Annotated in this window: 39 protein-coding genes and 1 riboswitch (1 of these 40 only partly in view); of the genes, 22 read left to right on the top strand and 17 right to left on the bottom strand. The window is 68.1% G+C overall.

The features are described from left to right. The first annotated feature begins 113 nt into the window (after window positions 1–113). Entirely contained in the window at window positions 114–1220 is a 1107-nt protein-coding gene (locus ABD231_RS38700) for a GDSL-type esterase/lipase family protein (protein ID WP_344164223.1), read from the top strand. Between the two features lie 118 nt (window positions 1221–1338). Here the strand turns inward: ABD231_RS38700 and ABD231_RS38695 are convergent, their stop codons facing one another. Further along, window positions 1339–2703 (bottom strand): PKD domain-containing protein, encoded by a 1365-nt coding sequence (locus ABD231_RS38695; protein ID WP_344164220.1) that lies wholly within the window; start codon window positions 2701–2703, stop codon window positions 1339–1341. Between the two features lie 142 nt (window positions 2704–2845). Here ABD231_RS38695 and ABD231_RS38690 point away from each other — a divergent pair, with 142 nt between their 5' ends. Then, window positions 2846–4654: a S8 family serine peptidase gene (locus tag ABD231_RS38690; protein WP_344164217.1), complete on the top strand. Its 1809-nt coding sequence runs from the start codon at window positions 2846–2848 to the stop codon at window positions 4652–4654. Here the strand turns inward: ABD231_RS38690 and ABD231_RS38685 are convergent. The 3 genes from ABD231_RS38685 to ABD231_RS38675 all read right to left on the bottom strand — a co-directional run bounded on the left by ABD231_RS38685 (window position 4644) and on the right by ABD231_RS38675 (window position 9666). Continuing rightward, entirely contained in the window at window positions 4644–7532 is a 2889-nt protein-coding gene (locus ABD231_RS38685) for an ATP-binding protein (protein ID WP_344164214.1), read from the bottom strand. The genes ABD231_RS38690 and ABD231_RS38685 overlap by 11 nt on opposite strands. 77 nt (window positions 7533–7609) lie before the next feature. Continuing rightward, window positions 7610–8389, bottom strand: a complete 780-nt coding sequence (locus tag ABD231_RS38680) for an SGNH/GDSL hydrolase family protein (RefSeq protein WP_344164211.1) — start codon at window positions 8387–8389, stop codon at window positions 7610–7612. After that, window positions 8386–9666 (bottom strand): alpha/beta hydrolase, encoded by a 1281-nt coding sequence (locus tag ABD231_RS38675; protein WP_344164208.1) that lies wholly within the window; start codon window positions 9664–9666, stop codon window positions 8386–8388. Before ABD231_RS38675 ends, ABD231_RS38680 begins: the two co-directional genes overlap by 4 nt. A gap of 114 nt (window positions 9667–9780) precedes the next feature. On the opposite strand from ABD231_RS38675, the gene ABD231_RS38670 reads away from it, so the two are divergent. Beyond that, entirely contained in the window at window positions 9781–10395 is a 615-nt protein-coding gene (locus ABD231_RS38670) for a VOC family protein (protein ID WP_344164205.1), read from the top strand. On the opposite strand, the gene ABD231_RS38665 is transcribed toward ABD231_RS38670, so the two are convergent. Then, window positions 10392–11666 carry a YncE family protein gene (locus ABD231_RS38665; RefSeq protein ID WP_344164202.1) on the bottom strand — a complete coding sequence of 425 codons (1275 nt, stop codon included), beginning with the start codon at window positions 11664–11666 and terminating at the stop codon, window positions 10392–10394. The genes ABD231_RS38670 and ABD231_RS38665 overlap by 4 nt on opposite strands. A 151-nt stretch (window positions 11667–11817) precedes the next feature. Here ABD231_RS38665 and ABD231_RS38660 point away from each other — a divergent pair, with 151 nt between their 5' ends. Continuing rightward, complete coding sequence (locus ABD231_RS38660; RefSeq protein ID WP_344164199.1) at window positions 11818–12600, top strand: hypothetical protein; 783 nt, start codon at window positions 11818–11820, stop codon at window positions 12598–12600. A gap of 10 nt (window positions 12601–12610) precedes the next feature. Here ABD231_RS38660 and ABD231_RS38655 read toward each other — a convergent pair whose 3' ends face one another. Both ABD231_RS38655 and ABD231_RS38650 read right to left on the bottom strand, forming a co-directional pair. Beyond that, entirely contained in the window at window positions 12611–13714 is a 1104-nt protein-coding gene (locus tag ABD231_RS38655) for a hypothetical protein (protein WP_344164196.1), read from the bottom strand. Then, window positions 13711–14214 (bottom strand): SigE family RNA polymerase sigma factor, encoded by a 504-nt coding sequence (locus tag ABD231_RS38650; RefSeq protein ID WP_344164193.1) that lies wholly within the window; start codon window positions 14212–14214, stop codon window positions 13711–13713. Before ABD231_RS38650 ends, ABD231_RS38655 begins: the two co-directional genes overlap by 4 nt. Window positions 14215–14457: 243 nt before the next feature. Between ABD231_RS38650 and ABD231_RS38645 the strand changes: the two genes are divergently transcribed. The 4 genes from ABD231_RS38645 to ABD231_RS38630 are packed head-to-tail and all read left to right on the top strand — an operon-like array spanning window position 14458 to window position 19430. Beyond that, window positions 14458–15291, top strand: a complete 834-nt coding sequence (locus tag ABD231_RS38645; protein ID WP_344164190.1) for an MIP/aquaporin family protein — start codon at window positions 14458–14460, stop codon at window positions 15289–15291. 19 nt (window positions 15292–15310) lie between these two features. Further along, window positions 15311–16828: a glycerol kinase GlpK gene (gene glpK / locus ABD231_RS38640; protein WP_344164187.1), complete on the top strand. Its 1518-nt coding sequence runs from the start codon at window positions 15311–15313 to the stop codon at window positions 16826–16828. A 31-nt stretch (window positions 16829–16859) separates the two neighbouring features. Beyond that, entirely contained in the window at window positions 16860–18572 is a 1713-nt protein-coding gene (locus ABD231_RS38635; RefSeq protein ID WP_344164184.1) for a glycerol-3-phosphate dehydrogenase/oxidase, read from the top strand. Window positions 18573–18620: 48 nt separating this feature from the next. Then, the gene (locus tag ABD231_RS38630; protein ID WP_344164181.1) at window positions 18621–19430 is read left to right on the top strand and encodes a GNAT family N-acetyltransferase; all 810 of its coding nucleotides are present in this window, start codon (window positions 18621–18623) and stop codon (window positions 19428–19430) included. A 36-nt stretch (window positions 19431–19466) separates the two neighbouring features. Here ABD231_RS38630 and ABD231_RS38625 read toward each other — a convergent pair whose 3' ends face one another. The 6 genes from ABD231_RS38625 to ABD231_RS38600 all read right to left on the bottom strand — a co-directional run bounded on the left by ABD231_RS38625 (window position 19467) and on the right by ABD231_RS38600 (window position 26546). Then, window positions 19467–19877 carry a hypothetical protein gene (locus tag ABD231_RS38625; protein ID WP_344164178.1) on the bottom strand — a complete coding sequence of 137 codons (411 nt, stop codon included), beginning with the start codon at window positions 19875–19877 and terminating at the stop codon, window positions 19467–19469. Between the two features lie 91 nt (window positions 19878–19968). After that, window positions 19969–21477: a glycerol kinase GlpK gene (gene glpK / locus ABD231_RS38620; protein ID WP_344164175.1), complete on the bottom strand. Its 1509-nt coding sequence runs from the start codon at window positions 21475–21477 to the stop codon at window positions 19969–19971. 87 nt (window positions 21478–21564) lie between these two features. After that, window positions 21565–22323 (bottom strand): IclR family transcriptional regulator, encoded by a 759-nt coding sequence (locus ABD231_RS38615; RefSeq protein ID WP_344164172.1) that lies wholly within the window; start codon window positions 22321–22323, stop codon window positions 21565–21567. A 35-nt stretch (window positions 22324–22358) separates the two neighbouring features. After that, on the bottom strand, window positions 22359–24878 hold the full coding sequence (locus ABD231_RS38610; protein ID WP_344164168.1) for an ABC transporter permease: 2520 nt from the start codon (window positions 24876–24878) through the stop codon (window positions 22359–22361). Continuing rightward, a complete protein-coding gene (locus ABD231_RS38605; protein WP_344164165.1) occupies window positions 24878–25627 on the bottom strand; it encodes an ABC transporter ATP-binding protein in 750 nt (249 codons plus the stop codon). Before ABD231_RS38605 ends, ABD231_RS38610 begins: the two co-directional genes overlap by 1 nt. 31 nt (window positions 25628–25658) lie before the next feature. Further along, window positions 25659–26546 (bottom strand): RecB family exonuclease, encoded by an 888-nt coding sequence (locus ABD231_RS38600; protein WP_344164162.1) that lies wholly within the window; start codon window positions 26544–26546, stop codon window positions 25659–25661. A gap of 114 nt (window positions 26547–26660) precedes the next feature. Between ABD231_RS38600 and ABD231_RS38595 the strand changes: the two genes are divergently transcribed. From ABD231_RS38595 to ABD231_RS38575, 5 genes are all read left to right on the top strand, one after another. Beyond that, window positions 26661–27497 (top strand): intradiol ring-cleavage dioxygenase, encoded by an 837-nt coding sequence (locus ABD231_RS38595; protein WP_344164159.1) that lies wholly within the window; start codon window positions 26661–26663, stop codon window positions 27495–27497. A 48-nt stretch (window positions 27498–27545) separates the two neighbouring features. After that, entirely contained in the window at window positions 27546–28700 is a 1155-nt protein-coding gene (locus tag ABD231_RS38590) for a site-2 protease family protein (RefSeq protein ID WP_344164156.1), read from the top strand. Between the two features lie 49 nt (window positions 28701–28749). Next, window positions 28750–29706: a tRNA (adenine-N1)-methyltransferase gene (locus ABD231_RS38585; RefSeq protein WP_344164153.1), complete on the top strand. Its 957-nt coding sequence runs from the start codon at window positions 28750–28752 to the stop codon at window positions 29704–29706. A 69-nt stretch (window positions 29707–29775) separates the two neighbouring features. Next, a complete protein-coding gene (arc, locus tag ABD231_RS38580; RefSeq protein ID WP_344164150.1) occupies window positions 29776–31521 on the top strand; it encodes a proteasome ATPase in 1746 nt (581 codons plus the stop codon). 315 nt (window positions 31522–31836) lie between these two features. Further along, window positions 31837–32178 carry a hypothetical protein gene (locus ABD231_RS38575; RefSeq protein ID WP_344164147.1) on the top strand — a complete coding sequence of 114 codons (342 nt, stop codon included), beginning with the start codon at window positions 31837–31839 and terminating at the stop codon, window positions 32176–32178. Here the strand turns inward: ABD231_RS38575 and ABD231_RS38570 are convergent. Genes ABD231_RS38570 through ABD231_RS38555 form a run of 4 tightly spaced genes read right to left on the bottom strand, consistent with a single transcriptional unit; the run spans window position 32175 to window position 34803 of the window. Next, window positions 32175–33017 (bottom strand): hypothetical protein, encoded by an 843-nt coding sequence (locus tag ABD231_RS38570; RefSeq protein WP_344164144.1) that lies wholly within the window; start codon window positions 33015–33017, stop codon window positions 32175–32177. The genes ABD231_RS38575 and ABD231_RS38570 overlap by 4 nt on opposite strands. Beyond that, window positions 33014–33631 (bottom strand): RNA polymerase sigma factor, encoded by a 618-nt coding sequence (locus ABD231_RS38565; RefSeq protein ID WP_344164141.1) that lies wholly within the window; start codon window positions 33629–33631, stop codon window positions 33014–33016. Before ABD231_RS38565 ends, ABD231_RS38570 begins: the two co-directional genes overlap by 4 nt. Window positions 33632–33678: 47 nt before the next feature. Further along, entirely contained in the window at window positions 33679–34173 is a 495-nt protein-coding gene (locus tag ABD231_RS38560) for an NUDIX hydrolase (protein ID WP_344164138.1), read from the bottom strand. Between the two features lie 3 nt (window positions 34174–34176). Further along, the gene (locus ABD231_RS38555; RefSeq protein ID WP_344164135.1) at window positions 34177–34803 is read right to left on the bottom strand and encodes an SDR family NAD(P)-dependent oxidoreductase; all 627 of its coding nucleotides are present in this window, start codon (window positions 34801–34803) and stop codon (window positions 34177–34179) included. Between the two features lie 86 nt (window positions 34804–34889). Here ABD231_RS38555 and ABD231_RS38550 point away from each other — a divergent pair, with 86 nt between their 5' ends. The 9 genes from ABD231_RS38550 to ABD231_RS38510 form a co-directional block, all read left to right on the top strand. After that, window positions 34890–35255: a MerR family transcriptional regulator gene (locus ABD231_RS38550; RefSeq protein WP_344164132.1), complete on the top strand. Its 366-nt coding sequence runs from the start codon at window positions 34890–34892 to the stop codon at window positions 35253–35255. A gap of 57 nt (window positions 35256–35312) precedes the next feature. After that, on the top strand, window positions 35313–36833 hold the full coding sequence (gene dop / locus ABD231_RS38545; protein ID WP_344164129.1) for a depupylase/deamidase Dop: 1521 nt from the start codon (window positions 35313–35315) through the stop codon (window positions 36831–36833). 68 nt (window positions 36834–36901) lie between these two features. After that, a complete protein-coding gene (locus ABD231_RS38540; RefSeq protein WP_132411737.1) occupies window positions 36902–37111 on the top strand; it encodes a ubiquitin-like protein Pup in 210 nt (69 codons plus the stop codon). An 8-nt stretch (window positions 37112–37119) separates the two neighbouring features. Then, window positions 37120–37962: a proteasome subunit beta gene (gene prcB, locus ABD231_RS38535; RefSeq protein ID WP_344164124.1), complete on the top strand. Its 843-nt coding sequence runs from the start codon at window positions 37120–37122 to the stop codon at window positions 37960–37962. 31 nt (window positions 37963–37993) lie between these two features. Continuing rightward, window positions 37994–38857, top strand: a complete 864-nt coding sequence (prcA, locus tag ABD231_RS38530; RefSeq protein ID WP_344164121.1) for a proteasome subunit alpha — start codon at window positions 37994–37996, stop codon at window positions 38855–38857. Beyond that, on the top strand, window positions 38854–39471 hold the full coding sequence (locus tag ABD231_RS38525) for an NUDIX hydrolase (protein WP_344164118.1): 618 nt from the start codon (window positions 38854–38856) through the stop codon (window positions 39469–39471). Before prcA ends, ABD231_RS38525 begins: the two co-directional genes overlap by 4 nt. Window positions 39472–39681: 210 nt before the next feature. Next, a riboswitch (ZMP/ZTP riboswitch) is annotated at window positions 39682–39775 on the top strand. A gap of 23 nt (window positions 39776–39798) precedes the next feature. Continuing rightward, on the top strand, window positions 39799–40671 hold the full coding sequence (locus ABD231_RS38520; protein ID WP_344164115.1) for a bifunctional 5,10-methylenetetrahydrofolate dehydrogenase/5,10-methenyltetrahydrofolate cyclohydrolase: 873 nt from the start codon (window positions 39799–39801) through the stop codon (window positions 40669–40671). 35 nt (window positions 40672–40706) lie between these two features. Continuing rightward, the gene (gene aroH, locus ABD231_RS38515) at window positions 40707–41075 is read left to right on the top strand and encodes a chorismate mutase (RefSeq protein WP_132404088.1); all 369 of its coding nucleotides are present in this window, start codon (window positions 40707–40709) and stop codon (window positions 41073–41075) included. Continuing rightward, a protein-coding gene (locus ABD231_RS38510) for a prephenate dehydrogenase (RefSeq protein ID WP_344164110.1) crosses the window boundary here: on the top strand, window positions 41072–41913 show its 5' portion. 223 nt of this gene lie beyond the right edge of the window; only the first 842 of its 1065 coding nucleotides appear in the window; it begins with the start codon at window positions 41072–41074; its stop codon lies beyond the right edge, outside the window. The genes aroH and ABD231_RS38510 overlap by 4 nt, the downstream gene beginning before the upstream one ends.

Genomic DNA, 41913 nt, shown 5'->3' with positions numbered 1-41913 from the left:
GTTGGGGTGGGGGGAGTTGGGGGAGTGGGGGGAGGGTTCGGTGGAGTTGGAAAGGATTGTGGGGTGGGTGGGGGTGGTTGAGGATCGGGGGAGCCGCCTTGAGGAGGAGTGTTATGCGTGGAGTGTTGCGCGCTTTGCCGGTTGCGTTGGTTGGTTCGGTGTTGGGGTTTGGGGTGAGTTCGGGGGAGGCGCCGGTGGCGGCTCAGCCGGCGGTTCCGCTGGTGCGGGCTGTGCCGACGAAGGTGATGCCGATCGGGGACTCGATCACGGCGGGGGCCGATGCTGCGCAGGGTGGGTATCGGACGGACCTGTGGCAGTTGTTGCGGGCTGATGGGCGGCCGGTGGACTTTGTCGGGTCGGCGAGTTCGGGGTCGGCGGCGTTGGCGGACAAGGACAACGAGGGGCACGGTGGCTGGACGATCGAGATGATCCAGGGCAGTGTCGTCGGCTGGCTGAACACGTATCAGCCGGATGTCGTGACGTTGATGATCGGGACGAACGACATGCACACGGATGCGTCGTCGGGGGCTGCGCCGGGGCGGTTGTCCACGTTGCTGGACACGATCGCGCAGACGTTGCCGAACACGCAGACGTTCGTGAGCAGCATTCCGCCGATCAATGACGAGTTGAAGGACGCGCACGTCGACGCGTTCAACGCGACCATCCCGGCGATGGCGTCGGCGAAGGCGGCCGCGGGCAAGAAGGTGACGTTCGTGGACACGAACCAGGCCTTCTCGAACCCGTTCGACATGGCCGACGCGCTGCACCCCAACTACGGCTCGCTGTCGAAGGCCGCCGGCCTCTGGTACGGCGCTCTCACCGGTCAGCCCCTGGTCAGGCTGGAAGCCGAGCAGACGGCGAACGCGACCCTCACGCACGTGCAGACCGGTCGGATCACCTCGGCATCCGGCGGCGGCAAGGCGCGGTACATCGACTTCGACGACAGCGTCGTCGCCGTCACCTTCCAGGTCCCAACAGCCGGCAACTACCGAATCCGCGCCTGCGCCGCCAACGGCATGGGCACGAACTGCAGTCACAACGTCGCCGCCAACGGTGGACCACAGTCCACGGCCGTCTACCCGTCGTACGGCTGGGACCTGCTCGCGGTGTCGGCCGTCGACGTCCCCCTCAATGCCGGCCAGAACGTAGTCCGGTTCACCAAGGGGGACTGCTACAGCGAGCTCGACGCGATCGACGTCAGCCCGGTACCAACGGCCTGATGCTCTGCAATGTGTATTGTGCAAGAGTTCTTGTCTAACCGCTGGGCGATTCGGCGTCAGGAGGGGAAGGCGCAACGGCTCCCAGGACCAGGTGGGTCCGAGGAGCCGCTGGGCTACTTCACTGGGCGAAGCAGAAGCCCTGGGCTCCTACGCTCCAGCATTGGATTTGTTTGGTGGCGGTGCTGGAGTTGCCGGCTCGGTCGGTGACTTTTAGTTCGGTGGTGTAGGTCTTTTGGGCGTTGGGGTAGGTGTTGGTGGTTGTTGCGCCGGTGCCGGTTTTGCCATCGCCGAAGGTCCAGGTGTACGACGCGATGTCGTTGTCGGGGTCGGTCGAACCCGAGCCGTTGAAGGTGCAGGCTGCCCATTGGCATTGGACTGTGAAGGCGGCTTTCGGTGGTTGGCCGGTGGGTGGGGTGCCGGCTTGGACCTGCTTGGTTGTCGAGGCCGTTTTGCCGGCGGTGTCGGTGACGGTGAGTTTGACGGTGTAGGTGCCGGCGGTGGCGTAGGTGTGGGACGGGGTGGCGCCGGTGCCGGTCTGGGAGTCGCCGAAGTCCCAGGCGTAGGAGGCGATGGACGGTGCTGAGGCTGAGCCGTCGAAGGTGCAGGTGAGGGAGTTGGCGCAGTCGGCGGTGAAGGAGGCGGTGGGGGCGTCGGGGTCGTTGTACTTCTTGATGGTTTCGTTGGCCCAGTCGCCCATGACGCCGGTGAGTTTGCCCCAGGCGCCGTAGCTGCCGCAGCCGGTCTTGACCCAGGAGGCGACGCCGATGACGACGCCTTCGACGAGCATCGGGCCGCCGCTGTCGCCTTGGCAGATGCCGTCGTGGCCGTCGGCGTAGCCGGCGCAGATCATGTAGGCGTCGTTGAACGAGCCGAAGGAGCCGCAGGTGTTGCGGCCGTCGACGAGTGGGTAGTTCTCGACCTTCTTCAGGTGGCCGTACTCGTTCTCGCCGTCGCGGACCCGGCCGTAGCCGAGGAGCAGCGCCTTCTTGCCGGGGTCGTCGAGGGTGCCGTCGGCGGAGTTCGCGACGCGCGGGTACTGGTAGCCGGCCGGGACCGGGATGTCGGTCTCGGTGACCACGATGCCGACGTCCCAGCCCTGCTGCCAGCCGTTCGGCGGCTGGTAGTTCGGATGCTGCAGGTACTCCTTGACCGCGAGCTTGGTTCCGCCGGGCTTCGTCAGGTCGTCCGACCCGTACAGCATCGACTTCGCGCCGGCGCCGTCCTTGCAGTGCGCGGCCGTGACGATCACGCGGCGCGCGACGACGGCCGCCGTGCAGGTCTGGCCCTGTGGGCGGGAACCGCCTTCGCGGAGCATCGCGATGATGAACGGGTGGTCCCGGACGTAGGCCTGCTGCCCGCCGATGATCTGGGTGGTCGGCGGGTTCTCGTTCGGCAGGACTGCGTCGTACGACGGTGGGGCGGCGTACGCGAGTCCGGGGCTGAATGCGATCAACGTGGTGAGGGCTGCCAGTAGTCGTCTCATGACCGCAGGATCACCAGCGGCGGGGGACCGAACAATCCGCGCAGGGATAGGTAGGGCTACGCATCTATTACTACCTACCCGACTACGGATTGTTCCGCGGATCGCACGCCTCGACAGTGGCTGCAGATCCGAAGGAGGAACCATGCGTAGAAAGTCCATTGGGCTGTTCGCCGCCACCTTGGCGCTCGTCGTGGCCGGCGCCGGTCAGGTCCAGGCGGTGCCCACCGGCACCGTGCTGAACGCCGGTGCACCGGACACTGTCCCCGGTCTGTACATCGTCGGCCTGTACGGCGGTACGTCGGCCGCCGCATCGACAGTCGGGGGCGAGGCCGACGTACTGACCGATCGGTACGGCGGCACGATCCGCAACGTGTATTCGGCGGCCCTGCGTGGATTCGCCGTGAAGATGTCCGAGGGGCAGGCGCGGCGACTCGCGGCTGATCCGAAGGTCGAGTTCGTGCAGCAGTCGTTGTGGGTCCACCGGGCCGATGCCAAGGGCAACATGTTCGGCGCGCAGGTGGTTGCCGGGAAAGCGGCCGCGGGTGAGCAGCCGAATCCGCCGTCCTGGGGCCTCGACCGGATCGACGGCGTCAAGGACAGCGTCTACAAGTACCCGAACACCGGCTCCGGTGTCACCGTCTACAACACCGACTCCGAGCTGAACACCGACCACGTCGCGTTCGAGGGCCGGGCCAAGTCCGGGTACGACTTCGTCGACGAGGACGCGAACGTCAACGAGTGCAAGAACGCCACCGACCAGGGCCACGGCACGCACACCGCCGGTACGTCGAGCAGCGAGACGTACGGCGTGGCCAAGGACGTGACCGTGGTCGGGGTGAAGGTGCTCGGCTGTGATGGGAACGCCCCTGACGCGGACTCGATCCAGGGCGTCGACTGGGTCACGCAGAACGCGGTGAAACCGGCCGTGGCGAACGCGAGCTGGACCTCGGGCGGCGCGAACGCGGACCCCGAAGGCATCAACCGGGCCGTCAAGAACTCCATTGCCTCCGGCATCGTTTGGTCAGTTGCTGCTGGCAATGACAACGGCGGCAGTGCCTGTACGCCGAGTCCGGCAAAGGTGCCAGAGGCAATCACTGTCGCGTCGACGGACTCCAACGACAGCCGGTCGAGTTTCTCCAACATCGGCTCATGTGTGGACATTTTCGCGCCCGGTGGCAACATCACGTCGGCCAGCAACTCGAACAACAGCGGCAGCAAAGGCATGTCCGGTACGTCGATGGCCGCGCCGCATGTGACCGGCGCGGCGGCGATGTACCTGTCGGCGAACCCGAGTGCGACCCCGGCGCAGGTCCGCGACGCGTTGGTGAACATGGCGCAGGAAGGCAAGGTGCAGAACCCGGGCGCGGGTTCGCCGAACAAGCTGCTCGATGTCAGCAAGATCGGTGGTGGTCAGCCGGGCGGCCCGACTGCCTCGTTCACAGCGAACTGTGCGAACTCGCTGACCTGTGCCTTCGACGGGACCGCTTCGGCGCCCTCGATCGCATCGTACGCGTGGGACTTCGGTGACAGCCAGACGGGGACCGGCGCCAAGCCGTCGCACACCTACAGCACCGCCGGCACCTACACGGTGAAGCTGACGGTGACCGACGACGCGGGGAAGACGGGTTCCACGACGAAGCAGGTGCAGGCCGGTGCGCCGCCCGCGGGTCAGCCGCCGAAAGCGTCGTTCACGGTGCAGTGCCAGTGGGCGGTGTGCAGCTTCAACGGTTCAGGTTCGACGGATCCGGACAGCGACATCGCGTCGTACGCGTGGAACTTCGGTGACGGCAAGACCGGGTCCGGTGCAACGACAAGCAACACCTACGGCAACGCGCAGAAGACCTACACCGCCGAGCTGAAGGTGACCGACCGCAGCGGCAACACGAGCAGTGCATCCAAGCAGATCCAGTGCTGGAGTGTCGGAGCTCAGGGCTTCTGTTTCAGCCAGTAATGCGGCCGAGCTCGGAGCGGGAAACCGCTCCGAGTTTGCGCAGGACCTTCGCGACATGTTGCTCGACCGTTCGCGGTGACAGGAACAGCACCTCGGCGATCTCGCGGTTGGTGAGGCCCTGCGACACGAGCCGGGCGACATCCTGCTCCCGCGGCGACAACTCCAGCCCGTAACCCCGGCGACCGCGCCGCGACGGAGCCGGCGTACCGCGGGAGCGCAGGTCGTGCCGGCAGCGGGCTGCATCACGGGTCGCGCCCAGTACGTCGTACCAGTCGGCCAGCGCGGGCAGGTCGCGGCTCTCGGCCCGCTCCGCAGCCTGGGCGGCGAAGTAGACGGCATCCAGTGCCCGGTACGACGCCTCTGCCGATCGGTAATGCTCTGCGTCCCCAGTCACCTCGCCCCGGCAGGATGACAGCGCAGCCTGCGCGAGCGGGGCGTCGCGGCCAGCGATCCCGGCCGCGAACTCGTCGGTCAGCGCACCGGCCTCGGCGACCCGACCAGTCGCGAGCAGCGTGCTCACGGCGCCCGGAACGAGGTCGGCGGCCCAGACCCAGACGTCTTTGCGCCGGACCAGTTGCAGACCGCGCTCGACGATGGCCGAGGCGGCTGCCAGGTCGTCCTGTGCTAACCACATCCGCGCCAGCCCGGCGAAACCGCCGATCGCGATCGGGGTGATCGCGTCCGCTGGACTGTGCACGCCGGTGCGGCCGAGGTGCTCGGCTGCGGCCGGCCACTCGCCGCGGGTGATCGCGAGGAGGCCGAGGACCAGCGAGAGTTCGCTTGCTACCGGCAACAAGTCGCGGTACTCACCGAGCAGCCGGGTGGCGCGTTCGGCGAGGCCGGACCAGTTGCCGGTGTACCAGTCGAGCCGGACCTCGGTGGAGCGGGCGGTGCTGACCACGAAGGGGCTGCCGGCTTCTGCGGCCAGGCGGATCCCGCTGGTGAGGAATTCGCGGGCCTGGTCGAAACGGCCGATCGTCGTACAGGAGTCGGCCAGGTTGCAGCGGGTGCGGGCGAGCTGGCGGCGTTCGGCCTGGGACTCGACAGTGGTCGGGAGGGCGGTCAGATCGGACAGGACGTCCGGGTCGCCGATGGACAGTCGGGAGCCGAGCAGGTTGGCGAGCAGCGAGAACCGGATCTCGGGCTGGTCGCAATTGACCAGGTACTCCTCGACGCGCTCGAGCCAGGGGAGGTGCTCAGCCAACGGGGTGTCGCCGATGAACGTCGTACCGAGCAGGGCGGCGCCGCGGGCGGCGAGGTCGGGGCGCTCGGCGAGTTCGTCGACGGCCTGGCCGATCGTCTGGCGGGCCTCGGTGATCCGCCCGCTCTGGCGGACGAGCAGCCGACCGAGCAACAGCCGGACCTCGCCGCGGGCTGCCGTCGACAACCGATGGTCGCTCAGTACGCCGTCCAGGGTCGCGACCGGGTCGTGCTGATCGAGACCGGCGTACGCGACCGATCCGAGCTTGGTGGCCAGGCGGTCGACCTCGCGGGTCGGCAGGTCGGGTTCGGCGAGCAGTTGCTGGAGGAGGCCGGTGGCGACGGCGGGGTCGCCGACTTCGGTGGCTCGGTCGGCCGCCTCCTCGCCGTACCGGAGCCAGTCGGTACGGCGGCCTGCCCGGCGGCTGTGTTCGGCCAGCTGCACGAGTGGGGGCGGCTCGGTGCCGCGCAACGCGTCGATCGCGGCCAGGTGGAGTTGGCGGCGGGCGGGTCCTTCGAGGGAGTCGTAGACCGCCTGTTGAGCGAGGACGTGGCGGAAGCCGTACCGGTTCGGGCGGGTCTCGTGGAGTACGCCGGCCCGGGCGAGCTGGATGAGCGCGAGCTCGGCGTGTTCGGGGTCGATGCCTGCGACGACCGAGAGTTGTTCGTCTCCGGCCGGTACGCCGAGGACTGCGGCTGCGTGGACGATTCGGTGCGCGAGGTCGGGGAGTCCGGCGAGACGGTCGGCGAACGCGTCGCGGAGCAGGACGGGGACCTCGACCTCGTCGGGTAGCCGGGCGGCCGTGCCGTGGAGGGAACGCAGCAGCTCTTCGACGACGAAGGGGATCCCGGCGGTTCGCTCGTGCAGGCGGTCGGCGAACTCCTCGCTCACCGGCTCGTGCTCGAGGATGGCGGCCGCCAGGACCCGTACGGCGTCGACGTCGAGTGGGCGGAGTTGGAGGAGGATGCCGGCCACGTGGTCGGGCGGACGGTACGCCGTACCGAGGGGGAGGTGACCGGCGAGGTCCTCGCGGCGGTAGGTGATGACGACCGAGAGGTTCGGTGGCGGGTCGGCCATCAGGAAGCGGAGCAGTTGGCGGGTGCCGTCGTCGGCCCACTGCAGGTCTTCGACGACCAGGACCGCTGGGCCGATCGCGGCGAGCACCTCGCGGGTCGCGCGCAGGGTCCGGTGCCGCTCGGCGTGCGGGTCGCCGATCGGTTCGGGTTGTGGCGGGAGGAGGTCGGCCAACTCGGGGAGGAGCGGACGTAGGGCTCCCGCGAGCGGGCTGAGCGTGGGCAGGCGGGTCATGTTCGTGTGCGCCTTGCGCATCTCCAGGCTGGTGGCGGGCGCCTTATGCATGCCCACGCCGGTGCTCATGTCAGCCGAGGCCGATCGGGTCGGCGTGATGCGCGGAGCCAGGGACCGCAGGGCTTCGATGACAGCGCCGTACGGGAAGGGTTCGCGCAGCGGCTGGCAGTGCCCGACGAGGACCTTGAGGCGGGCGACCTCGGGGTGGGCGAGCAGTTCGTCGACCAGCCGGGTCTTCCCGATCCCGGCCTCGCCTTCGATCATCACCACGGTCGAGCGTCGCGGCACGGTCGAGACCAGCACCTCGAGCTCTTCGCTCCGGCCCACCAGAACAGGTGAGCTCGTGCGCAGCAGGAACGAGCGAGGCATGGTCACTTCCTCGGGGCGGCGAGGGGGTTACATCGTTGAGGGGACCTTAGTTCGTCACCGATCGTCGCGGAAGGACCTCAGCCCGTGAGCTTTCGGGTTGGTGGGGTGGCCTTGAGCAGCAGGTCGGCGATCAGGGCGTGGCCGGCCGCGTTCGGGTGGTCGCCGTCGGGGGCGAGCAGGTTGGTGATGTCAGGCGCGGTCTCGAACGGCGTGGCCAGATCGACGTACGTCGCGTGGGCGGCCTGCGCGGCGGTCGCGATCACCTGGTTGGTCGCCTGGGTCAGGGCTTCGGTCGCGTTCTGGCCCTGTTGCGGGTAGAGGTTGCGTGCGACTTGGCCGTCCTTGAAGACGTTCCAGTAGCCCGTCACCAGGATCTCGGGGGTGCGGTGGGTGTCGAGTTCGGTGATGCGGTCGAGGATGTCGCGCAGGTTGGCCGTCAGCCCGGCCAATTCCTCGGTGACGCATTCCGTCGTACAGCGTCCGGCGGTGACGTCGTCCTCGTGGCCGGCGAAGTCGTTGGCGCCGATAGTGAGCAGGACGTAGTCGGCGTCGGTGGCGGCCTGGGCTGCTTGTGAGCTGGAGCGGTCGAGCTCCTCGAGGAGGTCCTCGGAGTCGATGCCGCCGACACCGAAGTTGTGGACGGTGACGCCGGTGCCGTTGCGCTGCGCCAACAGGTCGCCGTACTCGGCGGGGAAGGCGTCGCAGTTGCAGTGGTAGCCCGACGTCACCGAATCACCGAGCGCGAGCACGCTCAGGTTGCCGGCGGGGATTTCGAGAGTTGCGGGTCGCGCGTCCGCCGCGACGGTCAGGGTGACCAGCGCGAACGTGACGGCGAGGAAGAGAAGTCTGCGCGTCACGCCGACCTATGGTGGGTTGGGGTGAGCTGGCTGACTAGCCAGGGGAAGGACTTGGCGAACGCCGGGCCGGCGAACTGCCAGACATGCGAACCGGGGGAGACCTGGACCGTCGACGGGATCCCGACCTTGGCCGCCTGACGGGACAGTTGGTGGGCCTCGCGCTGGTGGGTCTTCTCGGCGGTGCTGGTCAGGAACATGCCGCTGACGCCGGTGTACTTCCCGTGCGCCTGCATGACCTTCAGCGGCTCATTGGCCTGTTCCGACGCCACCGAGCCACCGTACAACTGGATCAAAGTGTCGTGGTCGTCGCCGCTGTTCGGCTCCAGATCACCGGAGATGTCGACGAAGTGCGTGAAGGTATCGGGGTGCTCGACGACCAGGTCGATCGCGCACGTCCCACCCATCGAGAACCCGGCGACCGCCCATTGAGCCGGATTCCGGGACGCTCCGAACGTCTTCTCGACGTACTGCGGGACGTCACGGTCCAGGTGTGTCGCGGCATTCCCGCGCGGGCCGTCGACGCACTCGGTGTCGTTGTCGAACGAGGCCGTCGCATCCACGAACACCAGTATCGGCGCAAAGCCGTGATGCCGCTGGGCATACGCGTCGGCGACATGGACGGCATTGCCCAGCCGGACCCAGTCGTGGGGCGCGCCGCGCTCGCCGCCGATCACCTCGACCACCGGCAACGCGGGGTGGTGCTTGCTGCGGAACCACACCGGCGGCAGGTAGACCAGCTCCGCGCGGTGGTCGAACCCGCTGTACGTCGCTGGGATGTCGACCGACACGAGTTTGCCCGCCTTCGGCAGGGTGTGCCCGCCGGAATCCTGCGCGAGACCCGTCATCGACACCTGGCCGGGCAGCGGCGCGTCGGTCCAGTCGCTCACCGCGGCATCAATCGTGGGGTAGTAACCCACGAACTGATTGACCTGGTTGGCGCACACGACAGTGGCAACACCGATCGCGAGGACCGCTATTCCCCGCCGCCACCACTGCGCACTCTGCCAGCCTGCGATCAGTACGACGAGCGCGGTCAGGCCGACCCCGAACCAGAACCACACCCCGAACGGCAGCGGGTCCGTGATCCCGGCCAACTCCGCTCCCGGGTACGACGCCAGCAGCGCGCCGACCGCGGAGAGCCCGATCACCAGCGGCAGCACGCGCGTTCGCCAGCGCCTGTCCCGCCATCCGATCGCCGTCACCAGCAATCCTGCCGCCACCAACTCCAGCGCCACCGGAAACCAGCCCCCGAGCAGCGACACCTCAGCCAGCCCCATCTCAGCCTCCCGATTCGAACAGTCCATCCGGGTGACGCCGAGGTTCCGCGATCGGTTGGCACACCCGATGTCTCCCAGATCACATCGAACCCTGAGCGTCGTACGGTTTGGGGCATGCCCGCTGAGCTGCTCGATCACCTTGTCCTGGCAACCGCCGATCTGGCCGACACGGTTGAGCGCTTCGCCGCCGCGACCGGAGTCGAACCGGTCGAGGGCGGTCGGCACGAGCGGTGGGGGACGCGGAACTTCCTGGTCGGGCTCGGCGGGACGACGTACCTGGAACTGCTCGGACCCGACCTGGACGCGAACCGGGAGCCGGCGTTCGACTTCGGCAGTGTTGGTGCCGGGCGGCTGATCACCTGGGCGATTCATCCCGCCGACATCGACGGCGTGCTGGCGACCGCGCGGGCGGCCGGGACCGATCTCGGGCGGATCGAGCCGCTGTCGCGGGAGACGCCGAGTGGTGAGTTGCTCAGCTGGCGGGTGAGCGTGGCTCCCGACTATCTGTACGACGGTCTGGTCCCGTTCCTGATCGACTGGGGGACGACGCCGCACCCGACCGCGACGTTGCCGACTGTTGAGCTGGTGAGCCTGCAGGCCTCCCACCCGGACGCCGATGGGCTGCGCGCGGCGTTGCGGGCTTTGTCGACGAGTCTGGAGCTGAGCACCGGACCGGCCGCGCTGACCGCGAGTTTCCGCGGCCCGCGCGGCGAGTACGCCGTCTCCTAGTTCGGCCAGCTCGTCGGGGCGCGGCCGAGGCGGATTCGTTGCGGGTGGTCGCCGACCGGGATCGAGAGTTGCTTCTGGCCGGTGGCGAAGCTGATCGCGGTGATCTGGTCGGCGCCGCTCTCGGAGATCACGCAGCTCTGACCGTCACCGCTGATCGTGGACCAGTACGGCTTCGCGGCCGGTACCAGCGGACCGTGGGTCAGGGCGGCGCGGTCGACGATCGTTGCGTAGTCGTCCATGGTTCCGGCGACACAGAGTTTCGTGCCGGCCGGGTTCATCGCCAGACCGTGGTGGCGGGAGTCGTTCACCCAGGTGGTCCGGTCCTCGCTGGTATTCGGGTTCTTCGGGAGTTCGAGCTGACGCGTGATGGTGTCCGAGGCGACGTCGTACTCGAGGAAGCCGTTGAAGAACGACACCTGGAAGTACAGCTTGGATTCGTTCGGCGTGAACGCAACCGGGCGGACGGCGTCGGACAGGTCGCTGCGGCCGAACGCGTTCAGCCGGTCGCGCATGTCGATCACCTTGACCACCTGGTACGTCGTCGCGTCGGCGACCGTGATCTTCCGGTCGCCCTTGGTCCAGTCCCAGCCGGGACCGTCGAGGGCGGTGTAGACGTCACCGATCGCGGAGTTCCAGATCTTGCCGTCGGAGGTGAACACGTTCTCGTGCGGTTTGTCGCCGGTCGGGAACGAGCCCAGCTCAGCCCCGGTCGCGGCGTCGAGGACATGCACGGTGTTCGAGGTCGACGCGGACACCGCGACCCGCCGCCCGTCCGGCGACAACGCCATGTGGTCGGCCCGGAACCCCGACACCGGGAACCGCCACTTCACCGCGCCGGTCGCGATGTCGATCGACACCACATCGGCGAAACTCGGCCGGGACGCGACAATCGCCGTACCGTCCGGGCTGCTGTAGAGGTCGTCGACGAGCTGGTCATGCCCCTCGCCAGGACCGTTGCGGATCCCGAGGAAGAAGCCGAGCTTGATCGGGTTGAGGTAGATCTCGGTCAGCCGCTCGGCCTTGTCGGGCACCATGTTGACCCGCCCGATCTTGGCGAAACCCCCGGCCGGCTGCAGGACGTCGGCCGTCCCTTCCCAGTTGTTCCCGACAAACATCACCGGTCGCAACGCCGCAGTATCGGCCGAGGCGGCAGTGGTCAGACTCCCGGCGGCCAGACCGGCCAGCACCAGCCCGATCAACGGCGGCCGATGCCATCTGCTCCGCGGACGAGCATGGCGAGCAACAGAACGGCGTACGGGCAAGAGACTCATCGACAACTCTCCCAGGGGGCGGCGGGACGTTGGGTGAGCAAGAGGTTACCGTGAGGTACCTTCACTTTTCCAGGGGCGAGATCATCATGAGACCTCCTTGAAGCGCCGCTCCGATCGACTGGTCCGACACAGTCGGCAAAGGAGTGCGGAGATGGCGATGCGAAGAGTCCTGCTTGTTCTGCTCGGTGTGGTGCTGACGATGGGCACGCTGACGGCGCCGGCGAGCGCGGTGCCACGCCAAGAGGTGTACTGGCGCCCGATCCCGTACAACGGCCAGAAATACCAGACCGTCCGCCTCGACTGCCCGGCCGGCATGAAGGCCACGGGCGGCGGCGTGATCGGCGACGGTGTGCCGCATATCTCCGGCAGCCGGTCGGTGGGCAACGGCGCGGGCTGGGAGTTGATCGTCTGGCAGGAGAATCCCCGCGACCTGAACGTGACGATCGCGTGCTGGAGTGGGCTGACCCAGTTCACCTCCCTGACCACCTGGACGGACGTTGCTCCGGGTGCGATCGGCTCCGCCTCGAATCTTTGTCCCGCTCGTTCGCGGACCTTCCTCGGTGGTGGCGCCTACGCGTCCGACCCCTCGATGCCGCTGAAGAACTTCGCGTCGTACTACGACTACGGCTGGCAGGCCAGCTACCGGAACACGACCGCAGTGCAGCAGCGGGTGTACGTGCAGGTGATCTGTGCCGAAGGGCTGACGGCGCGCCGGTGGGAGACGACGCGCGGCGAGCACATGACCGACTCGTTCATCTCCGCGACCTTGTACTGCCCGGCGGGCACCGACGTGGTGAGCGGCGGTGCGCTGGGGCCGAATGTCGAGGGTCAATGGGTGCTCAGCCCGACCGAGACGATCACTGGCTGGGAAGTCGCCTCCGAACGCGAAGGCGATGACACCTTCTTTCAGGCGCGCGTGTTGTGTGCGTACTGAGGCCGAGTGATCAGTTGGACGGAAAGACGAGTTCGCTTGCGTCCGGGGTGGCCGAGCGCCGGCTGATCCGGCAGGTGACGTCTTCGGCGGTTTGGACCGTGCAGGTGACCAGGTCGGCGGGTGGGCCGGCTGTCGCGGCGAGGAAGGTGTCGGCGGACAGCCAATGGCCGAAGCGCTGCGGTGGAGTGCCGGCCAGGTTCCGGCGGCCGCCGTTGCTGTTGTAGATCCGCAGGGGCGTGGCGCCGGCCTTGAGTGCTACGTAATGACCCTTCGGCGAGACTGCGGCCACGATCTCCTCGACGGCCCCGGAGAAGTTCTGCACCGACCCGCCGGTGCCGGTGCGGTCGGAGAATCCGATGTACGCGGACTCGTGGCCGAGACCGGCGGCCACGAAGACGAGATGGCCAGAGCCGAACGTGACGATCGACTGCTGATCGCTCGGCGTCGACATGACGCGCCCATTCCCCGTGCGGAGGTCGACCTCGTACATGTCTTGCTGGTACTCCAGGTAGACGTAGTCGCCGTCGACTGCGACGAGGTGTCCCAGCGCCGGGCGATCGGCGGTCGGCGCGCTGAGGGTGCCGACGTGGTCGAGCTCGAAGATGGTGGCGCCGGTCTGGAGATTCTTGACGACCGTGCGGTAGCCGTCCGGCGTGCGCTGCTCCCAGCCGGCCAGCTCACCTGAGGCGACCAAGCGTGATTCGGGTGCCAGCTCGGCCAGTTCGCGGACCTTCTTTCCGTCGGTCACCCGAAGAGTCTGGGAGCCGACGGCGGTGAACAGGATGCCGGCATCGGACAGGACGAGCCTGCTGATCTTCTGGGCGCCGGTATCGATCGTGGCGTCGCCACTGTGGATGGTGCCGCCGACGGCATACGTGGCCTGCCGTTCACTGAAGTACGCCGGGGAGTCGGCCGGCGCGGGACTGTTCGTGCGGACGACTGTCAGCCCGGTCGCGACGACACCGACCACGGCGAGCGCCGTACCGAGGATGGAGCCGGCCCGGCGCCGGCGCAGGCGGCGGGTACCGGTGGCCATGATGGTGTCGAGGTCGAGTGGCGGCGGTTCGGTCTCGGTGGCGCGGCTGGTCAGGGTTTCCTTGAGGAGATCTGTCATCGGCCGGCTCCTGCCGTGTCCAGGGGGAGTACGTCGTCGCCCAGGCGGGCACGGAGTTTGGACAGCGCGATCGACACCTGACTCTTCACGGTGCCGACAGCGCAGTCGAGGACCTCGGCGGTCTGTGCCTCGGTGAGGTCCTCGTAGTAGCGCAGGACGAGGGCGGCTCGCTGACGCGGTGGGAGCTGGAGAAGTTCGTGCCAGAGCCACAGCCGGGTGCCGCTGTCCTCCGCGGGAGCAACCGTGTCCGGCAGGTCGCCGTGCGGACGCTCGTGGTACGACTTGCGCCGCCACCAGTCGATCGCGGTGTTGGTGATGACCTTGCGCGTATAGGCCTCGGCGGCGTTCCGGTCCCGCATTCGGCGCCAGGCGACGTACGTCTTGATCAGGGCTTCCTGGACCAGGTCGTCGGCCAGGCCGCGGTCACCGGCGAGCAGGTACGCGTACCGGTAGAGGGCTCCGTGCCGCCCGCGCGCGAACTCGGCGAACTCCTCGCTCATCGGGTTCCTTCCGTGGGCTGTGTTGTCGATCGCCCTGACGGGATCACGATGTCAAAGGGTTGGATCACCCGGAAAACATCGCTGTACGTCGCCACGGAGTCACCGTGTGTCGCAGACCAGTTGTTGACTGGTCCCGTTCGACAATGTCGAACGGCGGGCGTTGTGGTGGCCGCCTCATGCTCCTAGATTCCAGCCAGCCGTGGTCGTCACGGTGGTCTTGAAAAGGAAGGGAGGCCAGCCGGTATGGCTACGACCGAAGCGGTCAAAGCGAAAACCCTTCTGGGGGAGTGTTCTGCCGAGCTCGCGGGCACGTTCATCCTGATCCTGTTCGGCTGCGGTGTGGTGGCGCAGGTGGTGGCCGGCGGGATCGGTGACCACGACTCGATCGCATGGGCGTGGGGACTCGGTGTGACACTGGGCATCTACGTGGCGGGCCGGATGACCGGCGCGCATCTGAACCCGGCGGTGACGATCGCCCTGGCGGCGTTCCGCGGGTTCAGCTGGAAGAAGGTGCTGCCGTACTCGGTGGCGCAGTTCCTCGGAGCGTTCCTGGCGGCGCTGGTAGTTCGGTGGAACTACACCGAGGCACTCAACAAGGTCGACCCCGGGCTGACGATCAAGACCCAGGGCGTGTTCTCGACCCTGCCGGGTAACGGCAGCCTCGATCTGAACGTGCACCTGTGGGACGGGTTCCGGGACCAGATCATCGGTACGGCGATCCTGATGTTCGTGATCCTGGCGATCACCGACCTGCGCAACACCGCCCCGGCGGCCAACCTGGCGCCGTTCGTCGTCGGCCTGCTGGTGGTCGGCATCGGGATGGCGTGGGGCACGAACGCCGGGTACGCGATCAACCCGGCGCGTGACTTCGGTCCGCGGCTGGCGTCGTTCTTCACCGGGTACGGGGGAGCGTTCAAGGATCAGTTCGGGGACGTCTATTTCTGGGTGCCGATCGTGGCACCGATCATCGGCGCCCTGGTCGGCGCGTTCCTCTACGACCTGCTGGTCGGGCGCAACCTGCCGATCGCGGACGAGGACGAAGAGCCCGGCCGCATCCCTGAGGAAAACGCAGCATGACGAATCGTGAGGAGTTCTAATGGCCGACTTCGTCGGTGCCGTCGATCAGGGCACCACGAGCACCCGCTTCATGATCTTCGACCACTCCGGGAACGAGGTGGGCAAGCACCAGCTGGAGCACGAGCAGATCCTGCCGCAGGCCGGCTGGGTCGAGCACAACCCGACCGAGATCTGGGAGCGGACCAGCTCGGTCATCCAGACCGCGCTGAACGCCAACGGCCTGCACGCCAGTGACCTGGCGGCGCTCGGGATCACCAACCAGCGCGAGACGGCCGTGGTCTGGAACCGCAAGACCGGCCGCCCGTACTACAACGCGATCGTCTGGCAGGACACCCGCACCGACCGGATCGCCTCGGCCCTCGAGCGCGAGGGCAAGGGCGACGTGATCCGGCAGAAGGCGGGGCTGCCGCCGGCGACGTACTTCTCGGCCGGCAAGGTGCAGTGGATCCTGGAGAACGTCGACGGTGTGCGCGCCGCGGCCGAGGCCGGGGACGCGATCTTCGGCAACACCGACACCTGGTTGCTGTGGAACCTGACCGGTGGCGTCAACGGCGGCGTACACATCACCGATGTGACGAATGCCAGCCGGACCATGCTGATGAACCTCGAGACCCTGGACTGGGACGACGAGCTGATCAGCTTCTTCAACATCCCGCGGCAGATGCTGCCGGAGATCCGGCCGTCGTCGGACCCGAACAAGTACGGCGAGACGCTCGCGAACGGCCCGCTCGGTGGCGTGGTTCCGTTGACGGGTGACCTCGGCGACCAGCAGGCCGCGACCGTCGGCCAGGTCTGCTTCAACCCGGGCGAGGCCAAGAACACCTACGGCACCGGTAACTTCATGCTGCTGAACACCGGTACCGAGCTGGTCCGGTCGAAGTCCGGTCTGTTGAGCACGATGTGCTACAAGTTCGGCGACGAGGCGCCGGTCTACGCGCTGGAAGGTTCCATCGCGGTGACCGGGTCGGCGGTGCAGTGGCTGCGCGACCAGCTCGGCATCATCTCCGGTGCGAGTGAGACCGAGACGCTGGCCCGGCAGGTCGAGGACAACGGCGGCGTGTACTTCGTCCCCGCGTTCTCCGGTCTGTTCGCGCCGTACTGGCGCTCGGACGCCCGCGGCGCGATCGTCGGGTTGTCGCGGTTCAACACCAACGCTCACCTGGCGCGCGCAACACTGGAAGCGATCTGCTACCAGAGCAAGGACGTGACAGACGCGATGGCCAAGGACTCCGGCGTGCAGCTGGACGTGCTGAAGGTCGACGGCGGTGTCACGGCCAACGAGCTGTGCATGCAGATGCAGGCCGACATCCTCGGCGTACCGGTGAGCAAGCCGGTCGTCGCCGAGACCACGGCCCTGGGTGCGGCGTACGCGGCCGGCCTGGCGGTCGGGTTCTGGAAGAACAAGGAAGAGCTCGTCCAGAACTGGAACGAGGACAAGCGGTGGGAACCGCAGTGGAACGACGAGCAGCGCAGCAAGGGCTACGCGGGCTGGCAGAAGGCCGTCTCGCGCACCCTCGACTGGGTCGACGTCGACTAAGTAACTAGTACAAGGAAGAGGGAGCAGCACAGTGGCGGTAGTGGCTCTGTCACCGCAAGCAAGGGCCGACGCGATCGACGCGCTGGCCGACGGACGAGAGCTGGACGTCCTGGTGATCGGTGGCGGGGTGGTCGGCACCGGCGCGGCGCTCGATGCCGCGACCCGGGGCCTGACCACCGGACTGCTGGAGGCGCGCGACTTCGCGAGTGGTACCTCCAGCCGGTCCAGCAAGCTGATCCACGGCGGTCTGCGCTACCTGGAGATGCTCGACTTCCGACTGGTGCACGAGGCGTTGCAGGAGCGCGGCCTGCTCCTGCAACGCCTGGCACCGCACCTGGTCAAGCCGGTGCCGTTCCTCTACCCCCTCCAGCACCGCTGGTGGGAGCGGTTCTACGCCGGCGCCGGCGTCGCCCTGTACGACGGGATGGCGGTCAGCTCCGGTCTCGGCGCCGGCCTGCCGATCCACAAGCACCTGACTCGTCGCGGCGCGATGCGACTGGTCCCTTCGCTGAAGAAGTCGGCGCTGGTCGGTGCACTCATGTACTACGACGCGCAGGTCGACGACGCGCGCCACACGATGGAGCTCGCGCGGACAGCGGCGTCGTACGGCGCTCATGTCGCGAACCGGGTCAAGGTGACCGGGTTCCTGCGTCAGGGCGAGCGAGTCACCGGTGTGCAGGCGAAGGACCTGGAGAGCGGCCGTGAGTTCGAGGTTCGCGCCAAGCAGGTCGTGAACGCGACCGGTGTCTGGACCGACGACACCCAAGCCATGGTGGGGGAGCGCGGTCAGTACCACGTGCGCGCCTCGAAGGGCATCCACCTGGTCGTGCCGAAGGACCGCATCCAGTCCAGCACCGGCATGATCCTGCGCACCGAGAAGTCGGTGCTGTTCATCATCCCGTGGGGTCGGCACTGGCTGATCGGCACCACCGACACCGACTGGAACCTGGACAAGGCGCATCCGGCCGCGACCAGCAAGGACATCGAGTACCTGCTCGACCATGTCAACTCCGTCCTGACCACGCCGCTGACCCGCGAGGACGTCGAGGGTGTGTACGCCGGTCTGCGGCCGCTGCTGGCCGGTGAGTCGGAGAGTACGTCGAAGTTGTCGCGCGAACACGTGGTCGCGCACGCTGCCCCGGGGCTCGTGGTCGTTGCCGGTGGCAAGTACACGACGTACCGGGTGATGGCCAAGGACGCGATCGACGCAGCCGCCGCCGCTCTCGATGGCCGGGTGCCGAAGTCGGTCACCAAGACGACTCCGCTGGTCGGCGCCGACGGTTACCAGGCGCTGTGGAACCAGCGGCACCTGATCGCGCAGCGGTCCGGTCTGCACGTCGCCCGCATCGAGCATCTGCTCAACCGGTACGGCGCTCTGGTCGACGAGGTGCTCGCGCTCGTCGAGGAGGACCCGTCGCTGGGCGAGCAGTTGCCCGGCACGCAGGACTACCTGCAGGCCGAGATCGTGTACGGCGCAAAGGCCGAAGGCGCGCGGCACCTGGACGACGTACTGGCCCGGCGGACCCGGATCTCGATCGAAGCCTGGGACCGCGGAGTCGGCGCCGCCGAAGCCGCAGCCCGGCTGATGGCTCCGATTCTCGGCTGGGACGAGAAGGCGATCGAGCGCGAGGTGTCGTTCTACGTGCGACGCGTCGAGTCCGAGCGCGCCTCGCAGGACCAGCCCGACGACGAGTCCGCCGACAAGGTCCGTCTGGAGGCGCCGGACATCGTGTCACCGGCGTAACACTGCTGCCGGGGGGCACTGTTGTTGCTCCCGGCTACAGTATCCCGTATGGGTCTGACTGAGCGGTTGGAGCTGGGCGAAGCGGAGATGTACTGGGCGCTGTCGCAGTGTCCGCCGGACGTCGTCGAGCTGCTGGGCCTCAAGGTCCAGCGCTTCGATCGGGGTGTGGTGCTGGCGCTGAGCAACGACCCGACGCAGTACTGGTCGCAGGCGCACGGGCTGGGGTTCGACCGGCCGATCGACAGCGCGCTGATCGGCGAGGTCATCGACTTCGCCCGAGCCGCCGGCGGCGACGTGATGAACTTTCACCTCGCACCCGAGGTGCTGCCGGAGGACTGGGCGCAGATCTGCGCCGAGCATGGGCTGACGGCGGGTGGGACGTTGATGAAGACCGTCCGGGAAGCGAGTCCGGTCAAGCCGGTCGAGACCGATCTGCGGATCGGCCCGATCGGTCCGGATGACGCGGCCACGTGGACCGCGATCCAGATCGAGGGCTTCGAGATGCCCGACGAGGACGGCTCACAATCGGCGCTGTTCCACTCGTTCACCCAGATGCCCGAGGTGACCGCGTACGGCGCCTGGGACGGCGACACGATGGTCGCCGGTGCGGCACTGTGCGTCGTCGGTGACGTCGCGGAACTGGTCAGCGACGCGACATTGCCGTCGTACCGGGGTCGTGGTGCGCAGTCCGCGCTCCAAGCGCGACGGCTGGAGGACGCGTACGCCGCCGGCTGCCGCTGGGCCTCCTCCGAAACGGAGAAGCCGGGCTCGGACGAGCACAACTCCTCCCTGGCGAACATGGAACGCCAGGGACTGCAGCTGGCCTACGAGCGCCCGATCTACACCTGGCACGCGTGAGCGCGGGCGGGGAGTCGCCTCCCCGCCCACGTCAGGTCAGCCGACCGTCACGGTGTAGTGCGCGCCGTCGTCGGTGAATTCATACGTGCCGGCGCCGTTGATGCGCTTGGCGCCGAGGTTGTCGTCGTCGTCCGGGAAATCGCCTTCCATCACCGTGAGCACCTTGCCCGGCTCGATCGGAATATCGGCAATGTCCTTGTCGTCGCCGTTGGTGAACTGAACCGAATTCATGATAACGGTGCCGTCGACGGTCAGATAAATGTCGTCCGCACCGGTGTTGTCCTCCTGCTGGTGACACTTGATCCGGGTGATCTTCAACGCCTGTGTCCCGTCCGCCGAAGCCTGCGCCAGCACTGGCGCCACACCCATCGACGACACCGCGAGTGCAGCGACCGCCAGAACTCTGGTTACCGAAGACATTTCATTTCCTCCCGAGTTGATGTGCATTCCCCGGGACCTTAGGCGCAGCTCTGTATCAAGCGTTTGAATGTCACATCACGATTACCGCTCTTCGATCACCCTGGAAAGGCTTGCGAAATCACTGGCCGGGGCGAATCCAATTGAACGTGCGCTGTACCGCCGCCTGCCAGTTCGCGTACTCGGTGGCGCGCCGGGTGGGGTCCATGTTCGGCAGCCATTGGCCGGCGCGATGCCAGTTGGAGCGCAGGCCTTCGAGGTCGGGCCAGTAGCCGACGGCCAGACCGGCGGCGTACGCGGCGCCGAGCGACACGGTCTCGGTCACCATCGGCCGGACGACCCGTACGTCGAGCAGATCGGCGAGGAACTGCATGAGCAGATTGTTCGCGGTCATGCCGCCGTCGACCTTGAGCGCGGTGAGCGCGATCCCGGAGTCGGCGTTCATCGCGTCGACGACCTCGAGGGTCTGGAAACCGGTGGCTTCGAGGACCGCGCGGGCCAGGTGGCCCTTGGTGATGTAGCCGGTCAGGCCGGCGATGACGCCGCGGGCCTCGCTGCGCCAGTGCGGGGCGAACAGACCGGAGAAGGCCGGGACGATGTAGGCGCCGCCGTTGTCGTCGACGGTCCGGGCCAGCGTCTCGATCTCGGCCGCGGTGTGGATCAGGCCGAGGCCGTCCCGGAACCACTGCACGAGTGAACCCGTGACCGCCATCGAGCCTTCGAGCGCGTACGACGCGGGCTCGTCGCCGATCTGGTAGGCGACCGTCGTCAGCATGCCGTGCTTGGACCGGACGATCTCCTGGCCGGTGTGCAGCAACAGGAACGAGCCGGTGCCGTAGGTGCACTTCGCCTCACCCGCACTGAAACACGTCTGCCCGAACAGCGCAGCCTGCTGATCACCGAGCGCGGCGCCGATCCGGACACCGGGCAGCACCTCGGTCGCGGTCGCGAACACTCCGGACGACGGCCGGATCTCCGGCAGCACGGCCCGCGGTACGTCGAAGGCCGCGAGCAGCTCGTCGTCCCATTCGAGGCTGGCGATGTTCATCAGCATGGTCCGGCTCGCGTTCGTCACGTCGGTGACGTGCAGCCCGCCGTTCGCGCCGCCGGTGAAGTTCCAGATCAGCCAGGTCTCCATGGTGCCGAACAGCACCTCGCCACGCTCGGCGCGAGCCCGCAGTCCAGGAGTGTGGTCGAGCATCCATTTCAAACGCGGCGCGGAGAAGTAGGTGTTCAACGGCAGACCGCACAGATCCGCGAACCGGTCCGGGCCCTCGTCACCCGCGAGTTCGGTCACCAGCCGGTCGGTCCGGGTGTCCTGCCAGACCACGGCATTACCGATCGGGCGACCGGTCGCCCGATCCCAGAGCAGGCTGGTCTCGCGCTGATTGGTGATGCCGATGGCAACGATCTGGCTCGGCATCGCGCCGATCTGCCGAAGAGCAGCCGGTACGACGCGGGTCACGTTCCGCCAGATTTCGGCGGCATCGTGCTCCACCCAACCCGGTTTGGGGAAGACCTGCCGGTGTTCGCGCTGCGCCACCGACACGAGTCGCCCGCGCCGGTCGAAGAGGATGCAGCGGGTCGAGTTCGTGCCCTGGTCGACAGCGGCGACGTACTGCTCAGCCATGCTCCGACCCTCTCGCGAGGCGGTTCGTCCAACCGCGGTTCGAGGGGAGGTGGGGGAGCCGGGAGCGGCGCGTGAGGTTGGGGTGCATCAGGCGTCGCCTCGGAGGTCTCGCGCGATGGCTTCTGCGGTGGCGCGGACCATGGTGACGAGGTCGGTGCGGTGGCGCAGGCGGCTGTCGCAGATGCGTTCGATCCGGCCGGTCAGGCCGACCGCGCCGACGACCAGCCCGCCGAGTCCGCGAATCGGCGCGGCGATCCCCGCGGACTCGATCGTGTGCTCCTCGAACTCGCCCGCCCAGCCGCGGCCGCGGACCGTCGCCAGTTCCTCGGCCAGCCGCGCCGGGTCGGTCACGGTTCGGGTGGTGAACGCTTCAAGGCGCTTCGGCCGGCCGGCGCCACTCGCGTCGTAGGCGAGCACGGCCTTGCCCAACGCGGTCGCGTGCGGCGGCAACGTCGTACCGACGTCGAGGTCCTGGTCGCTGTCGTCAGGCCGGAAGACGTGGTGGACGACGACGACCTTGCTCTCGACGAGCCGGCCGACGCGAACCACCTCGCCGCTGCGGGCAGCCAGTGAATCGGCCCAGTTGATCGCGCGGCTGCGCAACTCGTTCGGGTCCAGGTAGCTCTCGCCGAGCCGGCCGAAGGCGTCGCTCAGGTGGTAGTGCGCGCCGCTGCGGTCCTGTTCGACGAAGCCGACCTGATGCAGCGTCCGGAGGATGCCGTGCACGGTCGTCTTGGCCAGACCGAGCGCATTGCCGACATCGCCGACCCCGAGCCCGTCGGGTGCGGCCGCCAGCAGCCGGAGCACGGCCGCGGCCCGCTCGATCGACTGCACGCTGCCCGGCACCCCCGCAGGCTACCGGTCAAAGCAGCGTCTGGCTGCTACTCGGTCGCGATGGCTTGCAGGACGTTGAGCCGCGCTGCACGGCGTGACGGCCAGACCGCAGCGAGTACGCCGATCACCCCGGACACGAGAACTGCGCCGACCAGCTGAAGCACCGGGATGTCGAGTTCGCTGAGGCCGTCGTCGACGAGCACGCCCTGGATCGCGGCCGCGGTCAGCACACCGACCGCGAGACCGAGCAGCGCGCCGAGCAGCGTGACCGCGATCGACTCGACCCGCAGCATCCGGCGCAGCTGCGGTCGGTCCATCCCGATCGCCCGGAGCAGACCGATCTCCCGCGTCCGTTCGACGACGCCGAGAGCGAGCGTGTTCACGATGCCGAGGATCGCGATCAGGATCGCCAGCGCCAGCAGCATCCCGATCACCGTCGTCACCGCATCCACCGGACCACGCGCCTGAGCGGCGTACGCCTGCTGATCGCGGACCTGGATCGACGGATAGTCCTTCAGGCCCTCCAGAATCGCCGTACTGGCCTGGGCGGTACTGGTGCCGTCGGCAACATCGACGTACAGCAGTGAGTCGGCCGGGGCGCCGCCGAGCTTTTCGTACGTCGCCAGTGAGATCACGACCGCGTTGAGCTGACGGTTCGGGGCGAGGATGCCGGCCACGGTCAGACTGTGTTTGCCGGACGCGGTGACTAGGCTGATGGTTTGGCCGACGGAGACGTGGAGGGACCTGGCCATCGTCCGCGGTACGACGGCTTGGCCGCTCGCGAGGCCGTCGAACGAACCGGAATCGAGGGCGACCGTGATCGGGCCGTCCAGGGTCCCGTCGCCGACCCCGGTCACCTTGACCGGCAGATCGCCGACCTTGCCGTCCTGCTGCCGGACCTGATGGACACCCGCGATCCCACCGACCCCGCGGATCCGGTCGGCGACCTGCGGACTGAAGGTGTCCGGATCGGACGAACTCACCACCAGGTCGGAGGTACCGATCGCGGCCGCGACATTCGCGTCGATCGACGCCTTGGCCGACGAACCGATCACCACCAGCCCGCTGATCAGCGCGACCGAGATCATCAGCGCCGACGCGGTGGCCGACGTACGGCGTGGGTTGCGTTCGGCGTTGCGACGGCCGAGCGTCACCGGGGCCTTGCGGCCGAACGGCGCCATCAGCCCGCGCACGACGTACCGGCTCACCAGGGGACTGGTCATGACGATGCCGAGCAGGGCCATCGCCGACGCGAGCCCGATCAGGACCGCGCCCGGCATTCCACTGGCGTAGTCGCCGATCAGGTAGAGCACCAGCGCCATCAGCAGGAGGAACGCGCCACCCAGCAACCGGAGCAGCAACGAACGCTCCGGGATCGTCGCGCCGTCGCGCAGCGCGGCCATCGGTGGCAGGCGGCCGGCGCGGCGGGCGGCTGGGTAGGCGGCGGCCACGGTGAGCAGGGCACCGAGCACGTAGCAGGCGATGATCGTCGCCGGGCTGATCTGCAGACCGGCGCTCGGGATCGCGGCACCGAGCCCCTCATAGGCGAAGGTGATCCCGGCGGCAACTCCGATGCCGAGCAGCAGACCGAGGGTCGAACCGATCAGCCCGATCACGAGCGCTTCCGCGAGGACCGAGCCGGTGACCTGGCCGCGCGACGCACCGATCGCGCGCAGCATCGCGAGCTCGCGGGACCGCTGCGCGACCTGCATCGCGAACGTGTTGACGATCAGGAACGCGCCGACGAACAGCGCGAGCCCGGCGAACATCAGCAAGATCGAACTGAACCCGCCGAACGTCGTGTCGAGCGCGGTCTCGCCATCGGCCTCGACCTGCGCCGCGGTCCGCACCTTGAACGTGTCACCGACGGTCTTCGCGATCGCCGTCCGGACCTGTTCGGTATCGGCGCCGGGCTTCAGCGCGACGGCGATCGACGTCCAGCCGGGCTTGCCGAGCAGGACGAGCTGAGCGGTCGCGGGGTCGAACGTGACCAGCGGTGCACCCGCGGCCGGGCCCGCTTGGGCAGGTGTGGTGATCGCGGTCAGGGTGGCCGTCACGGGGCGGGTCGCGGTGACGATGCGGACCTGATCGCCGATGCCGTAACCGGCCTTCGACGCGGTCGACTCGTCCAGCCCGAGCTCCGCCGTACCCCAGGGTTGTTTGCCGTCGATCAGCCGGAACGGCGAGGTCCGTACGGCGTGCGGCCAGCCCGCGCCGTACGTCGGGAGACCGTACGTGTCGATCGGGGTGCCGTCAGGTTTGCGGATCTGCACGTCGCTGACCAGCAGTTGCGCGTCGGCGTCGGTCACTCCGGGAACCGCGGCGACCTGGCCGACGACCGCGGCCGCGAGGGTCGCCGGTGGGCCGGTGCGCGCCTCGACCGGATCCACGGGCGTGATGGTGATGTCCGCCGTACTGCCGGCGTACTGCTTCTTCAGGGCTGTCGAGAGAGTGTCGGTGAAGACCATCGCACCACCGACGAACGCGATCCCGAGCACGACCGCGACCGTGCAGAGCACGAACCGCAGTCGGTGCGCCAGAACCGAGCGCAGACCGATCTTCAGCATCAGCCGGCCACGGCCGGGTCGAGACTCTTCATCGTGTCGAGGACGGTCTCGGCGGTCGGGTCGAGCAGCTCCGAACGCAACTGGCCGTCGGCCAGGAACAACACCCGATCCGCGTACGACGCCGCGGTCGGATCGTGGGTGACCATGACCACGGTCTGCCCGAACTCACGCACCGACCGGTGCAGGAAGCCGAGCACATCGGCCGACGACTGTGAGTCGAGGTTGCCGGTCGGCTCGTCGGCGAAGACCACCTCGGGCCGCGAGGCCAGCGCACGGGCACAGGCGACCCGCTGCTGCTGACCGCCGGACAGCTCCGACGGCTTGTGCTTGAGGCGGTCGGTCAGCCCGATCGTGTCGATCACCGTCCGCAGCCAGTCCCGGTCCGGCGTGCGGCCGGCCAGGTCGAGCGGCAGCGTGATGTTCTCGTACGCCGTCAGCGTCGGGACCAGGTTGAACGCCTGGAACACGAACCCGATCCGGTCCCGGCGCAGATGCGTCAGCTGTTTTTCGGGTAGCCGGCTCAGCTCGATATCACCGACCCACACCTGCCCGGCCGTCGGCTGATCCAGACCGGCCAGACAATGCAGCAGCGTCGACTTGCCCGACCCCGAAGGGCCCATGATCGCGGTGAACCGGCCCTTGCCGAAGTCCGCGGTGAGGTCCACCAACGCATCGACCTGCGTCTGGCCCACGCCGTACCGCTTGGTCACGCCGATCGCCCGGACAGCAGGTGTCAGTTCCACGCTCATGCGACGAACGCTATCTACCAGAGGTTCCTTCTCAGCCGTCGACGCCGACCAGGTCGACACCGGCGGACTCGACCACGACCTCCTCGACACTTCGTTGTGGCAGGGGCGGTGGGGTGCCGCCCCAGGAGGGGCAGAGGGATTTGTAGTCGCACCAGTCGCAGAGGGGACCCGGGCTCGGACGCCAGTCGCCGGACTCCAGCGCGCGGCTGATCGCCGTCCACAGCGCGCCGACCTTCCGCTCACAGGCCCGCAGATCGGCCTCGTCCGGGATGTAGCGGACGATCTCACCGTTGCCCAGGTAGACCAGCTGCAACATCGCCGGTACGACGCCGCGCAGCCGCCACAGCACCAGCGCGTAGAACTTCATCTGGAACAAGGCCTTGGCCTCGAAGAACTCCGACGGCGACCGGCCGGTCTTGTAGTCGACCACCCGGATCTCACCGGTCGGCGCGACATCGAGACGGTCGACATAGCCCCGCAGTACCAGGCCGGACTCGAGCTCGGTCTCGACGTAGAGCTCGCGCTCGGCGGGCTCCAAGGCATTCGGGTCCTCGAGGGTGAAGTACTTGCCGAGGAGTTTGTGCGCCTCGGCCAGCCAGCTCGCCAGCTCCTCACCGCTCGCGTCCTCGGCGAACAGGCTGGCCACCTCGGGCTCGTCGGCCAGCACCTGCTGCCACTGCGGCTCGAGCATCTCGGCGGCCTGCTCCAGCGTCCGCTGACCGCGGGGGAGATCGAACAACCGCTCCAGCACCCCGTGCACGACCGTGCCCCGGACGGCCGCGGACGAGGGTTTCTCGGGCAGCCGGTCGACGACCCGGAACCGGTACTTCAGCGGGCAGCTCATGAAATCGGCCGCCCGCGACGGAGACAGCGCTCCCCGCGGATGCCCGCTGACTGGTACCTCGGCCGCAACACTCATACCGAAACCCTAGGCGAGGCCATCGACACTTTCGGTCAGAAGGGCTCAAAGGCTCCCAGGGAATTCCCAGGAGACTTTCGGCCAACTTCCGGTCAGCGTTGCCAAGCTGGACTCATGCTAGCTCCCAATAATGAGGCACCACGTGAGCACGATCTCGGCCTGGAATACGACCTCGGCACCCTGCGCCGGCGGAAGGTCCTGAGCCTGTTCGCCGGTGCCGGTCTGGTCGCCCTCGCGGGCTGTTCGCCCGACTCGACACCGTCGACGGCGAGCACGCCATCGGCGACAGGGTCGACCTCGACCACTCCATCCACCTCGACCGCCGGCGTCGACGAGATTCCGGCCGAGACCGCCGGCCCCTATCCGGGTGACGGATCCAACGGGCCGAACGTGCTCACCGAGTCCGGCATCGTCCGCAGCGACATCACCAAGTCGTTCGGCTCCGCCTCCGGCACAGCGACCGGCGTACCGCTGACTGTCGAGCTGACCATCCTGGACGCGGACAAGGACACCCCGCTGTCCGGTGCGGCGGTCTATATCTGGCACTGCGACGCACAAGGCCGCTACTCGCTCTACTCCGAGGGCGCGACCAACGAGAACTACCTGCGCGGCGTCCAGGCCACCGACGCCGACGGCAAGGTGAAGTTCACGACGATCTTCCCGGCCGCGTACACAGGCCGCTGGCCGCACATCCACTTCGAGGTCTACGCCAGCCTGTCCGACGCGACCGCCGCCGGGAAGATCAGCGCGACCTCGCAACTCGCGTTCCCCGAGAACGTCTGCAACGCCGTCTACGGCACCGACGGCTACGACGGGAGTGCGGAGAACATGCGCCGTACGTCGCTTGCCGACGACAACGTGTTCGGCGACGACGACGGCGTACATCAGCTCGCGGCGGTCTCCGGAGACGCGGTGAACGGGTACACGGCGAAACTCGATGTGGGCGTTTGAGCCGGGTGAATAGCAGGTTGTTACCGCTCGACCAGTAGCGTTGGGGTGATGTCCGAACAGCGTGATCCTCAGAACCCCGCCCAGTCGGTCGGCCCACCGCCGCCCGGTACCTGGGTTCTCGGTCGTGTCCGCGGGATCCGGCTGACCATGCGGTTCACCTGGCTGCCGGTGGCGATGCTGCTGGCGTTCGGGTTCTCCGCGGTGATCGGGCAGCAGTTCCCGCAGATCGGCGCCTGGCGCTATGTCGCGTCGTTCGCCTTCGTGGTCGCGTTCACGCTGTCGATCCTGGTGCACGAGCTCGCGCACGCGCTGATGGCCCTGCGGTTCGGGATCGGCGTGTCGGAGATCAACCTCGGTTTCTTCGCCGCCGGGACCCATATCGAGGGCGAGCGGAAGACGCCGTTCGAGGAGTTCGCGGTCTCGGTGGTCGGTCCGATCGCCTCGCTGGCGGTCGGCGGGCTGGCCTATTTCGGATCGCGAGCCGTCGACGACGGTGTCGCCTATATCGCGCTGTGGCAGCTGGCCGTCGCGAACCTGATCGTCGGTGTCACCAACCTGCTGCCCGGCCTGCCGCTGGACGGCGGCTGGGTCGCGCGGGCACTGGTCTGGAAGATCACCGGCAATATGCACACCGGCACCATCGTGGCCGCCTGGGGCGGCCGGATCCTGGCGATCCTGGTGCTGGCCGCGCCGGTCATCCTCGAGCGGGCCTTCGGTCGGCAACCGACGCTGATCGACTTCCTGATCGCCCTCGCGGTCGGCTTCTTCCTGTACATGGGTTCGACCTCCCAGCTGATGCAGGCCCGCCTGCGGCAGAAGCTGCCCACCCTGCAGGTGCGCACGATGGCCCGCCGCGCGATCGCGGTGCACTCCGGTACGCCGATCTCCGAAGCGGTCCGGATGGCCGGCGAAGCGCACGCCGGGGCGGTCGTGGTGATCGACGGCGACGGCAAGCCGCATGCGCTGGTGTCGGAGAGCGCGGTCGCCGCGGTTGCGGCGAACCAGCGGCCGTGGACCACGGTGAGCGAGGTTTCCACCCGGATCGGCGCGGGCCACATCATCGGGGTCAACGACACCGGCGAAGAGATCCTGAAGACGATCCGCGAGCACCCCGCCTCGGAGTACCTGGTCCTCGACGCGGCCGGCAGCGTGTACGGCGTACTGGCGACGGCCGATATCGAACAGGCCTTCCGCGGTCGCTGACCACCTCCCTGACGGCGGGCGGGTCACGGAAAGTTAAGGTGAGCGCCTTATGGCTGACTTGCGCGACTTTCCCGACCAGGCGTACTCCGGGGTCCATCACGGCCCCCTGCAGGCGGGGGAGTGGATCACCCTCCAAGACTCCAAGGGCCGCCGGCACTCGGTGTTCCTGGAGCGCGGGAAGATCTTCCACACCACCAAGGGCGGGATCGAGCACGACGAGCTGATCGACGGCCCGGACGCGGTCGTGATCCGCTCCAAGGGCGGCGTCGAGTACCTCGCCCTGCGGCCGCTGATGGCCGACTACTCGGTGTCGATGCCGCGCGGTGCCGCGGTGATCTACCCGAAGGACACCGCGCAGATCGTCACGATGGCCGATATCTTCCCGGGCGCGAAGGTGGTCGAGGCCGGTGCCGGATCCGGCGCGCTGACGACTGCGCTGCTGCGGGCTGTCGGCATCCACGGTCAGGTCATCTCGTTCGAGCGGCGCGAGGATTTCGCCGAGGTCGCGCGGAAGAACGTGACCGGCTTCTTCGGCGGCGAGCACCCGGCCTGGAGGCTCGAGGTCGGTGACCTGGTCGAGAAGCTGGACGAGACCGACGTCGACCGGATCATCCTGGACATGCTGGCCCCCTGGGAGTGCGTGGACGCCGCGGCCGGTGCCCTGAGCCCGGGAGGGGTGTTCTGCGCGTACGTCGCCACCACGACCCAATTGAGCCGGGTTGTCGAGACGCTGCGGGCACACGGCGAATTCACCGAGCCGCGCGCGTGGGAGTCTCTCGTGCGAGACTGGCACGTGGAGGGTCTGGCGGTTCGTCCGGGACACCGGATGCAAGGTCACACCGCCTTTCTGGTCACCGCCCGACGGATGGCGCACGGGGTTCAGGCACCCCGGAAGAAGCGCCGGCCGGCACCGGGCGCGTACGGCGACGACTACCAAGGCCCCCGTCGCGGCGACGGAACTGAAGATGTGCCGAAAGCAACAGGTTCATCCGCAACCGACACGTGATGGGATTCAGCTTGCCCGGCGAGGTTTTCTGGGTAAGGTCCATAGGGTCGAGCCCCACATGGTGAGGTGATGATCGTGGCTGGAGACGAGAGTCCTACCGCGGCAGAGCTGCGTAACCAGGTCCGGTACCTGGAGGCCGAGGTCGCAGCGTTGCGGCGTCGGTTGTTGGAGCACCCGGCTGACAGCCGGTCGCTCGAAAGCAGGCTGTCCGAAACACAGGCCTCCCTGGCGAGTGTCACCGCTCAGAACGAGCGGCTGGCCGACACGCTGCGGGAGGCGCGAGAGAAGATCATCGCCCTGAAGGAGGAGGTCGACCGGCTGGCCCAACCGCCCTCCGGATTCGGCACCTTCCTCGGCCGCAACGACGACGACACGCTGGACGTGTTCACCGGGGGCCGCAAGCTCCGGGTGGCGGCCAGCCCGTCGATCGACCTGGACGCGCTGAAGCTCGGCCAGGAACTGATGCTGAACGAGGCGCTGAACGTGGTCGAGGCCTGCGACTTCGAGGTCGTGGGCGACGTGGTGATGCTGAAGGAACTGCTGGCCGACGGCGAGCGGGCACTGGTGATCGCGCAGGCCGACGAGGAACGGGTCGTCCGGCTCGCCTCGCCGCTGCTCGACATCGCGCTGCGCACCGGCGACTCGCTGTTGCTGGAGCCCCGCTCCGGCTATGTCTACGAGAAGATCCCGAAGTCCGAGGTCGAGGAGCTGGTGCTCGAAGAGGTCCCGGACATCGACTACACCCAGATCGGGGGCCTGGCCGGCCAGATCGAGCAGATCCGGGACGCGGTCGAGCTGCCGTACCTGCACAAGGACCTGTTCCTCGAGCACGAGCTGAAGCCGCCGAAGGGCGTCCTGCTCTACGGCCCACCCGGCTGCGGCAAGACCCTGATCGCGAAAGCGGTGGCGAACTCGCTGGCCAAGAAGGTCGCCGAGCGGACCGGCGTGGCGGAACAGAAGTCGTTCTTCCTGAACATCAAGGGTCCCGAGCTGCTGAACAAGTACGTCGGTGAGACCGAGCGGCACATCCGCCTGGTCTTCCAGCGCGCCCGGGAGAAGGCATCCGAAGGGATGCCGGTGATCGTGTTCTTCGACGAGATGGACTCGCTGTTCCGCACCCGCGGATCCGGGGTGTCCTCCGACGTCGAGAACACCATCGTCCCGCAGCTGCTCAGCGAGATCGACGGTGTCGAAGGCCTGGAGAACGTCCTGGTCATCGGCGCCTCGAACCGCGAGGACATGATCGACCCGGCGATCCTGCGGCCGGGCCGGCTGGACGTGAAGATCAAGATCGAGCGCCCCGACGCCGAGGCGGCCCGGGACATCTTCTCGAAGTACCTGACCACCACGCTGCCGCTGCACGCCGACGACCTCAGTGAGTTCGGCGGCGACAAGGCCTCGTGCGTGGGCGGGATGATCCAGCGCACCGTCGAGCGGATGTACACCGAGGCCGACGAGAACCGGTTCCTCGAAGTGACGTATGCCAACGGTGACAAGGAGGTCCTGTACTTCAAGGACTTCAACTCGGGCGCGATGATCCAGAACATCGTCGACCGGGCCAAGAAGATGGCGATCAAGGCCTACCTGGACGAGAACCAGAAGGGTCTGCGGGTGCAGCACCTGCTGCAGGCGTGTGTCGATGAGTTCAAGGAGAACGAAGACCTCCCGAACACGACCAACCCGGACGACTGGGCCCGGATCTCCGGCAAGAAGGGCGAGCGGATCGTCTACATCCGCACACTCATCTCCGGCAAGCAGGGCACCGAGCCCGGCCGCTCCATCGACACGGCCACGAACACCGGTCAGTACCTGTAACCGCACCCCGAACGCCCTGGCACCGACACTGGCGCCAGGGCGTTCGCACGCTCTCGCCACCCCGGGCCACCGCCCGCGCCGTGCCCGCGAACCGCCCAAAGGTGGGTCGGCTTCTCTTTGTGCACGGAGCTCATCTTTGGGTATCCACCGACCATTTCCGGGCCTCAGAAGTGGTTGGTGGGTTCTCAAAGTTGGGGTTGGTGCACAAAGACACGGCGACCCACCTTTGGGCGGGTGGGTGCCAAGGTGGGGAGGGGGACGGGTCGGGGTTTCCCCGGATACCTGTACGGCGCTCGCGGTCCTACGGTGAGCGGTATGGCGACCGACGATGTGCGCAAGGACCTGCGGGCGGCGGTGGCCGCGCGGCAGGAGCTGGGGCCGGAGTACGAAGCCGAGATCATCGAAGGCTTCCTGGAACGGCTCGACGCGCAGCGCCGCGCCACCCTGCCGCAACCGGTCCAGGCGCCGCAACCGCCGGCGCACCCGAGCCGCGAACGCGACCCGGGTGGCCTGGCACTGGCGATCATCTCGATCGTCGCGGCGATCCCGATCACCGCGATCGCCGCCGACATGATCGGGCCGTTCGGCGTCGTGGTCAGCTGGGCGGGTCTGGTCGGGATCAACCTCGCCCGCTCGGTGAGCCGCCGCCGGTACTAGATCGGTACCGGTCGACCCTGAGCGTCGTACGCGCGGATCTGTTCGGTCGGGTTGAACGGCTTCTTGCCGACCGGGATCCCCCGGCTGTCGGTGTACGCGAAATGGCCGTCGACCACGCCCTTGATCCAGGCGCTGGACCCGCCCGGCCACACGTAGCGTGATTCGATCCGCGCGACGTCCTTGCGGGCCCAGTACATCGTCCAGTGCTGGAAGTACATCCTCGTGGGCTGAGTACTCCAGCTGCTGCCGACGAAGGCTTCCACCGCTCGCTTGGACGTGGCTGCCTTGGTCCAGTAGCTGTCCTGAATCATGTAGACCCCGATGCCCTGCTGGCAGACAGCCAGCACCTGGCTGTACGGCCCGGTCGAGCGTTCTGCGCCCTGCACCACCAGGTGGATGAAACTGCTGCCCGGTGCGGCACCCTTCAGTCGCCGGGACCACAGCACGTTCAGCGCGCCGGGGCCGCCGCCCGGCACGTGACACGACTTGGCCGCCTCGGCAGCGTCGGCCGCCGACACCGGACCGAGGTCGACATCGTCCGGGAACGGCAAGATGATGGCCGACTGCGGCGGTTTGACGCTGGTTGGGAGCTTGCTCGACTCGACCTTTTGACTCGGCGACGGGCTGGCGGCCGGGTCCTGCTCGGTGCGGGGATGCTGGACGACGGTGATCGTGCCCGCGACGATCGCCGCGACGGTGCCGACCGCGACGAGCGGAGCTGCCCACGCCCGAGTACGCCGTACTGCGGGGCGAGTCTTCTGCATCAGCTGGCGGCGTAGCCGGTCGTGCTGGTCAGGCGACAGCGGCGGGACGGTCGGTGGTTCGAGGTCGGTGCTCATGAGGGCTCCTGGAGGAAGTCACTGGACACGAGGTCGGGGAAGCGCCGGCGCGCGCGGTGCAGGCGGGCCTTGACGGTCCCCACCGGTACGCCGAGCGCGTCCGCGGCCTCGGTCTGCGTCAGACCGGCCCACACGACGAGTTCGAGCGTTTCGCGCTCATGCCGGGGGAGCCGGTCGACTGCCCTGCGGATCGCGGACATCCGGCGTTCGTCGTCGAGGCGACGATCCACGTCGGCCAGGTGATCGGTCGCTGGTTCGGGAGCCGGCAGGCGGTCGACCAGGTTGCGGATGCGGGCCGCCGTACGGGCGAGTGTGCGGCACTCGTTGCGGGCGACGACCAGCAGCCAGCCGAGCGCGCTCGGCACGGTCAACGGGCCTGGGGGATTGCGCTGGAAGCGGCGCCAGGTGTTCAGGAATGTGGACTGGACGACGTCCTCGGCAGTGCTCCAGGAAGCGGTCCGCCGGAACGCGAACGCGTGCACAGCGTCCGCATGCCGGTCGAACAGCTCACCGAGCGCCTGATGGTCGCCCGTGCGCAGCCGGTCCCACAGCTCGTGATCCGAGGCCGGTGATGTCACCACGGGCTCCGTCTCGTCGATCAGGATGTTGGTCACACCGGTCTATGACCGGTGGTCCTGCCGATGGTTGCATCGGATCCGGGTCAGGCCAGACTGCGGATGTACGCGCCCAGGAGCGCCGAGGTGTCCGGAACGAAGGTCCACTCGTCCAGACGCCGTACAAGCTCTGCAGGGGTCATCCAGGCGCCCCAGGCGACCTCTTCGGGCTGGTGGACGACCGGACCGTCCCAGACGCACGTGTAGAGGTAGGCGTGGTAGTTGGTGAACTCGTCGGCGTAGTCGCCTTCGGGGAGCTTCGTCAGCTCGGCACCGGTGATCCCCAGCTCCTCGGCCAGCTCACGGACCACCGCGTCGTACGGGTCCTCGCCGGCATCGATCACGCCACCTGCCATGAAGTCGTAGCAGGCCGGATACACGTCCTTGGTCGGCGTCCGACGGTGCACGTAGATGTCACCGGCGGAGTTGCGGACCAGTACGCCGGTCGCCGAGTGCCGCAGGTTGTCGCGGCGCATCACCGAGCGGGGTGCCGACCCGCAGACCACGCCGTCCGCGTCGACGAGTGCCACCAGTTCATCCATGCCTCACATGATGCCGGTGTAGTGCACCTCCTGTTCCCACTGGTCCCGCGGCTGCTGGTGCAGAGTCCAGTACGCCTCAGCGATGCGATCCGGGTCGAACGCCGTACCGGGTGCCACCGAGCCGTAGACGGTCACTGAGGCGGCGTGTAGGCCGTCGGCGCCGTAGGTCTGGTCGAGGAGGCTCACCAGCGCCCGGACACCCGCCTTACCGAGTGAGAGGCTCACGTAGTCCGGCTTGGTCTCCGGCATCCCGCCGGTGATCAGAAACGAGCCACCGCCATTCGCCGCCATCGCCGGCGCGACATGTGCCGCGGCTGTGATCGCACCGCCGACGTTGACCGCCCAGGCGTCGTACTGCTCGCGCAGTGTCAGTTCACCGATCCGGTCGGCCGCGATCTTCGCGGCGTTGTAGACCACGACGTCAGGTGTCCCCAGCTCGGCGACAACCTTGTCCAGCGCGCCCCGCAACGCCGACTCGTCAGTGCTGTCGGCAGCCAGCGTCAGCGTCGCCCAGGCGGCCACTGGCTGCCGCCGCGCGATCAGTGCGACCGGCCAGCCTTCCCGCGCGAACCGGCGTCCGACCGCCTGGCCGATCCCCGGTCCGGCACCGATCACCACAACTCCCGGCATGTTCGTTCCTCCCGCTGCGTTGACATCGATCACCGGGACCGTAGGCCGTCACACCGGTGTCAAGGTCAAGAGGCGAGGAGTGGGCATTGCTGATCGGAGAGCTGTCGGAGCGCACCGGTGTGAGCCGAAGACTGCTCCGGTACTACGAGCAGCAGGGCCTGCTCGAGCCGGTACGCCAGACCAACGGATACCGCGAGTACTGCGACCAGGCGCCGAACGTCGTCGGGCACATCCGCAGTCTGCTCGCGGCCGGCCTCCCGACCGCGATGATCGCCGGCGTGCTGAACTGCGTGCAGGGTGATCCGGCCGAGCCGGTGCTGTCGGGATGCCGCGGCATGGTCGACGGGCTGACCGCCGAGCGGGCCCGGGTGGCCGCCGAGATCGAGCGGCTCACTACGTCGCAGCGGGCGCTCGACGTACTGCTCGAAGCGGCGATCCACGCACCGGAGTGACGCAACGATCGGGACGGAGACCGACTTTGGGCGACCCGACCGCGTAGGCTCGTGATTATGAGTGTGCGGCGGATCATGGGGACCGAGACCGAGTTCGGCATCTCGGTGCCCGGCCAGCCCGGGGCCAACCCGATGCTGACCTCGAGCCAGGTGGTGAACGGCTACGCCCAGACGCAGCCACTGGCGCGCAAGACCCGGTGGGACTTCGACGAGGAGCACCCGCTGCGGGACGCGCGCGGCTTCGACCTGAGCCGGGAGGTGGCCGACTCCAGCCAGCTCACCGACGAGGAGACCGGCCTGGCCAACGTGATCCTCACCAACGGCGCCCGGCTGTACGTCGACCACGCCCACCCCGAGTACTCCGCGCCCGAGTGCACCAACCCGCGCGACGTGGTGGTCTGGGACAAGGCCGGTGAGCTCGTCATCATGGAGGGCGCGCGACAGGCCCGGCAGATCCCCGGCGCCCCGCAACTCAACCTGTACAAGAACAACACCGACAACAAAGGCGCGTCGTACGGGTCGCACGAGAACTACCTGATGCGCCGCTCGACGCCGTTCGCCTCGATCGTGCGGCACCTGACGCCGTTCTTCGTCAGCCGCCAGGTCGTCACCGGCGCCGGCCGGGTCGGGATCGGTCAGGACGGCGGCACGAACGGGTTCCAGATCAGCCAGCGGGCCGACTACTTCGAGGTCGAGGTCGGCCTCGAGACGACGCTCAAACGACCGATCATCAACACCCGCGACGAACCGCACGCGAACCCGGACCGCTACCGCCGGCTGCACGTGATCATCGGCGACGCGAACCTGTCCGAGATCTCGACGTACCTCAAGGTCGGTACGACGTCACTGGTGCTCGCGATGATCGAGGACGGCTGGCTGACCGACGACCTCGGGGTCGACCGCCCGGTCACCGCGCTGCACGAGATCAGCCACGACCCGACCTGCACACACCTGATGACGCTCAAGGACGGTCGCAAGCTGACCGCCGTACAGCTGCAGACGGAGTACCTGGAGCAGGCCCGCAAGTATGTCGAGGACAAGTACGGCGACGACGCGGACCGCCAGACCAAGGACGTGCTGCACCGCTGGGAGTCGGTCCTCGACCAGCTCGCCATCGACCCGATGAAGCTGTCCGACCAGCTCGACTGGGTGGCGAAGTACAAACTGCTGCAGTCCTACCGCGACCGCGACGGCCTGGAGTGGGACGACCCGAAGCTGCACCTGGTCGACCTCCAGTACGCCGACCTTCGTCCGGACAAGGGGCTGTACTACAAACTGCTCAAGTCCGGCCGGATGCAGCGCATCGTCACCGACGAGGAGATCCGGATGGCGGTCTCGCACCCGCCGACCGATACCCGCGCCTACTTCCGGGGCCGCTGTATGCAGCAGTACGCGCCGCAGGTCGCGGCCGCCTCCTGGGACTCGGTGATCTTCGATCTGCCCGGCAAGGAGTCGCTGCAGCGGATCCCGACCCTGGACCCGCTGCGCGGCACGAAAGCGCATGTCGGTGCCCTTCTGGACCAGTGCGACACCGCAAGTGACCTGGTTCGCACCATTACTGGGGGTGCCGCCGGGTAGGGTCGCTCTTAGAAGCACGGAGAAGCGGTTGGGCGTCTTCTCCACTGCGGTTCTAGGAGGTGTGTGCGATGGCGAAGGACGGCGGGCAGCAGCACAAGCAGCCGAAGCGTTCGACGACCGAGGAAGAGGTCGAGCAGTCGACCACGTCGGAAGACGTGGCCGAGCGCAAGGAACGGCTCGACGAGGACGTCGACTCGATCCTCGACGAGATCGACGAGGTGCTCGAGGAGAACGCCGAGGAGTTCGTCCGCGGGTTCGTCCAAAAGGGTGGGGAGTGAACCGCTCGATGACATTTGATGCCTCCGGCCGGTTGCCGGAAGCCTTCCTGACCCCAGGTGGCACGTCGTTCATGGACTTCCTGGCCGGGCACGCGCCCGACCTGTTGCCCGGACGGCGCAGCCTGGGGCAGGCCGACTTCTCCGACCAGGTCCCGCACGGTACGACGATCGTCGCGGCCACCTTCGCGGGTGGCGTGGTGATGGCCGGCGACCGGCGGGCCACGATGGGCAACATCATCGCCTCGCGGGACATCGAGAAGGTGTTCCCGGCCGATGAGTACTCGGCGGTCGCGTTCGCGGGATCGGCCGGGTTCGGGATCGAGATGGTCCGGCTGTTCCAGGTCGAGCTCGAGCACTACGAGAAGCTCGAGGGCACCACGCTCAGCCTGGACGGCAAGTCCAACCGGCTGAGCGCGCTGATCCGGGGCAACCTGGCGATGGCGATGCAGGGTCTGGCCGTGGTGCCGCTGTTCGCGGGCTACGACCACGACCGCAAGGGCGGGCGGATCTTCTCCTACGACGCCACCGGCGGCCGCTACGAGGAGACCCACTTCCACAGCGTCGGCTCGGGCTCGCTGTTCGCCCGCGGCTCGCTGAAGAAGCTCTACCGCGAGGACCTGTCCGCGACCGACTGCGCGATGGTGACGATCCAGTCGCTGATCGACGCCGCCGACGACGACTCGGCGACCGGCGGCCCGGACATGCTGCGGCGGATCTTCCCGGTGGTCGGTGTGGTCACCGCCGACGGCTACCAGCGGTTGCCCGAGGACGAGGTCGCCGCCCTGGTCGACGCGGCCTGGGCGCAGCGCCACGGGCGCCCCGACGGCCCCGCCACGGCGTCCCTGACCTGATCCCATCGACTGATAGAGGACGACACCTTCGATGAGCACGCCGTTCTACGTCTCACCAGAACAGCTGATGCGCGACCGGGCGGACTTCGCCCGGAAGGGCATCGCCAAGGGCCGCAGCGCGATCGCGCTGCAGTATGCCGACGGCATCCTGTTCGTCGCCGAGAACCGCTCACCCGCACTGCACAAGGTGGCCGAGATCTACGACCGGATGGCGTTCGCCGCGGTCGGCCGCTACAACGAGTTCGAGAACCTGCGAATCGCCGGCGTCCGGCTGGCCGACATGCGCGGCTATTCGTACGACCGGCGCGACGTCACCGGCCGCGCGTTGGCCAACGCGTACGCACAGACCCTCGGCGCGATCTTCTCCTCCGGCGGTGAAAAGCCGCTCGAGGTCGAGATCCTGGTCGCCGAGATCGGCACCTCCACAGCCGACGACCAGATCTATCGCCTCACGTACGACGGCTCGATCGCCGACGTACGGGGTTATGCGGTGATGGGCGGCCAGGCCGAGCAGGTCGCCGAGTACGTCGGCGAGCACTACCAGGAGGGAATCTCGCTGGCCGGAGCCCTCCGGTTGGCCGTCGACGCCCTCGGCCACGACAGCAGCGAGCCCCGCGAACTGACGTCGGACCAGCTCGAGGTCGCCGTACTGGACCGGACCCGGACGCAGGTCCGCAAGTTCAAGCGCATCTCCGAGGAGACACTGGCCCGGATCCTGTCCGAGTCGCACCCCGCCGCCGACATCGAGGCAGCCGTAGTTGAGGACGCGACACCTTCGGAGCCGGCTGAGGAGACCCCCTCATCACCGGCATCCTCGTCCGCGGCGCCGTCGTCGGCCGACGACGAGGCACCGATCGCACCGCCCGAGGACCCCGACGACAGCCGCCCCCTGTGACGGACCGAACCACCGACGCAGCCGCCACCTCCTCCGACGTGGCGGCTGCGTCATCCCGGGCCGCCGACCCGGAGCCCTGGGAGCTCCTGGGGGAGAAGGTCGCCTACCAGCGCTTCCTAACGGTGAAGGTCCGCCAGTACCGCATGCCGAACGGCCACGAGGTCGACTGGGACGTCACCGGCCCGGAGTCCGCGGATGGAGTCGCCCGCGGCATCACCGTGCTGCCCCTGACCCCGGACGGCCGGATCGTGACGATCCGCATGTTCCGTCCAGGCCCGGACAGCGTCGTCACCAACCTGCCAGGCGGCCTGATCGAGCCCGGCGAGGACCCTGCGGTCGGCGGCGCCCGCGAGCTCGAGGAAGAGACGGGCTACACCTGCGAGACCCTCGAGGTCGTCGGCTGGACCTGGGCCGGCACATCCTCGACCTTCCGCAAATACGTCGCAATCGCCCGCGGCTGCCGTCCCAACGGCACCCAGCAGCTGGATGACGCCGAAGACTGCGTCCCAGTCGAACTGACCGTAGCCGAGTTCCGCGCCGAACTCCGAACCCCCGGCGCCATGACCGGCACCGACGCCGCCTACCTAGCCCTCGACCACGCCGCCCTCCTCTAACCCAGCCGCTCCCTCGCCGTATCGTGCCACTGCCACCCGCCTCTCCCCACCCCCAAAGGTGGGTCGCCTTCTCTTTGTGCACGAAGCGCATCTTTGTGAACCCACCAACCGTTTTTGGGGCCTGCAAACGGCTGGTGGGTTCACAAAGATGGGATGTGTGCACAAAGGTGGGTGGGCTGCTCTTTGGGCGGGGGGAGGCGGGTAGGGTGGGGGGTGGGTCGTGACTGGCGTTGAGGTGGGGTACCACCGGGGAGCGGCTTGCCGGTGGATCCGGCGGTGGTAGCCGCGCGCCTGGGCATTTGAGTTGACGCCCAGAGGAGTGCGCCCATGACTGCCGAACTGATGATCGGGACCGACCTCGCCGCCGAGATGGTGACGAACGCCGCCGCCCGCGCCGCGAAACTGCGCGAGTCCACCGGCATCCAGCCGTGCCTAGCGACCGTGCTGGTCGGCGACGATCCCGCCTCTGCGACGTACGTGCGGATGAAGCAGAACCGCAGCAAGAAGGCCGGGATCGGCTCGCGCAGCGTCGTACTGCCAGCATCGACCACCACCGACGAGCTGGTTGCCGAGCTCACCAACCTCTCGAACGACCCCGAGGTGCACGGCATCCTGCTGCAGCACCCCGTCCCCAGCCACATCGACGAGCGCGCCGCGTTCGAGGCGATCAACCCCGCCAAGGATGTTGACGGCGTCACCATGCACGCGTTCGCCGCGATGGCGTTCGGTGAGCCCGGGTTCCGGTCTTGTACGCCGGGCGGGATCATGCGGCTGCTCGAGGCGTACGACGTACCGATCCGCGGCGCGCACGCGGTCGTCATCGGCCGCAGCCCGATCCTCGGTAAGCCGGCCGGAATGTTGCTACTGGCATCGGACGCGACCGTCACCTACACGCATTCGCGGACCACGAACCTCCCCGAGATCGTCCGTACGGCGGACATCGTGGTCGCCGCGGTCGGCAAGGCGAACTTTGTCCGCGGCGACTGGTTGAAGCCGGGGGCGGTCGTGGTCGATGCCGGATACAACGAAGGCAACGTTGGTGACGTTCACTTCGAGGAGGCGAGCGAGGTTGCGCGCCTGATCACGCCGGTTCCGGGCGGGGTCGGGCCGATGACGATCGCGCTGCTGCTGGAGCAGACGGTCGACGCCGCGGAGGCCCAATCCGAGACGGCTGTCCACCCTGTGGCCGGCCTGGCCTAGGCTGTAGACGTTGTGAACTGACGAGGAGGCGTGACGTGGCGGTGCGGGCGATCCGGGGAGCCACCCAGCTGGACGTGGACGAGCGCGAGCACCTGCTCGAGCGGTCCGCCGAGCTGGTGAAGGCGGTCCTGGAGGCGAACGATCTGGACAGCGCGGATCTGATCAGCATCCTGTTCACCGTCACGCCTGACCTGCATGCGGAGTTCCCGGCCGTGGCCGGCCGGCAGATCGGGCTGACCGACGTACCGCTGATGTGCATGCAGGAGATCGACGTACCGCATGCTCTGCCGCGGGTGGTCCGGATGATGGTGCACACCGAGACCGAGCGCTCCCGCGACAAGATCCAGCACGTCTACCTGCACGGTGCGTCGGCGCTCCGTCCCGACCTGACAGGCGCCCAGTGACCGAACTCCGTGGCCCGGTCCGCATCGTCGGTGCGGGCCTGATCGGTACGTCGATCGGTCTCGCCCTGGCCCGGTTGGGTGTCGTGGTCGAGCTCGTCGACGCGAACCCCGACAACGCGCTGATGGCCGAGCGCATCGGCGCGGGATCACGACTCGTGCAGATCGAGCCGCAGCTGGTCGTGGTCGCCGTACCGCCGGATCACGTCGGGGCGGTGATCGCCGAGCAGCTCGCGCAGACCGATGCGGTCGTCACCGACGCGGCGAGCGTAAAGTCCAAGCCGCTGACGGATGCCCGACTCCTGTCCGCGGACCTGAGCCGGTACGTCGGAAGTCACCCGATGGCAGGTTCGGAGCGCAACGGCCCGTTGGCCGCGCGCGCGGATCTGTTCGATGGCGCGACCTGGGCGATCACCCCGCACGAGACGAGTTCGCCCGAGGCGGTCGAGCTCGTTCGTTGCCTGGCTGAGGCCTGTGGCGCACGCACGGTCGAGCTGTCCGTCGAGGACCACGACCTCGCGGTTGCCCGGGTATCCCACCTGCCGCAACTGATGTCGTCCCTGGCCGCCGGCACCCTCGTCGACGCGCCGAACTCACACCTGCAACTGTCCGGCCAAGGCGTCCGCGACGTCACCCGCATCGCCGCCGGCGACCCAGGCCTGTGGACCCAGATCGTCTCCGCCAACTCCGCCGCCCTGACCGGCCTGCTCGAGCAGATCCGCGACGAACTCGACCGCGTCCTCGTTGCCCTAGGCAAAGAAGAGGCCGGCGACGAACTCACCTCGGTGCTGGCCCGCGGCGTCTCCGGCGCCGTCCGCGTCCCCGGCAAGCACGGCACCCC

The organism is Kribbella yunnanensis (assembly GCF_039529655.1).
Lineage (GTDB): Bacteria > Actinomycetota > Actinomycetes > Propionibacteriales > Kribbellaceae > Kribbella > Kribbella yunnanensis.
This window is presented reverse-complemented; position numbering and strand designations above follow the sequence as displayed.

What these genes read in the sequence shown, in the direction of transcription:
- ABD231_RS38520 (WP_344164115.1), top strand. Translation starts at nt 39,799, where the DNA reads ATGACTGCCGAACTGATGATCGGGACCGACCTCGCCGCCGAGATGGTG.
- glpK (WP_344164187.1), top strand. Translation starts at nt 15,311, where the DNA reads ATGGCCGACTTCGTCGGTGCCGTCGATCAGGGCACCACGAGCACCCGC.
- dop (WP_344164129.1), top strand. Translation starts at nt 35,313, where the DNA reads ATGAGTGTGCGGCGGATCATGGGGACCGAGACCGAGTTCGGCATCTCG.
- ABD231_RS38645 (WP_344164190.1), top strand. Translation starts at nt 14,458, where the DNA reads ATGGCTACGACCGAAGCGGTCAAAGCGAAAACCCTTCTGGGGGAGTGT.
- ABD231_RS38630 (WP_344164181.1), top strand. Translation starts at nt 18,621, where the DNA reads ATGGGTCTGACTGAGCGGTTGGAGCTGGGCGAAGCGGAGATGTACTGG.
- ABD231_RS38585 (WP_344164153.1), top strand. Translation starts at nt 28,750, where the DNA reads ATGGCTGACTTGCGCGACTTTCCCGACCAGGCGTACTCCGGGGTCCAT.
- ABD231_RS38560 (WP_344164138.1), bottom strand. Translation starts at nt 34,173, where the DNA reads ATGGATGAACTGGTGGCACTCGTCGACGCGGACGGCGTGGTCTGCGGG.
- prcA (WP_344164121.1), top strand. Translation starts at nt 37,994, where the DNA reads ATGAGCACGCCGTTCTACGTCTCACCAGAACAGCTGATGCGCGACCGG.
- ABD231_RS38690 (WP_344164217.1), top strand. Translation starts at nt 2,846, where the DNA reads ATGCGTAGAAAGTCCATTGGGCTGTTCGCCGCCACCTTGGCGCTCGTC.
- ABD231_RS38555 (WP_344164135.1), bottom strand. Translation starts at nt 34,803, where the DNA reads ATGCCGGGAGTTGTGGTGATCGGTGCCGGACCGGGGATCGGCCAGGCG.
- ABD231_RS38655 (WP_344164196.1), bottom strand. Translation starts at nt 13,714, where the DNA reads ATGACAGATCTCCTCAAGGAAACCCTGACCAGCCGCGCCACCGAGACC.
- ABD231_RS38685 (WP_344164214.1), bottom strand. Translation starts at nt 7,532, where the DNA reads ATGCCTCGCTCGTTCCTGCTGCGCACGAGCTCACCTGTTCTGGTGGGC.
- ABD231_RS38625 (WP_344164178.1), bottom strand. Translation starts at nt 19,877, where the DNA reads ATGCACATCAACTCGGGAGGAAATGAAATGTCTTCGGTAACCAGAGTT.
- ABD231_RS38670 (WP_344164205.1), top strand. Translation starts at nt 9,781, where the DNA reads ATGCCCGCTGAGCTGCTCGATCACCTTGTCCTGGCAACCGCCGATCTG.
- glpK (WP_344164175.1), bottom strand. Translation starts at nt 21,477, where the DNA reads ATGGCTGAGCAGTACGTCGCCGCTGTCGACCAGGGCACGAACTCGACC.
- ABD231_RS38700 (WP_344164223.1), top strand. Translation starts at nt 114, where the DNA reads ATGCGTGGAGTGTTGCGCGCTTTGCCGGTTGCGTTGGTTGGTTCGGTG.
- ABD231_RS38675 (WP_344164208.1), bottom strand. Translation starts at nt 9,666, where the DNA reads ATGGGGCTGGCTGAGGTGTCGCTGCTCGGGGGCTGGTTTCCGGTGGCG.
- ABD231_RS38595 (WP_344164159.1), top strand. Translation starts at nt 26,661, where the DNA reads ATGCTAGCTCCCAATAATGAGGCACCACGTGAGCACGATCTCGGCCTG.
- ABD231_RS38660 (WP_344164199.1), top strand. Translation starts at nt 11,818, where the DNA reads ATGGCGATGCGAAGAGTCCTGCTTGTTCTGCTCGGTGTGGTGCTGACG.
- ABD231_RS38600 (WP_344164162.1), bottom strand. Translation starts at nt 26,546, where the DNA reads ATGAGTGTTGCGGCCGAGGTACCAGTCAGCGGGCATCCGCGGGGAGCG.
- ABD231_RS38650 (WP_344164193.1), bottom strand. Translation starts at nt 14,214, where the DNA reads ATGAGCGAGGAGTTCGCCGAGTTCGCGCGCGGGCGGCACGGAGCCCTC.
- ABD231_RS38575 (WP_344164147.1), top strand. Translation starts at nt 31,837, where the DNA reads ATGGCGACCGACGATGTGCGCAAGGACCTGCGGGCGGCGGTGGCCGCG.
- ABD231_RS38540 (WP_132411737.1), top strand. Translation starts at nt 36,902, where the DNA reads ATGGCGAAGGACGGCGGGCAGCAGCACAAGCAGCCGAAGCGTTCGACG.
- prcB (WP_344164124.1), top strand. Translation starts at nt 37,120, where the DNA reads ATGACATTTGATGCCTCCGGCCGGTTGCCGGAAGCCTTCCTGACCCCA.
- ABD231_RS38610 (WP_344164168.1), bottom strand. Translation starts at nt 24,878, where the DNA reads ATGCTGAAGATCGGTCTGCGCTCGGTTCTGGCGCACCGACTGCGGTTC.
- ABD231_RS38570 (WP_344164144.1), bottom strand. Translation starts at nt 33,017, where the DNA reads ATGAGCACCGACCTCGAACCACCGACCGTCCCGCCGCTGTCGCCTGAC.
- arc (WP_344164150.1), top strand. Translation starts at nt 29,776, where the DNA reads ATGATCGTGGCTGGAGACGAGAGTCCTACCGCGGCAGAGCTGCGTAAC.
- ABD231_RS38590 (WP_344164156.1), top strand. Translation starts at nt 27,546, where the DNA reads ATGTCCGAACAGCGTGATCCTCAGAACCCCGCCCAGTCGGTCGGCCCA.
- ABD231_RS38695 (WP_344164220.1), bottom strand. Translation starts at nt 2,703, where the DNA reads ATGAGACGACTACTGGCAGCCCTCACCACGTTGATCGCATTCAGCCCC.
- ABD231_RS38665 (WP_344164202.1), bottom strand. Translation starts at nt 11,666, where the DNA reads ATGAGTCTCTTGCCCGTACGCCGTTCTGTTGCTCGCCATGCTCGTCCG.
- ABD231_RS38605 (WP_344164165.1), bottom strand. Translation starts at nt 25,627, where the DNA reads ATGAGCGTGGAACTGACACCTGCTGTCCGGGCGATCGGCGTGACCAAG.